General features: G+C 71.5%; 44 protein-coding genes (1 of these 44 running past the window's edge). 29 read left to right on the forward strand and 15 right to left on the reverse strand.

Going from position 1 to position 42,561, the window contains the following annotated elements; translation table 11 throughout:
* From ABT154_RS26440 to ABT154_RS26465, 6 genes are all read right to left on the reverse strand, one after another.
* A protein-coding gene (locus ABT154_RS26440) for a sulfurtransferase (RefSeq protein WP_351859715.1) crosses the window boundary here: on the reverse strand, positions 1 to 243 show its start. Its footprint begins 603 nt before the window's first position; only the first 243 of its 846 coding nucleotides appear in the window; the start codon lies at positions 241 to 243; its stop codon lies beyond the left edge, outside the window.
* Between the two features lie 163 nt (positions 244 to 406).
* A complete protein-coding gene (locus ABT154_RS26445; protein WP_350497993.1) occupies positions 407 to 487 on the reverse strand; it encodes a putative leader peptide in 81 nt (26 codons plus the stop codon).
* A 219-nt stretch (positions 488 to 706) separates the two neighbouring features.
* Positions 707 to 1,393, reverse strand: a complete 687-nt coding sequence (locus tag ABT154_RS26450; RefSeq protein ID WP_351859717.1) for an LmeA family phospholipid-binding protein — start codon at positions 1,391 to 1,393, stop codon at positions 707 to 709.
* A 138-nt stretch (positions 1,394 to 1,531) separates the two neighbouring features.
* Positions 1,532 to 2,815, reverse strand: a complete 1,284-nt coding sequence (locus ABT154_RS26455) for a hypothetical protein (RefSeq protein WP_351859719.1) — start codon at positions 2,813 to 2,815, stop codon at positions 1,532 to 1,534.
* A gap of 10 nt (positions 2,816 to 2,825) precedes the next feature.
* Complete coding sequence (locus tag ABT154_RS26460; protein ID WP_317878389.1) at positions 2,826 to 3,080, reverse strand: MoaD/ThiS family protein; 255 nt, start codon at positions 3,078 to 3,080, stop codon at positions 2,826 to 2,828.
* 45 nt (positions 3,081 to 3,125) lie between these two features.
* Positions 3,126 to 3,935: an alpha/beta hydrolase gene (locus tag ABT154_RS26465; protein WP_351859722.1), complete on the reverse strand. Its 810-nt coding sequence runs from the start codon at positions 3,933 to 3,935 to the stop codon at positions 3,126 to 3,128.
* Between the two features lie 229 nt (positions 3,936 to 4,164).
* Here ABT154_RS26465 and ABT154_RS26470 point away from each other — a divergent pair, with 229 nt between their 5' ends.
* From ABT154_RS26470 to ABT154_RS26495, 6 genes are all read left to right on the forward strand, one after another.
* Entirely contained in the window at positions 4,165 to 4,989 is an 825-nt protein-coding gene (locus ABT154_RS26470) for a winged helix-turn-helix transcriptional regulator (RefSeq protein WP_351859724.1), read from the forward strand.
* A gap of 24 nt (positions 4,990 to 5,013) precedes the next feature.
* Complete coding sequence (locus tag ABT154_RS26475; protein ID WP_351859726.1) at positions 5,014 to 6,039, forward strand: LacI family DNA-binding transcriptional regulator; 1,026 nt, start codon at positions 5,014 to 5,016, stop codon at positions 6,037 to 6,039.
* A gap of 151 nt (positions 6,040 to 6,190) precedes the next feature.
* Positions 6,191 to 7,258 (forward strand): S1C family serine protease, encoded by a 1,068-nt coding sequence (locus ABT154_RS26480; RefSeq protein ID WP_351859728.1) that lies wholly within the window; start codon positions 6,191 to 6,193, stop codon positions 7,256 to 7,258.
* 44 nt (positions 7,259 to 7,302) lie between these two features.
* Positions 7,303 to 8,031: a response regulator transcription factor gene (locus tag ABT154_RS26485; protein WP_351859730.1), complete on the forward strand. Its 729-nt coding sequence runs from the start codon at positions 7,303 to 7,305 to the stop codon at positions 8,029 to 8,031.
* Entirely contained in the window at positions 8,028 to 9,419 is a 1,392-nt protein-coding gene (locus ABT154_RS26490) for a sensor histidine kinase (protein ID WP_351859732.1), read from the forward strand. The genes ABT154_RS26485 and ABT154_RS26490 overlap by 4 nt, the downstream gene beginning before the upstream one ends.
* Positions 9,420 to 9,579: 160 nt before the next feature.
* Positions 9,580 to 9,948: a hypothetical protein gene (locus tag ABT154_RS26495; protein WP_502969591.1), complete on the forward strand. Its 369-nt coding sequence runs from the start codon at positions 9,580 to 9,582 to the stop codon at positions 9,946 to 9,948.
* On the opposite strand, the gene ABT154_RS26500 is transcribed toward ABT154_RS26495, so the two are convergent.
* Complete coding sequence (locus ABT154_RS26500; RefSeq protein WP_351859734.1) at positions 9,945 to 10,802, reverse strand: phosphatidylinositol-specific phospholipase C domain-containing protein; 858 nt, start codon at positions 10,800 to 10,802, stop codon at positions 9,945 to 9,947. The two genes, ABT154_RS26495 and ABT154_RS26500, sit on opposite strands and share 4 nt — an antisense overlap.
* A gap of 113 nt (positions 10,803 to 10,915) precedes the next feature.
* Entirely contained in the window at positions 10,916 to 12,742 is a 1,827-nt protein-coding gene (locus tag ABT154_RS26505) for a bifunctional metallophosphatase/5'-nucleotidase (protein WP_351859736.1), read from the reverse strand.
* 163 nt (positions 12,743 to 12,905) lie between these two features.
* On the opposite strand from ABT154_RS26505, the gene mshD reads away from it, so the two are divergent.
* The 11 genes from mshD (at position 12,906) to pstB (ending at position 24,676) form a co-directional block, all read left to right on the forward strand.
* The gene (gene mshD, locus ABT154_RS26510; RefSeq protein ID WP_351859738.1) at positions 12,906 to 13,832 is read left to right on the forward strand and encodes a mycothiol synthase; all 927 of its coding nucleotides are present in this window, start codon (positions 12,906 to 12,908) and stop codon (positions 13,830 to 13,832) included.
* Between the two features lie 97 nt (positions 13,833 to 13,929).
* Entirely contained in the window at positions 13,930 to 14,313 is a 384-nt protein-coding gene (locus ABT154_RS26515) for a GntR family transcriptional regulator (RefSeq protein WP_351859791.1), read from the forward strand.
* The gene (locus ABT154_RS26520; RefSeq protein ID WP_351859740.1) at positions 14,310 to 15,158 is read left to right on the forward strand and encodes an ABC transporter ATP-binding protein; all 849 of its coding nucleotides are present in this window, start codon (positions 14,310 to 14,312) and stop codon (positions 15,156 to 15,158) included. The genes ABT154_RS26515 and ABT154_RS26520 overlap by 4 nt, the downstream gene beginning before the upstream one ends.
* A complete protein-coding gene (locus ABT154_RS26525) occupies positions 15,155 to 16,120 on the forward strand; it encodes an ABC transporter permease (protein ID WP_351859742.1) in 966 nt (321 codons plus the stop codon). The genes ABT154_RS26520 and ABT154_RS26525 overlap by 4 nt, the downstream gene beginning before the upstream one ends.
* A 210-nt stretch (positions 16,121 to 16,330) precedes the next feature.
* Complete coding sequence (locus tag ABT154_RS26530) at positions 16,331 to 18,586, forward strand: RNA degradosome polyphosphate kinase (RefSeq protein ID WP_351859744.1); 2,256 nt, start codon at positions 16,331 to 16,333, stop codon at positions 18,584 to 18,586.
* Positions 18,573 to 19,652, forward strand: coding sequence for a CHAD domain-containing protein (locus ABT154_RS26535; RefSeq protein ID WP_351859746.1), 1,080 nt, complete (start codon positions 18,573 to 18,575; stop codon positions 19,650 to 19,652). The genes ABT154_RS26530 and ABT154_RS26535 overlap by 14 nt, the downstream gene beginning before the upstream one ends.
* Complete coding sequence (locus ABT154_RS26540; protein WP_351859748.1) at positions 19,649 to 20,068, forward strand: NUDIX hydrolase; 420 nt, start codon at positions 19,649 to 19,651, stop codon at positions 20,066 to 20,068. The genes ABT154_RS26535 and ABT154_RS26540 overlap by 4 nt, the downstream gene beginning before the upstream one ends.
* A gap of 480 nt (positions 20,069 to 20,548) precedes the next feature.
* Entirely contained in the window at positions 20,549 to 21,691 is a 1,143-nt protein-coding gene (gene pstS / locus ABT154_RS26545; RefSeq protein WP_351859750.1) for a phosphate ABC transporter substrate-binding protein PstS, read from the forward strand.
* 104 nt (positions 21,692 to 21,795) lie between these two features.
* Entirely contained in the window at positions 21,796 to 22,779 is a 984-nt protein-coding gene (pstC, locus tag ABT154_RS26550; RefSeq protein WP_351859752.1) for a phosphate ABC transporter permease subunit PstC, read from the forward strand.
* Positions 22,776 to 23,849 (forward strand): phosphate ABC transporter permease PstA, encoded by a 1,074-nt coding sequence (pstA, locus tag ABT154_RS26555; RefSeq protein ID WP_351859754.1) that lies wholly within the window; start codon positions 22,776 to 22,778, stop codon positions 23,847 to 23,849. The genes pstC and pstA overlap by 4 nt, the downstream gene beginning before the upstream one ends.
* A 50-nt stretch (positions 23,850 to 23,899) precedes the next feature.
* A complete protein-coding gene (gene pstB / locus ABT154_RS26560) occupies positions 23,900 to 24,676 on the forward strand; it encodes a phosphate ABC transporter ATP-binding protein PstB (RefSeq protein ID WP_189834428.1) in 777 nt (258 codons plus the stop codon).
* A gap of 225 nt (positions 24,677 to 24,901) precedes the next feature.
* Here the strand turns inward: pstB and ABT154_RS26565 are convergent, their stop codons facing one another.
* Both ABT154_RS26565 and ABT154_RS26570 read right to left on the reverse strand, forming a co-directional pair.
* Positions 24,902 to 25,900 (reverse strand): inorganic phosphate transporter, encoded by a 999-nt coding sequence (locus tag ABT154_RS26565; protein WP_351859756.1) that lies wholly within the window; start codon positions 25,898 to 25,900, stop codon positions 24,902 to 24,904.
* Between the two features lie 6 nt (positions 25,901 to 25,906).
* Entirely contained in the window at positions 25,907 to 26,527 is a 621-nt protein-coding gene (locus ABT154_RS26570; protein ID WP_317877260.1) for a DUF47 domain-containing protein, read from the reverse strand.
* A 192-nt stretch (positions 26,528 to 26,719) separates the two neighbouring features.
* Here ABT154_RS26570 and ABT154_RS26575 point away from each other — a divergent pair, with 192 nt between their 5' ends.
* A complete protein-coding gene (locus ABT154_RS26575) occupies positions 26,720 to 27,076 on the forward strand; it encodes a metal-sensitive transcriptional regulator (RefSeq protein ID WP_351859758.1) in 357 nt (118 codons plus the stop codon).
* 40 nt (positions 27,077 to 27,116) lie between these two features.
* On the opposite strand, the gene ABT154_RS26580 is transcribed toward ABT154_RS26575, so the two are convergent.
* Together ABT154_RS26580 and ABT154_RS26585 are read right to left on the reverse strand one after the other, a co-directional pair.
* Positions 27,117 to 27,302 carry a hypothetical protein gene (locus ABT154_RS26580; protein WP_317877258.1) on the reverse strand — a complete coding sequence of 62 codons (186 nt, stop codon included), beginning with the start codon at positions 27,300 to 27,302 and terminating at the stop codon, positions 27,117 to 27,119.
* A gap of 116 nt (positions 27,303 to 27,418) precedes the next feature.
* A complete protein-coding gene (locus tag ABT154_RS26585; RefSeq protein ID WP_351859760.1) occupies positions 27,419 to 28,261 on the reverse strand; it encodes an SCO4651 family lipoprotein in 843 nt (280 codons plus the stop codon).
* Between the two features lie 132 nt (positions 28,262 to 28,393).
* On the opposite strand from ABT154_RS26585, the gene ABT154_RS26590 reads away from it, so the two are divergent.
* The gene (locus ABT154_RS26590; RefSeq protein ID WP_351859762.1) at positions 28,394 to 28,555 is read left to right on the forward strand and encodes a hypothetical protein; all 162 of its coding nucleotides are present in this window, start codon (positions 28,394 to 28,396) and stop codon (positions 28,553 to 28,555) included.
* Positions 28,556 to 28,619: 64 nt separating this feature from the next.
* Here the strand turns inward: ABT154_RS26590 and ABT154_RS26595 are convergent, their stop codons facing one another.
* Both ABT154_RS26595 and ABT154_RS26600 read right to left on the reverse strand, forming a co-directional pair.
* Positions 28,620 to 29,348, reverse strand: coding sequence for a phosphatase PAP2 family protein (locus ABT154_RS26595; protein ID WP_351859763.1), 729 nt, complete (start codon positions 29,346 to 29,348; stop codon positions 28,620 to 28,622).
* Between the two features lie 220 nt (positions 29,349 to 29,568).
* Positions 29,569 to 30,603, reverse strand: a complete 1,035-nt coding sequence (locus ABT154_RS26600) for a C40 family peptidase (RefSeq protein ID WP_502969593.1) — start codon at positions 30,601 to 30,603, stop codon at positions 29,569 to 29,571.
* Positions 30,604 to 30,964: 361 nt separating this feature from the next.
* On the opposite strand from ABT154_RS26600, the gene ABT154_RS26605 reads away from it, so the two are divergent.
* The 6 genes from ABT154_RS26605 (at position 30,965) to ABT154_RS26630 (ending at position 38,066) form a co-directional block, all read left to right on the forward strand.
* The gene (locus ABT154_RS26605) at positions 30,965 to 31,273 is read left to right on the forward strand and encodes a DUF8827 family protein (protein ID WP_024757447.1); all 309 of its coding nucleotides are present in this window, start codon (positions 30,965 to 30,967) and stop codon (positions 31,271 to 31,273) included.
* Positions 31,274 to 31,371: 98 nt separating this feature from the next.
* Entirely contained in the window at positions 31,372 to 32,211 is an 840-nt protein-coding gene (locus ABT154_RS26610) for a DUF8175 domain-containg protein (protein ID WP_351859765.1), read from the forward strand.
* On the forward strand, positions 32,201 to 33,511 hold the full coding sequence (locus tag ABT154_RS26615) for a hypothetical protein (RefSeq protein ID WP_351859767.1): 1,311 nt from the start codon (positions 32,201 to 32,203) through the stop codon (positions 33,509 to 33,511). Before ABT154_RS26610 ends, ABT154_RS26615 begins: the two co-directional genes overlap by 11 nt.
* Complete coding sequence (locus ABT154_RS26620; protein WP_351859769.1) at positions 33,508 to 35,061, forward strand: SCO6880 family protein; 1,554 nt, start codon at positions 33,508 to 33,510, stop codon at positions 35,059 to 35,061. The genes ABT154_RS26615 and ABT154_RS26620 overlap by 4 nt, the downstream gene beginning before the upstream one ends.
* A gap of 20 nt (positions 35,062 to 35,081) precedes the next feature.
* A complete protein-coding gene (locus ABT154_RS26625) occupies positions 35,082 to 36,476 on the forward strand; it encodes an ATP-binding protein (protein WP_351859771.1) in 1,395 nt (464 codons plus the stop codon).
* Complete coding sequence (locus ABT154_RS26630) at positions 36,477 to 38,066, forward strand: P-loop NTPase family protein (protein WP_351859772.1); 1,590 nt, start codon at positions 36,477 to 36,479, stop codon at positions 38,064 to 38,066.
* 61 nt (positions 38,067 to 38,127) lie between these two features.
* On the opposite strand, the gene ABT154_RS26635 is transcribed toward ABT154_RS26630, so the two are convergent.
* Complete coding sequence (locus tag ABT154_RS26635; protein ID WP_351859774.1) at positions 38,128 to 38,685, reverse strand: GNAT family N-acetyltransferase; 558 nt, start codon at positions 38,683 to 38,685, stop codon at positions 38,128 to 38,130.
* Positions 38,686 to 38,817: 132 nt separating this feature from the next.
* Between ABT154_RS26635 and ABT154_RS26640 the strand changes: the two genes are divergently transcribed.
* From ABT154_RS26640 to ABT154_RS26655, 4 genes are read left to right on the forward strand one after another with little or no spacing between them, the layout of a single operon-like run.
* The gene (locus ABT154_RS26640) at positions 38,818 to 39,720 is read left to right on the forward strand and encodes an ABC transporter ATP-binding protein (RefSeq protein WP_351859776.1); all 903 of its coding nucleotides are present in this window, start codon (positions 38,818 to 38,820) and stop codon (positions 39,718 to 39,720) included.
* Positions 39,717 to 40,538 (forward strand): ABC transporter permease, encoded by an 822-nt coding sequence (locus ABT154_RS26645; protein WP_351859778.1) that lies wholly within the window; start codon positions 39,717 to 39,719, stop codon positions 40,536 to 40,538. The genes ABT154_RS26640 and ABT154_RS26645 overlap by 4 nt, the downstream gene beginning before the upstream one ends.
* 13 nt (positions 40,539 to 40,551) lie before the next feature.
* Positions 40,552 to 41,796 carry a sensor histidine kinase gene (locus ABT154_RS26650; protein ID WP_351859780.1) on the forward strand — a complete coding sequence of 415 codons (1,245 nt, stop codon included), beginning with the start codon at positions 40,552 to 40,554 and terminating at the stop codon, positions 41,794 to 41,796.
* Complete coding sequence (locus ABT154_RS26655) at positions 41,793 to 42,461, forward strand: response regulator (RefSeq protein ID WP_351859782.1); 669 nt, start codon at positions 41,793 to 41,795, stop codon at positions 42,459 to 42,461. Before ABT154_RS26650 ends, ABT154_RS26655 begins: the two co-directional genes overlap by 4 nt.
* Positions 42,462 to 42,561 lie beyond the last annotated feature (100 nt).

Here is a 42,561-nt window from a genome sequence, read left to right on the forward strand (position 1 = left end):
GACGACCGTGGTGTCGTTCGCGATGCCCTTGGCCGAGAGGAGCTTCTCGAAGCCCTCCTGGTCGATGAAGTCGCGGCGGACCGGGTCCTGGAGGTCCTTGGTCCAGTCGATCCGGATGGCGTTGCGGATGTGGTTCTTCTCGTAGGCCGAGGTGTCCTCGTCGACCTCGACGAGGGCGACCTGCGGGTTGTCGAGGTTGGCCTCGACCCAGTCCGCGTCGACCAGGACGTCGCTGCGAGCCATGCTGTTCTCCTCCGGGGCAGTGTGCGGCGGTGTGGTGCGGGTGTGGCTGCGTACGCGCCATCGTGTGCATGAGGGACGTGCGGGACGGACATGCGTACGGCTTGCACGGGCGGCCCCGACCTCGGTCGGAGGGCCTGAGGAATACGGGAGTGGTGGGTCCCGCTCAGACGGAACGACAGAGCATGGCGGCGACGCGGCACAGGTCCACTGCCCGCCGCTTCGTGAGATCCGCCTGTCGCTTCATGCCCTCGATCGTAGGGACGGACAGGCGGCCGTGTCACCGGTGTGTCGTATTTTGAGACACGATCGTCCGAGATGCGAGACGGGATCACGATACGGGTCGGCTCCGGACGCCTCCGTACCGAGGCGTCCGGTTCCGTTTCTGCGGATCGGACAGCTGTGTCTCAGCATGTGACCAACGAGTACGTTCGGGGGTGTCCGGGCCCCCGGAAGGCGCCGGGCCTCAGCCCGCCAGGACGATGTCCTTGCCGGTCACCGTCACGGCCAGGCCCTCGGGCCGCGGCTCGACCTTCTCCACCTTCATGCCGGCGATGTCGCCGATCGGGCGCTCGAAGTCGGTGCGGGCGCGGACCAGGTCCTCGATGCCGGGGATGCCCTCGCCGGGCACCTCGTCGGCCCGGACCTTGATCGTGTCGCCGTTCACCACGGTCACCGTCGAGAGGACGGTGCGGGTCAGGGTGCGGCCCATGACCTTCACTCCGCCGGTGACCTTCACCTTGCCGTTCCCGCCGTAGGCGACGGTGGCCTGCTGGTCGGAGGCGGCCGTGAGGTCCGCGTACGAGACGAGGGCCGTCCCGCTCGCGGAACCCGCCTTCGCGCCCGACCAGTCGCCGGTCACGGTGACGTCCCGCAGCGCCACGGTCAGCTCCCCGACCCGGACGCGCTTGTCGCCCGCCGTCGCCCGGACGCCGGACGCCTTCACGTCGACCTCGTCGAGGTGCTTGCCCGCGACCTGGGTGAGGAAGGGGAAACCCTTGATGTCGACCTCGATGGAGTCGCTGTCCACGGCGGCGAGCTTCACCCGGCCCGCCGCCTCGTCCTCGGCCCACGCCACGGCCAGCCGGTCGATCCCCACCAGGACCCCGCCCAGCACGACGGCCACGATCAACAGAATCCGCAGTGCTCGCATGGGTTGTGCGTCCCCCCGATGGAAGTGGATATGCGTTCGGCCCCCCGACACGAAGATCGACGTGCCGAGGGGCCGGTTGGTTCCCTCGCCCCGCCCGGATCAGGGTCCGGTCAGGGCCGTGTCGGGGCGGCGTCGGGGTCAGGCCAGGGCCCGGCCCAGCAGGTAGACGGCGGGCGCCGCGGCCGTCAGCGGCAGCGCGACCCCGGCCGTCATGTGCACGAAGCGCGACGGGTAGTCGTAGCTCGCCACCCGCAGGCCGATCAGCGCGCAGGCCCCGGCCCCGAGGCCGAGCAGCGCCCCGGAACCGCCCAGGCCGGTGAGGCCGCCGGCGGCGATCCCCGCGCCCGCCGAGGCGAGCAGCGCGACGACCGCGGAGACGGCGCCGGGCAGCGGCAGCGCCCGCGCGAGGACGGCGGCGGCGACCGCGACCCCGCCGACGACCACCGCGTCGGGGTCGGCGCCGAGGTGCCCGGTGGCGACGACGGTGAGCGCCGCCGAGGCGATGGTCGCCATCAGGCCGTGCATCCGCTCGTCCGGGTCGGCGTGGCTGCGGAGCTGCAGGACCAGGCAGAGCAGCACCCAGACGCCGAGCGTCCCGAGGATCGCGGCGGCGGCGTGCTCCCGGCCGGTGGCGAGCAGCGCCGCGTCGGCGGCGAGACCGCCGGCGAAGGCCAGCGCGATGCCCTGACGGGCGGGCCACATGCCGTTGAGCCGGAACCAGCCGGCGGCGGTGACAGCCTGGAGCAGCACGAGCGGGACGAGCAGCCCGTACGTGCCGAGCGCGGCGCCGCCGGCGAGCAGCAGCCCGAGCAGGGCGGTCAGCGCGGTCGGCTGCATACCGGGCTCGATGATCGGGGACCGGCCCTCGGCACGCGCACGCTGGGCGTCGGTGATCCGGGTGTTCCCCGAGGTGGTGGGCGAGGACCAGCCGGGACCGGCCTCGGCCTCGGCGGCGGGGGCCTGCACCGGAGCGGGAGCGGGTACGGGTGCGGAGACCGGGGCCTGGGCGTGCGCCGGGGCCTGCGGCTCGGCGTAGTACGCCTGCTGCGGCTCGTACCCCTGGTGCTGCTGGTGCTGCTGATACGCCTGAGGCTCGGCGTACGACGGCTGCGGCTGCGGCTGCGGCTGCGGCTGCGGCTGCGGCTGCGGCTGCGCGTAAGGCTGCGGCTCCACGTACGGCTGCTGGTACCCGTCCTGCGGCGCGTATCCCTGCTGCGGCGCGTATCCCTGCTGCTGCCCGCCCGCCGCCCGTGCCGCCCGTGCCTGGTCGTACGTGACGGCCGGCTGGTACGTGGTGTCCCAGGTCTGGCCCTCCCACGTCTGCGTGACGTCGGCGGCCTGCGGCGCCTGCGGTACCTGCTGTCCCTGCCCGTTCGCGTACGGGTCGTACTGCTGACCGCCGTAGTACTGGTCATTGCTCATGCTCTGGGGTTCACCCTCCTGCGAACGGGGGGAGCACCTCGACGGTGCCGCCCTCGGCAAGCCGTACCGTCTCATGGCTCCGGGTGCCGACGGGGTCGCCGTCGACCAGGAACGAGCACCGCCGGAGGACCTGGACCAGCTCGCCCGGGTGCTCCGCGCGGACCGCGTCGAGCGCCTCCGCCAGGTGCTCCGCGGTGTACGGCTCCTCCGCGACACCGGCGGCGGCCTTGGCCGCGGCCCAGTAGCGGATGGTTCCCGCTGCCATAGCGGCGCTCCCTTCGTTCGTGTGCGCGCCGCCCACCATGATGGGCTATGCGCGCGTGAGCCAGTCCCCGAGCCGGGCAAGCAGCTCGTCCCCGGCCGCGTTCTCGGCGTGGCCCATGCCCCGCTCCAGCCACAGTTCCGCGTCCGAGGCCCCGGCGAGCATCCGCGGGTGGTCGAGCGGGAAGTACGGGTCCCGGTCGCCGTGCACGATCAGCAGCGGCGTCGGCGCGATCAGTGGCACCGCGGCCACCGGGGAGAGCGGTACGGGGTCCCAGGCGCGGCTCTCGATCCGGGTGCGGAGCCCGTACCGCCCGACGAGGCGGCCCGCCGGGCGGGTGACCACCCAGTGGAGGCGGCGCATCGGAGCCGTCCCCCGGTAGTACCAGCGGGCCGGCGCGGAGACGGCGGCCACCCGGTCGGCGTATCCCGCTCCTTCCCGGTCGAGGGCCGCGTGGCGCAGGACCACGGACCCGCCCATGGAGAAGCCGACCGTCGCCACGCGCGCGTGGCCGAGCTCACGGGCCCAGCGGACGGCGGCGGACAGGTCGAGGACCTCCCGGTCGCCGACGGTCGAGCGGCCCCCGGAGCCGCCGTGGCCCCGGAAGGAGAAGGTCACGACGGCGGCGGCGCCGCGCTCCGCGAAGGCGCGTGCGGCGCGCCGGACGGCGGGCCGGTCGGCCGACCCGGTGAACCCGTGCGCGACGACCACGGCCGTATCGGTGACACTTGCCTTGGCCGGTTCGTAAACCGCCTCGATCCGGACATCGTCATCCGTACGCAACATGGCCCGCCGGGAGCCGGAAGTGATCAGAGAGACATCCGCCATATGAAATCCGCCCTCTCCCTCTGAACTCATGTGGGCTATTCTCCTGTGCAGAGGATCCGGGCGACGCAGCCCCCGGGTCCTTTTGCGTTTTCCGACCGTTGTTACGGACGGATGAACAAAAGCTCTCAGGGCGCGAGAGCCGGCAGTGAGCTGTACGGAACGACGTACGAAGCAGTGCCACGTCCTCGCAGGGACCGAGGAGGAACCGAACGATGAGCGAGCGAACGAAGCACGACCGACCGGTGGCAGGAGGAGCACGATGAGCTCCCTGCTGCTCCTGACCAACGCCCTCCAGCCTTCCACCGAGGTGCTTCCCGCCCTCGGTCTGCTGCTCCACAGCGTCCGGGTCGCCCCGGCGGAGGGCCCCGCCCTCGTGGACACCCCCGGCGCGGACGTCATCCTCGTGGACGGGCGGCGCGACCTCCCCCAGGTGCGCTCGCTCTGTCAGCTGCTGCGCTCCACCGGGCTCGGCAGCCCGCTGATCCTCGTCGTCACCGAGGGCGGCCTCGCGGCCGTCACCGCCGACTGGGGCATCGACGACGTCCTCCTCGACACCGCGGGTCCGGCCGAGGTCGAGGCGCGGCTGCGGCTCGCGACCGGCCGCCGGCAGATCGTCGCGGACGACTCCCCCATGGAGATCCGCAACGGCGACCTGTCGGTCGACGAGGCGACGTACAGCGCGAAGCTCAAGGGCCGGGTCCTGGACCTGACCTTCAAGGAGTTCGAGCTCCTGAAGTACCTGGCGCAGCACCCCGGGCGGGTCTTCACGCGCGCGCAGCTCCTCCAGGAGGTGTGGGGGTACGACTACTTCGGCGGCACCCGGACGGTCGACGTCCATGTGCGGCGGCTGCGGGCCAAGCTGGGCCCGGAGCACGAGTCGCTCATCGGAACCGTCCGTAACGTCGGCTACCGCTTCGTCACCCCAGAGAAGGTCGAGCGGGCCGCCGAGGAGGCCCGTGCGAAGGAGGAGGCCCGCGCCCAGGCGGCCAGGGACGGCGCCGGCGTCAAGGACGCCACGAGGGACCGCACCCGCCCGGACGACAGGAACGTGGCGGATGCCACAGTGCGACCTGCCGGTAGGTAGGTCACCCCGCGTAGACTGCCGCGCGTGGCCAAGGTGACGCGGGATGACGTAGCTCGACTGGCGGGTACATCGACCGCGGTCGTGAGCTATGTCATCAACAACGGACCCCGGCCGGTCGCCCCGGCCACGCGCGAGCGTGTCCTCGCCGCGATCAAGGAACTGGGCTACCGCCCGGACCGGGTCGCCCAGGCGATGGCGTCGCGGCGCACGGACCTCATAGGCATGATCGTCCCCGACGCCCGGCAGCCGTTCTTCGCCGAGATGGCGCACGCCGTCGAACAGGCCGCGGCCGAGCGCGGGAAGATGGTCCTCGTCGGCAACTCCGACTACCGGACCGAGCGCGAGGTCCACTACCTGCGTGCGTTCCTCGGCATGCGGGTCTCCGGACTGATCCTGGTCAGCCAGGGCATGAGCGAGCAGGCCGCGAGCGAGATCGAGGCCTGGGACGCGCGCGTGGTGCTGCTCCACGAGCGGCCCGAGGCGATGGACGACGTCGCCGTCGTCACCGACGACATCGGCGGCGCCCAGCTCGCCACCCGGCACCTCCTGGAGCACGGCCACCCGTACGTGGCGTGCCTCGGCGGCGTGCCGAACACCCCGGCCGTCGGCGACCCCGTCGCCGACCACGTCGAGGGCTGGCGGCGCGCCATGCTGGAGGCGGGCCGGTCGGTCGAGGGGCGCCTCTTCGAGGCCCCGTACAACCGTTACGACGCCTACCAGGTGGCCCTGAAGCTGCTCGCCGGGCCCGACCGCCCGCCGGCCATCTTCTGCTCCACCGACGACCAGGCCTTCGGTGTGCTCAGGGCGGCGCGCGAGCTGCGCATCGAGGTGCCCTCGGAGCTGGCGGTCGCGGGCTTCGACGACGTCAAGGAGGCGGCGCTCACCGACCCGCCGCTGACGACGATCTCCTCGGACCGGCCGGCGATGGCGCGGGCGGCCGTGGACCTGGTCCTCGACGACTCGCTCCGGGTGGCGGGCTCGCGCCGCGAGCGCGTGAAGCTCTTCCCCTCGGGCCTGGTCGTCCGCCGCTCCTGCGGCTGCCACGAGTAGCGGCACGGAACCGCCGCCCTGAGGAGCGGCACAGAACCGCTGCCACGAGTAGCGGCACAGGACCCGCCCTTATATCGGGCATACAGGCTTCTGTCGGGCTTCTCAGCCGGTCCTCAGACGGTTCTCATGTACGGCTCCGAGAGTCGTACCCATGACGGACTTCCAGCAGCAGCCGCAGCAGCCTCACCACCCGCCGAGGCCGCCGTACGACCCGGCGCAGCCGATCACCACCGAGCCCGGCACCACGATCTGGCCGTCCGGTGGGCAGGTGCCGCCGCCGGTCGGACCCCCCGTCGCCGCCCCGGCCGGCGGCGCCCCCGGCGCCCGGCACCGCGCCAAGCGCGGGGTCGGCCTCCTGGTCGCCGTGGCCATCGCCGCCGCCGCGGTCGGCGGCGGTACGGCGACGCTGGTCCAGCAGCTCACCTCCGACACCCCCGCCGCCGCCTCCTCCGCCGTGAGCGGCACCAACGTCTCCGCCGGCAACACGGGCACGGTCGCCGGGGTCGCCCAGGCGGTCTCCCCCTCGATCGTCGAGATCTCCGCGAGCTCGAACGCCGGCAAGTCCACCGGCTCGGGCGTGATCATCACCTCCGACGGCGAGATCGTCACCAACAACCACGTGGTCTCCGGCGCCTCCGAGATCACCGTGCAGCTCAGCGACGGCAAGTCATACCCGGCCTCGGTGGTCGGCACCGACCCCGACAAGGACCTGGCGCTCATCAAGCTGCGGGGCGCCTCCGGCCTCAAGGCCGCCACCCTCGGCTCCTCGAAGGACGTCAGGGTCGGCGACCAGGTCGTCGCCATCGGCTCCCCCGAGGGCCTGACCGGGACCGTCACCAGCGGCATCGTCTCCGCGCTCGACCGGGACGTGACCGTCGCCAAGGACGAGAGCGGCCAGGACCAGCAGCAGGGTCAGGGGCAGCAGTACGACCCGCGGCAGGGCTGGCCGTTCGAGTTCGGCGGCCGGCAGTTCAACGGCGACACCGGCTCGTCGAAGACGACGTACAAGGCGATCCAGACCGACGCCTCGCTCAATCCGGGGAATTCCGGCGGCGCGCTGATCAATATGAACGGCGAGATCATCGGAATCAATTCGGCCATGTATTCGCCCAGTTCTTCGAGCGGTTCGACGGCCGGCAGCGTCGGTCTCGGATTCGCCATCCCGGTCGACACCGTGAAGGCCGACCTGGACGGTCTGCGGGCGGGCGGCGGCAACTGAACGCCGTACCCGCCGTCGAACGGGCCGCGTGCGACGCTGAGCCCATGACCGACCAGCGACACGAAGCCGAACGCATCCTGATCGTCGACGACGAGCCCGCCGTACGGGAGGCCCTGCGCCGCAGCCTCGCCTTCGAGGGGTACGGGACGCAGGACGCCGTCGACGGCCTGGACGCGCTCGCCCGGATGGAGTCGTACGCCCCCGACCTCGTCGTCCTCGACGTCCAGATGCCCCGGATGGACGGGCTGACCGCGGCCCGCCGCATCCGGGCCTCCGGCTCCACCGTGCCGATCCTGATGCTGACCGCCCGCGACACCGTCGGCGACCGTGTCACCGGACTCGACGCGGGCGCGGACGACTACCTCGTGAAGCCCTTCGAGCTGGACGAGCTGTTCGCCCGGATCAGGGCACTGCTGCGGCGCAGCTCGTACGCCTCCGCCCGGTCCGGCGGCCCGGCCGACGCCGACGTACTGTCCTTCGAGGACCTGCGGATGGACCTGGCCACCCGCGAGGTGACCCGGGGCGGGCGGACCGTGGAGCTGACGCGGACCGAGTTCACGCTCCTGGAGATGTTCCTCGCGCACCCGCGCCAGGTGCTCACCCGCGAGCAGATCCTCAAGGCCGTGTGGGGCTTCGACTTCGAACCGAGCTCGAACTCTCTGGACGTGTACGTGATGTACCTGCGGCGCAAGACGGAGGCCGCCGGCGAGCCGCGCCTCGTGCACACGGTGCGGGGCGTCGGGTACGCGCTGCGCGGAGGAGGCGGGGAGTGACCGGTCCCCTGACGTGGTTCCGTTCCCGGCCGCTGCGCTCGCGGCTCGCGCTGCTCACGGCGGTCGCGGTGGCCGTCGCGGTGGCGGCGGTCTCGCTGGCCTGCTGGTTCGTCACCCGGGCGCAGCTGGAGGCCGAGTTGGACAACTCGCTGCGCGGCACCCGGCTCGACCCGAACGGGGTGCAGAGCCTCCTCTCGCTGTGCCGGCAGGGCACCACACCGCCGCCGGTGGCGGGCTCGTACACCGTGCAGGTGATCCTCGCCGACGGCAGCGTGTGCACCTCGGGGAAGGCCGCGATCCCGGCCGGGGCCGGTGACCTGGCGGTGGCGCGGGGGCAGCTGGGGTACGTGCTGCACACCGTCAAGGACGACGCCGGGCGGGAGATGCGGGTCTACACCTACCCGCAGGAGGGGCCGATCGGGCTCGCGGTCTCCGTCGCCCGCCCCCTCGACGAGATCGACAACTCGATGTCCACCCTGCGCTGGGTGCTGTTCCTGGTCTCCGGGATCGGGGTCGTCGGCGCGGGCGCGGCCGGGCTCTGGGTGGCGCGGACCGGCCTGGAGCCGGTCAACCGGCTCACCGGGGCCGTCGAGCACGTGGCCGCGACCGAGGACCTGACCGTCCGCATCCCGGTGGAGGGCGAGGACGAGATCGCCCGGCTCTCGCGCTCCTTCAACGCGATGACGGCGGCGCTCGCGACCTCCCGGGACCGGCAGGCGCAGCTCATCGCGGACGCCGGCCACGAACTCCGTACGCCCCTGACCTCGCTGCGCACCAACGTCGAACTGCTCGCGCGCAGCGAGGAGACCGGCCGGGCGATCCCGCCGGAGGACCGGCGGGCGCTGATGGCCTCGGTGAAGGCGCAGATGACGGAGCTGGCCGCGCTGATCGGCGACCTCCAGGAACTGGCCCGCCCGGACACGGCCGAGCCGGGGCCGCTCGCGGTGGTCCCCTTCCACTCGATCCTGCGGACGGCCCTGGACCGCGCGCGGCTGCGCGGCCCTGAGCTGACCTTCGTCACGGACCTGGCGCCCTGGTACGTACGGGCGGACGCGGCGGCCCTGGAACGGGCCCTGGTCAACGTCCTGGACAACGCGGTGAAGTTCTCGCCGCCCCGGGGCACGGTCGAGGTGACCCTGATGCGCGGCGAACTGACGGTCCGCGACCAGGGCCCCGGCATCCCCCCGGACGAACTCCCGCACGTCTTCGAACGCTTCTGGCGCTCCCCGTCGGCCCGCAGCCTCCCGGGCTCGGGCCTGGGCCTGTCGATCGTGGCCCGCACGATCGACCACGCGGGCGGCACGGTGACCCTGGCCCCGGCACAGGGCGGCGGGACGGTGGCGACGGTACGACTGCCGGGGGCGCCCACACCGCCGCCGGAGTACTGAGGGGGCGGGGGCATCGGGCGGCATCGCGGGGCTCGCGGCGGCGGATGTCCCGGGACCGATGTCCGGAGACGCCCGGCGGCCGTCACGGACAAGGTGTCGGCATGGACGAACGCGGCCTCGCCCCCGACGGAACGATCGCGCGCGAAGGCGCCCGGAGCGGGTGGCCCCGGCGTTCGCGCCGGTCGTCGGGGCCGCGCGGGCTGCCCCCCTACCGGCCGACCCGGTCATGCCCCGCTGGGGCGGCCGGACCAGCGATCTCGACCGGTCGGCGGCGGTGTTCGGCGGCTACTACGCGGAGCGCGCCGCGCGGATGCGGCTCGCCGTGACGACCGGCCGCGCGACCGCGCCCGACCCGGCCGTCCTGGACGTGCTGGTCGACGACCTGGGTCCCTGGCTGGCGGCCGAGTACACGGCGGTGCACGGCGAGAAGACACCGAGGGCCGAGCGGCCGACCCGAGGCGAAGGCCCGAGCGCCCGCCCCGAGCCGGGCGGGCAGCCGACCATGCGAGCGCCCGCCCCGAGCCGCTAGTTGTGCCGGAGGAGTGCCTCCACGAGGCCCGAGCGGGTGTTGGGGAAGTCCATCGGGACGATTCCCAGGCCCGTCCGGCCGGCCATCTCGGCGCCGTCGAGGAAGCCGTGCACGCGCGGGTTGAGGCGGTCGGAGTTCCAACGGGGCGGCAGGGAGGCGGAGGTGCTGACGAAGTTCACGTAGAGCCTGCCGGGCTGTGCGACGGCCGTGCGGAAGTGCGCCTCGATCTTCGGGTACTTGGCGTCGGGCAGCGCGTTCCAGTCGTCCTGGAGGGCGAGGGTGGAGCCGTCGCCCCAGCGCAGTCCGCCGGGAAGCCCGCCGTTGTCGGCGATCAGGACGACCTTGCCGCGGGCCTCGCCGAGCAGCGGCACCCCGTTGCCGATCCGGAAGAGGGAGCGCCAGCCGCGTCCGTCGAGGTAGTCGTCGAAGACCGCGCGGAAGGTGGCGTCGGACTCCTCCGAGTACTCCTGCTTGACCCGCATGAGAACGGTCTCGGAGGGATGGGCGGCGAGGAAGTCCCGGCAGGCGACGAGGACGTCACCGAACATCATGTTCTGGTACGAGGGCCCGTGGTGGATGGCGAAGGAGCCGCCGGTCACCCGGCACCGGACGTCCAAGAACCGGATGCCGCTGTCCAGCTGCTGGCCGATGGTGGTGTTCTGGCACTCCGACCAGGGCCCGCCGAACCGGGCGCCGGAGTCGTGCGTACCGGGGATGGTGAGCCGCTGGAGCGGGGTGCCGTCTCCGTGCGCCCCCATCCACGCGCGTACGTCCACGGCCGAGGCGGCTGGCGCCCCGAGCATCACTCCGGCCCCCGCAGCGAGGGCCCCCACGAGAAAGCTTCGTCGCTCCATGCGCCGCAGCATGACAGGTCCAGATCAAAACAGGGAAGGGGGCGACGGCCCGCCGAAATCCGGCGGTCCGCCACCCCCTTCCCCGGGGTGCCCCTCGGTCCGTGACCGGGGGGCTACTTCACGACCGTGATGCGGTCCGCCGCCGGGACCGGCAGCGGGGCGGTCGCCGAGGAGCGGCCCGCCAGGTAGGCGTTGAAGACGTCCAGGTCCGAGGCGCCGACCAGCTTGTCGGTGCCGGTGGCCAGGGCCCCGAAGCCGTCGCCGCCGCCGGCGAGGAACTCGTTCATCGCGACGCGGTAGGTCTTCGACGGGTCGATCGCCTCGCCGTTCAGCTTGATCGTGCCGTCGACGACGCGGTCCGCGCCCGTCTTCGTCATGTCGAGCGTGTAGGTGAGGCCCTTCGAGACCTGAAGGATCTTGACGGAGTTCAGGTTCGAACCGCTGACCTGCTGCTTCAGCGCGGTGATCAGGTTCGCGCCGGTCAGGTCGACCACGTTCATCATGTTGGTGAAGGGCTGCACGGTGAAGGACTCGCCGTACGTCACCACACCGTCGCCCTCGGCGCCGGACGCCTTGAAGACGAGGTCGGAGCGGATGCCGCCCGGGTTCATCAGGGCCAGCTGCGCGCCGCCCTTGTCCGCCGGGGCCAGGCCCTCCAGCTGCGCGTCGGCGATCAGGTCGCCGAGCGGCTTCTCGTACGCCGTGGAGCCGCGGCCGTTGATGTCGGCGGCGATGAAGCCCTGCGGGCGGTTCGCGACCGGGGCGGCGATCGTCTGCCAGTCCTGGATCAGCTTGGTGACGTCCGCGGCCTTCGGCACGTCACGCGTGACGACGTGGTTGGCCGAGGCGACGGCGGTCCGCACGATGTCCTTGGTGGCGCGGTCGTACGTCAGCGTCGTGTCGGTGTACAGCTTGCCGAACGAGGACGCCGAGGTGACCAGGCGCGGCTTGCCCGCCGGGTCCGGGATGCTGCACACGTACGCCTGGTGGGTGTGGCCGGTGACCAGCGCGTCGACCTGCGGCGAGACGTTCTTCGCGATGTCGACGATCGCGCCGGAGACGCCCTCGCCCGCACCGTCGCCGTCACCGTCGCAGTCGTAGTTGTACGAGCCGGAGGCCGGCATGCCGCCCTCGTGGACCAGGGCGACGATGGACTTGACGCCCTTGCGCTCCAGGACCTTCGTGTACTTGTTGATCGTCTCGACCTCGTCGCCGAACTTGAGGCCCTTGACGCCCTCGGCGGTGACGACGTTCGGGGTGCCCTCCAGGGTCACGCCGATGAAGCCGATCCGGACGCCGTCCTTCTCCCAGATGAAGTACGGGTCGAGCACCGGCCTGCCGGTCTTCTCGTTCGTCACGTTGGCCGCGAGGTACGGGAAGTCGGCGCCCTCGAACTCCTTGCCCTTGACGAAGCAGCCGGCGGTCGGGTGACAGCCACCGTTCTGCATCCGGGCCAGCTCGACGGCACCCTCATCGAACTCGTGGTTGCCCACCGAGGTGACGTCCAGGTCCAGCTTGTTCAGGGCGCCGATGGTCGGCTCGTCGTGGAAGAGCCCGGAGAGCAGGGGCGAGGCGCCGATGAGGTCACCGGCCGCCGCCGTCACGGAGTAACGGTTCCCCTCACGCGCCTGGCGCAGGTGCGTGGCCAGGTACTCGACGCCGCCCGCGTCGATCTTCTCGGTGGTGCCGTCCTCCTTGCTCCGGGTGACCTGGCCGGACGAACCGGCCGGCGGCTCCAGGTTGCCGTGCAGGTCGTTGAAGGACAGCAGCTGGACGTCGACCATCCGGCCCCAGCCCTTGCCGTTGCCGTGCCCGGCGGCGAAGGTGTCGCCGGCGGCTCCGGCCGACGGCATCGCGGCGACGAGCGCCCCGGCCGTCGCAAGTCCCGCCCCAGCGGCCAGAACACGCCGCACGGTCTTGTTCTTCCTCGGTGTCGCCATCTCTCCCACTCGTCCCCTTGCCCCTTTTGTGGCGTTGACATACTCCCCGTCTGCCGGTGCAGCCTAGAGTCAACGCGCGTAGCGCAACAGGGGGTAGCGGGTTACAAGACAGTTGCCGCCGCCTTTCCCCGGGCCGGCGACGTGTCGCCGTAAGGTCGTGCCCATGACTTCCGACGCGGCGCCGGCCCTCGAACCGGGACGGCAGATCCACACGTATGACGAGCTCACGCCCGAGCAGATCCAGGACGTACTGGACCTGCTGGAGGCCTCGGACAGCGCCGACGGCGTGCACGCGGTCTCCGAACAGGGGCGGCTCTACCTCCGTCACGGCAGCCGCGAAGGGGTCCGCCACTTCCTGCTCACCGTCGGCACCCACCTCTACGGCTACGCCCAGCTGGAGGAGACCGACCCCATCGAGGCCCCCGCCGCCGAGCTGGTCGTCCACCCCTCGCACCGCGGGCGCGGTCACGGCCGGGCGCTCGGCACCGCCCTGCTCGCCGCCTCCGGCAAGCGGCTGCGCGTCTGGGCGCACGGCGGGAAGTCGGCGGCCCGGCACCTCGCGCAGGTGCTCGGCCTGACGCTCTTCCGCGAACTGCGGCAGCTGCGGCGGCCACTGGCCCCACTCGACATCCCGGAGCCGGTGCTCCCCGAGGGCGTCACCGTCCGCACCTTCGTGCCCGGCCAGGACGACACGGCCTGGCTCGCGGTCAACGCCACCGCGTTCGCCCACCACCCGGAGCAGGGCTCACTGACCCAGCGGGACCTGGACGACCGGATGGCGGAGACCTGGTTCGACCCGAAGGGCTTCTTCCTCGCGGAGAAGGACGGGAAGCTGGTCGGCTTCCACTGGACGAAGACGCACGGCGAGGAGCAGCTCGGCGAGGTGTACGTGGTCGGCATCCTGCCGTCCGCCCAGGGCGGCGGCCTCGGCAAGGCGCTCACGGCGATCGGGCTGCGGCACCTGGCGGCGCAGGGGCTGCCGACGGCGATGCTGTACGTGGACGCCGACAACACGGCGGCGGTGACGGTGTACGAACGGCTCGGCTTCGTCACGCACGAGGTGGACCTGATGTACCGCACGGAGTCGTAGACCCGTAAGTCCGGTTCGCAAGGGGGCGGTTGACACCGCCCCCTTCTTTCCACCACCCTTCCACTACTTGATTAGTGAAAGGGTGGTGGAAGGGATCGTGGTCGAGTACCGCATCGACCGGCGCGGTGGCGTCGCCACCTACCTCCAGATCGTCCAGCAGACGAAACAGGCCCTCCGGATGGGCCTCCTGGAGCCAGGCGACCGACTGCCCACCGCACGCGAGGTCGTCGAAGCGACGGCCATCAACCCCAACACGGTCCTCAAGGCCTACCGCGAACTCGAACGCGAAGGCCTTGTCGAGGCCCGCCGAGGCCTCGGCACCTTCGTCCGCGCCACGCTCGGCACGAACCCGGCCGACTCGCCCCTACGCGGCGAACTCACCGACTGGGCCCGCCGGGCACGAGCGGCGGGCCTGGAGCGGGAGGACGTGGCGGCGCTCTTCACATCCGTACTGAGGGAACAATTCGAGGGGGACGAATGACCGACCCGGTCATCAAGGCCGAAGGACTCGGCCTGCGCTACCGAAGGCGCGGCACCACCTGGGCACTGAGGGACTGCACGTTCGCGCTGCCGGCCGGCCGCGTCGTCGCCGTCGTCGGCCCCAACGGCGCGGGGAAATCGACCCTCCTCGGCCTCGCCTCCGGGCTGCTGCGCCCCACCGAGGGCCGGATCGCGGCTCCCGGACGGGACCGCGTCGCATATGTCGCCCAGGACAAGCCCCTGTACGGGGCGCTCACCGTCGACGAAACGCTGCGCCTGGGCAGGGAACTCAACCCGGACCGCTGGGACCCGGCCGCCGCCGAGAGCGTCCTCGCCACCGGCTCGCTGCCCCGGAAGGCCCGCGTCCACTCCCTCTCCGGAGGTCAGCGCAGCCGCCTCGCCCTCGCGCTCGCCCTCGGCAAGCGACCCGAACTGCTGCTCCTCGACGAACCGATGGCCGATGTCGACCCACTCGCCCGGCACGAACTCATGGGAGCTCTCATGGCCGACGCCGCCGAGCGCGGCACGACCGTCGTCCTGTCCTCCCACGTCCTCACCGAACTGGAGGACGCCTGCGACCACCTGCTCCTCGTGCAGGACGGCCGTATCCGCCTCGACGGAGCGATCGACGAACTGATCCCCGCGCACACCCTGCTGACCGGACCGGTGGCCGACCTCGCCCCGCACACCGTCGTCGACTCCCGCACGACGGGCCGTCAGCTCACCGCGCTGATCCGCCACGAGGGCCCGGTCGAAGGACCCTGGGAAACCACCGAGCCCTCCCTGGAGGAACTCCTCCTCGGCCACCTGCGCGCCTCCCGCGCCCTTGAAGGTGCCTCCGCGTGAGCGCCCTCGCCCTGAGGGGCCCCTACTGGGTGACGATCCGCCAGCACCGACGGTCGCTGTGGGTGGCCCTCGCCCTCGCGGCCCTCGCGGTGGCGACGCTGATCACGTCGAGGCTCTGGTCCGACAGCGCGACGGAGGCACTGCGCGCGGCGGGCTGCACCTACGGCGACGACCGGTCCTGCTACGACCCGGTCCTCGTCTACACCGCCGACCAGTGGTTCGCGCGGCATCTCGTCGAGTACACCGCCCTCGGCATGCTCGTGCTCCCCGGCCTGCTCGGGGCGTTCCTCGCCGGCCCGCTGATCGCCCGCGAGCTGGAGTCCGGGACGTACAGACTGGCCTGGACGCAGTCCGTCAGCCCGGCGCGCTGGCTCGCCGCCAAGCTGGCCGTGCCCGCCGCGCTCGTCGTGACGGTCGTCCCGCTGCTGGGCCTGGTCTTCCACTGGTCGTGGTCGACGGGACCCGCCCGCGACTTCCCTACGTACTGGTACGAACCCACCATGTTCGCCTCGTACGGCACCGTACCCGTGACCAACGCCCTGCTGGGCCTGGCCCTGGGCACCGCCGTCGGCCTCCTCGTCCGGCGCACCGTCCTCGCGATGGGCGTCGCCGCACTGGTCACCGGTGTGGCCGTGGCGGCCCTGGCCTGGCTGCGCCCCGGTCTGTGGCCCGCCGACACCCTCACCGGTCGTGAGCTGTCCTTGCGCGTGTCCGACGCCTGGGTTCTGAGCAACGGCATGATCACCTCGTCCGGCGAGCGCGTCGGCTGGGAGTACTGCTCCATCTCGGCGGAGACAGAGCGTGCCTGCATGATCGGACGCGGCGGTGTCACCGACTACGCCGACTTCCACCCGTCCTCCCACTTCTGGCCCCTCCAGCTGGTCGAGTCCGGCATCGCGCTCGCCCTCGCCACCCTCGTCCTCCTCGTCACGTTCCGCGTCCTGCGCACCCGCCACCCCTAGAAACCCCGTACGAAACCATGGGCCGCGGGGCCCGCACACGGCCCCGCCCCCGATTCCCGTACGACATGTCGTCGTTACCGGCCATTCAGACGCGCTTGCGACGCTCACGCAATGAAGCGCTCCGTGTCCGCCCTCCCCAAGGGGAGACTTCCCTCCCCCACGGCCCGCTCCGACGCGCCCCACCACCCCTTCGCGCGGAAGAATGGGGCCATGAGCCAGCAGCCTGCCGAGGTCCCGGTCCAGTCCTCCGCCACGTCGTCGTCCGCGGCGGCGTCCGCGCCGTCCCTGGGTTCCATAACCGCGCATCGCGCGCAGATCGTGAACGGCGCCGTCGTCACCGACCTCGACGCCGATCTCGACGCGGATCCCGACACCTACAAGGACGACGGCGCCCTCGGCGACGAGCTGCCGCAGGGGCGTTTCCTCGACCGCGAGCGCAGCTGGCTCGCCTTCAACGAGCGCGTCCTCGAACTCGCCGAGGACCCGACGACCCCCCTCCTCGAACGGGCGAACTTCCTCGCGATCTTCGCCTCGAACCTCGACGAGTTCTTCATGGTCCGGGTCGCCGGCCTCAAGCGCCGCATCGCGACCGGCGTCGCCACCCGCTCCGCCTCCGGCCTCCAGCCCCGCGAGGTACTGGAGCTGATCTGGACGCGTTCGCGCGAGCTCATGGCCCGGCACGCCGCCTGCTACCAGCAGGACGTCTCCCCGGCCCTGGCCGACGAGGGCATCCACCTCATCCGCTGGCCCGAGCTCACCGAGAAGGAGCAGGCGCGGCTCTTCACCCTGTTCCGGCAGCAGATCTTCCCGGTCCTCACCCCGCTGGCCGTGGACCCGGCGCACCCCTTCCCGTACATCTCGGGCCTGAGCCTGAACCTCGCCGTGGTCGTACGCAATCCGGTCAGCGGCCACCGCCACTTCGCGCGCGTGAAGGTGCCCCCGCTGCTGTCCCGCTTCCTGGAGGCCTCCCCGCAGCGGTACGTCCCCCTGGAGGACGTGATAGCGGCGCACCTGGAGGAGCTGTTCCCCGGCATGGAGGTGCTGGCGCACCACATGTTCCGGGTCACCAGGAACGAGGACCTGGAGGTCGAGGAGGACGACGCCGAGAACCTCCTCCAGGCCCTGGAGAAGGAGCTGATGCGGCGCCGCTTCGGCCCCCCGGTGCGTCTGGAGGTCGAGGAGTCCATCGACCCCTACGTCCTCGACCTGCTGGTCCGCGAGCTGAAGATCTCCGACGCCGAGGTGTACCCGCTGCCCGGCCCGCTGGACCTGACCGGGCTCTTCGGGATCTCCGGGCAGGACCGGCCGGAGCTGAAGTACCCGAAGTTCGTGGCCGGCACCCATCGCGACCTCGCCGAGGTCGAGTCCGCGTCCGCGCCGGACGTCTTCGCGGCGCTGCGCGAGCGGGACGTCCTGCTCCACCACCCGTACGACTCGTTCTCGACGTCCGTGCAGGCCTTCCTGGAGCAGGCCGCCGCCGACCCGGACGTCCTCGCGATCAAGCAGACGCTGTACCGGACCTCCGGCGACTCCCCGATAGTGGACGCCCTCATCGACGCCGCCGAGTCCGGCAAGCAGGTCCTCGTCCTCGTCGAGATCAAGGCCCGCTTCGACGAGCAGGCCAACATCAAGTGGGCCCGCAAGCTGGAGGAGGCCGGCTGCCACGTCGTGTACGGCCTCGTCGGCCTGAAGACCCACTGCAAGCTGTCGCTGGTCGTCCGGCAGGAGGGCGAGCTGCTGCGCCGCTACTCCCACGTCGGCACCGGCAACTACCATCCGAAGACGGCCCGCCTCTACGAGGACCTGGGCCTGCTGACCGCCGACCCGCAGGTCGGCGCGGACCTGTCCGACCTGTTCAACCGGCTCTCCGGCTACTCCCGCCGCGAGACGTACCGGCGTCTGCTGACCGCCCCGAAGTCGCTGCGGGACGGGCTGGTCTCCCGGATCACCAAGGAGATCGCCCACCACCGCGCGGGCCGGCCCGCGTACGTGCGGATCAAGGTCAACTCGATGGTCGACGAAGCGATCATCGACGCCTGCTACCAGGCCTCCCGGGCCGGGGTCCCCGTCGACATCTGGGTCCGCGGCATCTGCGCCGTCCGCCCCGGCGTCACCGGGCTCTCGGAGAACATCCGGGTCCGCTCGATCCTCGGCCGCTTCCTGGAGCACTCCCGGGTCTTCGCCTTCGGCAACGGCGGCGAACCCGAGGTCTGGTTCGGCAGCGCCGACATGATGCACCGCAATCTGGACCGCCGGATCGAGGCCCTCGTACGGGTCTCCGACCCGGCGCACCGAGCGGCGCTCACCCGGCTCCTGGAGACCGGGATGTCCGACACCACCTCCTCCTGGCACCTCGGCCCCGACGGGAACTGGACGCGGCACGCGACCGACCCCGAGGGCCGCCCCCTACGGCACGTCCAGGAGATGCTCATCGACGCGCGGAGGCGCCGGCGTGCACAACCCTGACCACTCGCAGGACGTCTCGGCGGGCGAGGTCCTGGCCCCCTACCTGCACGCCCGTGCCGCGGACTTCCTCCGCGGCCTCCGGCTGCACGGCGAGAGCGGCTCGGACACGGCCGGGGCGGAGGAGGCGGCCCGCACCCTGCGCGGCGCCGCCCGCCGGATCAGCGGCACCCTCCACACGTTCCGGCCGCTGCTGGACACGGCCTGGGCGGACCAGCTCCGCACCGAGCTGGTCTGGCTCTCGGGCACGCTGGCCGTGGAGCAGGCCTGCACGTCCCGGCTGTTCCGCCTGGTGGACGCGCTGTCCCGCCTGTCGAACGGCACGGGAGGCCCGTCACCGGTCATCGGTACGAGCTCGGGCAGGGGCGCGGCCAAGGGCGCGGGCGCGGGCGGCGGCACCGTCACCCGCCCCAACGGCGCGAGTCCCGTCCCCGCCGCCCGCGGCAGCGAGTCCGCCGGGCTGACCGTGGGCGCGGCACGGGCCGGCGCCCTCCTGGAGCGCCAGCTCACCCTGGCCCGGACGCGCGCCCACTCGGCGTCCCTCCAGGCGCTGGGCTCTGCCCGGTTCCACGCCGTCGCCGACGCCGTCGCGCTGCTCGCCTCCGAGGTGCCGCTCGGCCCCGTCGGCACCGCGCCCGCCGTCGAGGTCCTGGACGGGCCGGCCGAGCTCGCGGAGCGGCGCCTCCTGGACGCGGTGGCCGCGCTGCCCCTGACCCGCGCGGCCCACCCGTACAACGCGGAGGCGCTCGCGCTCGCCGCCGGGGAGGGCCAGGACGCGCCCTGGCACCACACCCGGCTCCTGCTCCGGCTGCACCGGTACGCCACCGAGGCCCTGCACACCGGCGGCGAACCCGACTCGGTCCTGTACGAGGCCGCCCGCGCCCTGGACCGGCACCGCGACGCCGCGGAAGCCGCCGCAGCCGCCGCAGCCGCGGCCCGCACCCCGCGCATCGCCCCGGCGACCGCGTACGCCCTGGGGGTCCTCCACGCCGACCAGCGCCACGAGGTCGAAGCGGCCCGCTTCGCCTTCCAGCGCGCCTGGCGAAGAACGACGGCACCGGTCCCGTGACGCAGCCGCGCCGGGAACCGGTCCGTGCCGCCGGGTGCGTGCTCTGGCGCCCGGCGCCCACCGGTCACGGCATCGAGATCGCGCTCGTACACCGCCCGAAGTACGACGACTGGTCGCACCCCAAGGGGAAGCGGAAGCGCGCCGAGACGGCGGAGGCGTGCGCGCTGCGCGAGGTGTACGAGGAGACGGGGCAGCGCTGTGCCCTGGGGTCCCGGCTGCCGACGGTCCACTACACCGTGGACGGCCGCCCCAAGGAGGTCGACTACTGGGCGGCCCGTACCCTCGGCGGCACCTTCGTCCCGAGCCGCGAGGTCGACGCCCTCGTCTGGCTGCCCCCGGCCCGGGCGCGCGCCCGCCTCACCCAGCCCAGGGACCGCGAACTCCTGGACGCGGCGATGGCGACGAACCACCGCTGAGCCGGGCCCGACCGCCCACCACCGAGCCGGCACGGCGCCCACCACCGAGCCGGCACGGCGCCCACCACCGAGCCGGCACGGCGCCCACAGCCGCGCCCGCACGACGCGTACCCCTCGCTGAGCGCCCCGGCCCGCGCGCACCACCGAGCCCTGCCGGCCCCGCCCACCACCGGGCCCCGCCGGCATGCCCGTCCACCGCCGCCCCGGCCTGATCTCTCCGCTCGCAGCCCTCCCAAGACCCCCGGCGAAACCCTCCCCCGACACCCTCCCGCCGCCCACCCGAGCGCCCCGCACCCGGGCTTCCGGCACGGTTCACTTTCCGTTCACCCTCTTCCGTCGACCGCTTCACCTGATCTGCCTAATTTCGGCCTTACACGGTGCACAGAGCACAGCGATGCACCACCAACCGACACACGCCGCCGTAGAACGTTCAGGACACTCGGTCCGCGGCAGGGCGGCTTCTGGAAGGAACACCCGAAAGTGAAGCTTTCGCGCAAGAACGGGCTTCGCGCCTCCGCGATCGGTGCCCTCGTCGTCTCCGGCGCCTTCGTCCTCTCGGCGTGTGGCTCGGACAACAACGCGGAGACGCCGACCAAGGACAACGGCACCAAGTCCTCCGCCGCGGCGTCCAACATCAAGTGCGACGGCGCCAAGGGCCAGCTGCTCGCCGCGGGCTCCAGCGCGCAGGAGAACGCGGTCGACCTCTGGGTCAAGAACTTCCAGGCTGCCTGCTCGGGCGTCGAGGTCAACTACCAGGGCATCGGCTCCGGTGGCGGCATCACCAAGTTCAACCAGGGCCAGGTCGCCTTCGCGGGCTCCGACTCCGCCCTGAAGGACGAAGAGGTCGCCGAGTCCAAGAAGGTCTGCACGGGCGGCACCGGCATCAACCTGCCCATGGTGGGCGGCCCCATCGCCATCGGCTACAAGCTGGACGGCGTGGACAACCTGGTCCTGGACGCCCCCACCATCGCCAAGATCTTCGACACGAAGATCACCAAGTGGAACGACCCGGCGATCGCCAAGCTGAACCCGGGCGCCAAGCTTCCCGACTCCACCATCCAGGCGTTCCACCGCTCGGACGAGTCCGGCACCACCCAGAACCTGGGCAAGTACCTCTCGGCCACCGCGGCGGCCGACTGGAAGTACGACCCGAAGACCAAGTCGTGGCCCGCCCCGGGTGGCCAGGCCGCCAACGGCTCCTCCGGTGTCGCCCAGGCGGTCAAGAACGCCGAGGGCTCCATCGGCTACTTCGAGCTCTCCCACGCCACGGCGAACAAGATCTCCACGGTCAGCGTCAACACCGGCGCCTCCGCCCCGGTCGCCGCCACCTCGGAGAACGCCTCCAAGGCCATCGCCGCCGCGAAGGTCAAGGGCACGGGCAACGACGTGGCCCTCTCCCTCGACTACGCCACCAAGGCCGAGGGCGCCTACCCGCTGGTCCTCGTCACCTACGAGATCGCCTGCGACAAGGGCAACAAGGCGGAGACCCTGCCGACCCTGAAGGCGTTCCTCAACTACGCGATCAGCGAGGAGGGCCAGAAGGTCCTCCCCGACGCCGGCTACGCGCCGATGCCGGCCGAGATCGCGGCCAAGGTCCGCGCCATCGTCCCGACCCTGTCCTGACCCCCGACCGGGGGCGGCCCCCTCACCTCCCGTGGAGGAGGCCGCCCCCGGCATCCGGTGCACCGCCGCCAGGAGCCGCAAGGCTCCGCAGACCGGAGAAACCGATGGTTACCACGACACCACCCGCCATAGAGAAGAACAGGAGCCGGCGCGCCAAGAGCGCGGCCCGCCCCGGAGACCGCGTCTTCAGCGGCCTCTCCAAGGGCTCCGGCATCACCCTGCTCGTCATCATGGCCGCGATCGCGGCCTTCCTGACCTACCGCGCCGTCCTCGCCATCTCGAAGGACGAGGCCAACTTCTTCACCACCTTCGAGTGGAACCCGGCCGGCCACCCGCCGGCCTTCGGCATCGCCGTCCTCGCCTTCGGCACGATCGTGTCCTCGGTCATCGCGATGGCGATCGCCGTACCGGTCGCCATCGGCATCGCGCTGTTCATCTCGCACTACGCCCCGCGCAAGCTGGCCAAGCCGCTCGCGTACGTGGTCGACCTGCTCGCCGCCGTGCCCAGCATCATCTACGGCCTCTGGGGCGCGATCTTCCTGGTCCCGTACCTGGACGGCCTCAACCAGTGGCTCGACCAGTACATGGGCTGGACGTACATCTTCGACAAGTCCGCCGACGGCGTCGCCCGCAACCTCTTCACCGTGGGCATCCTGCTGGCGATCATGATCCTTCCGATCATCACCAACGTCACCCGCGAGGTCTTCCTCCAGGCCCCGAAGATGCACGAGGAAGCCGCCCTCGCCCTCGGCGCCACGCGCTGGGAGGTCATCCGCATGTCGGTGCTGCCCTTCGGCCGCTCCGGCATCATCTCCGCCTCCATGCTGGGCCTCGGCCGCGCACTCGGCGAGACCATGGCCGTCGCCGTGGTCCTCTCCCCCAGCTTCGTCCTCTCGGGCCACCTGCTCGACCCGGGCGGCGGCACGTTCGCGCAGAACATCGCCGCCAAGTTCAACGAGGCGAACGAGTTCGGCCGGGACGCGCTGATCGCCTCCGGTCTCGTCCTCTTCGTCATCACCCTGCTGGTCAACGGCGCCGCCCGCTGGATCATCGGCCGGCGCAAGGAGTACTCGGGGGCCGCGGCATGAGCCACGCCATACAGGAACGTCCGACCGCGGTGGCCGCACGCCCCGGGTCCCTCTCCCACGCCAGGCTCCCCCGCTGGACCCCGCTCGCCGTCGCCGCCGGCTCCGTCGCCGCGGGCGCCGGGATCGGCCTCGCCGCCGGCTGGCACAGCAAGGTCCAGTGGGGTCTGATCGCCGCGCTGCTCTTCGTCCTCGTCACGTTCACCGTGACCACCAAGGTCGAGGGCCGCCGCCAGGCCAAGGACCGCGTCGCCACCAGCCTCGTCTGGGTGTGCTTCGTCCTCGCCGTCATCCCGCTGCTCTCCCTCGGCTGGGTCACGATCAGCAAGGGCGCGCAGGTCCTCGACTTCTACTTCCTGACCCACTCGATGAACGGCGTCCTCGACACCGAGGCCGGCGGCGGTGTCTACCACGCGCTGCTCGGCACCATCGAGCAGGTCGCCATCGCGACCGTGATCGCCGCGCCGATCGGCCTCCTCACCGCCGTCTACCTCGTCGAGTACGGCGGCGGCAAGCTCGCCCAGGCCGTCACCTTCTTCGTCGACGTCATGACGGGCATCCCGTCGATCGTCGCCGGCCTCTTCGTCCTCGCCACCTGGAACCTGATGCTGGGCTTCGGCCCCTCCGGTTTCGCCGGCGCGATGGCCCTCGCCATCCTGATGATGCCGGTCGTGGTCCGCTCCACCGAGGAGATGCTCAAGCTCGTCCCGAACGAGCTCCGCGAGGCCTCCCTCGCGCTCGGCATCCCCAAGTGGCGCACCATCCTGAAGGTGGTCCTGCCCACCGCGATCGGCGGCATCACCACGGGCGTCATGCTCGCGGTCGCCCGCATCACCGGTGAGACGGCCCCGGTCCTGCTCCTCGTGTTCGGTACGAAGCTCATCAACCCGAACCCCTTCGAAGGCGCCCAGTCCTCCCTGCCGCTCTACGTGTACGAGCAGTACGCGGTCGGCACCGACGCAGCCGTGGCCCGCGCCTGGGCCGCAGCGCTCGTCCTGATCGCCTTCGTCATGATCCTCAACATGGTGGCCCGCGGCATCGCCCGCTGGAAGGCCCCCAAGACCGGCCGCTAGGCCTCGACATTCGGCTCCGCCGAGCGGGGCCACCCGGGAAGTGAATTGATATGGCCAAGCGAATCGACGTCAGCGGCCTCTCCGCCTACTACGGCGCCCACAAGGCGATCGACGACATCTCGATGACCGTCGAGCCCCGCTCCGTGACGGCCTTCATCGGCCCCTCCGGCTGCGGCAAGTCCACCTTCCTCCGCACCCTCAACCGGATGCACGAGGTCACCCCCGGCGGCCGTGTCGAGGGCAAGGTGATGCTGGACGACGAGAACCTGTACGGCACCAACGTCGACCCCGTCGCCGTGCGCCGCACGGTCGGCATGGTCTTCCAGCGCCCCAACCCCTTCCCCACCATGTCGATCTTCGACAACGTGGCGGCGGGCCTGCGGCTCAACGGCAAGTACAAGAAGTCCCAGCTCAACGAGATCGTCGAGAAGTCCCTCAAGGGCGCCAACCTCTGGAACGAGGTCAAGGACCGCCTGAACAAGCCGGGCTCCGGCCTCTCCGGCGGTCAGCAGCAGCGTCTGTGCATCGCCCGCGCCATCGCGGTCGAGCCCGACGTCCTGCTGATGGACGAGCCCTGCTCGGCCCTCGACCCGATCTCGACGCTGGCGATCGAGGACCTGATCGGCGAGCTGAAGGAGCGCTTCACGATCGTCATCGTGACGCACAACATGCAGCAGGCCGCCCGCGTCTCGGACCGTACGGCCTTCTTCAACCTGGCGGCCGTCGGCCAGCCCGGCAAGCTGATCGAGCTCGACGACACCGAGCGGATCTTCTCCAACCCGAGCGTCCAGGCGACCGAGGACTACATCTCCGGCCGCTTCGGATAAAGACTCGTCTGCGGTGCTGCATGGCGGTGCCACCGTACGACGAAGGGCCCGGCTCCCCCACGGGGGAGCCGGGCCCGGCCATTTGCCCCAGCCTGTCAGCCGAAGAACAGCTGCACCACGTAGTAGCTCGCGGCGGCGACGATCGCAGCCGCCGGCATGGTGATACCGCACCCCCCGGGGGACGACCCCCGGACCCCCAGCAGACCGACCGGGCGCCACGATCCGTCAGCCGAAGAACAGCTGCACCACGTAGTAGCTCGCGGCGGCGACGATCGCAGCCGCCGGCATGGTGATGAACCAGCCCATCACGATGTTCTTGGCGACGCCCCAGCGGACCGCGTTGACGCGCTTCGTCGCGCCGACGCCCATGATCGCGGAGGTGATGACATGAGTCGTGGAGATCGGTGCGCCGAACATCAGGCCGGCACCGAACATGATCGACGCACCGGTGGTCTCCGCCGCGAAACCCTGCGGCGGGTCCAGCTCGATGATCTTGCGGCCGAGGGTCCGCATGATGCGCCAGCCGCCCGCGTACGTACCCAGCGAGAGCATCATGGCGCAGACGATCTTCACCCACACCGGGATCGGGGCGTCGGCGCCCTGGACGTCCGCGATGACCAGGGCCATCACCACGATGCCCATGGTCTTCTGCGCGTCCTGGAGACCGTGGCCGAGGGCCATGCCGGCCGCGGACACGGTCTGCGCGATACGGAAGCCGCGCTTGGCCTTGTGCGGGTTGGACTTGCGGAAGAGCCACAGGATCGCGCACATGACCAGGTAACCGGCGATCAGACCGATGACCGGCGAGACGAACATCGGGATGACGACCTTCTCGAGGACACCCGACCAGATGACCTCCGTGCCACCCGCGAGCGCCGCGCCCACCATGCCGCCGAACAGGGCGTGCGAGGAGGACGAGGGAAGACCGAAGTACCAGGTGACCAGGTTCCAGACGATCGCGCCGAGCAGTGCGGCGAAGAGGATGCCCATCCCCTTGTCGCCGGTGGGCGTCTCGATGATGCCCTTGCTGACGGTGTGGGCGACCCCCTGGCCCATGAAGGCACCCGCGAGGTTCATCACCGCCGCCATGGCGAGCGCCGCGCGTGGGGTCAGCGCACGCGTCGACACCGAGGTGGCGATGGCGTTGGCGGAGTCGTGAAAGCCGTTCGTATATGTGAAGCCGAGCGCGACACCGATGGTCACGATCAGAGCAAAGGTGTCCACGAAGCCTCAGGACTCCTTGACCGCGATGGTCTCCACCGTGTTGGCCACCTTCTCGAAGGCGTCGGCCGCCTCTTCCAGCACATCCACGATCTGCTTGAGCTTCAGCACCTCGATGGCGTCGTACTTGCCGTTGAAGAGCGTCGCGAGCAGCTTGCGGTGGATCTGGTCCGCCTGGTTCTCCAGCCGGTTGACCTCGATCCAGTACTCGGTGAGGTTGGCCATGGTCCGCAGGTTCGGCATGGCCTCGGCGGTCAGCTCCGCCGCCCGCGCCAGCACCTCGATCTGCTGCTCGACACCCTTGGGGAGCTCCTCGACGTTGTAGAGGACGACCAGGTCGACGGCCTCCTCCATGAAGTCCATGATGTCGTCGAGGGAGGACGCCAGGTTGTAGATGTCCTCGCGGTCGAACGGCGTGATGAAGGAGGAGTTCAGCTGGTGGAAGATGGCATGGGTCGCGTCGTCGCCGGCGTGCTCCGCTGCCCGCATCCGCTCCGCGATCTCGGCCCGGGCGGAAGGCTCCGCCCCGAGCAGTTCCATCAGGAGCTTGGAGCCCGTGACGATGTTGTCCGCGGACGCGGCAAACATGTCGTAGAAGCTCGTCTCCCTGGGGGTCAGACGAAATCGCACGTGGGGTCCTCGGGGTGCTGGGTTTCGGTCAGGCTGATGCTAGGCGCATCATCCGGCCACGGCTAACCGGCATCTCTCAGTGTCGCCCATCAGGCACAGTGAACAGCACGGACCCCCGCCCGGACCGGCGGGGATCGGTACCATATACCCACGAGGGGTATACACCCCCTTAATGGACAACGGGAGGACGCGATGACGACCACCGAGGCGGACCAGGTCACCCCCGAGACCGTCGAGGCCGTCGAGGCGGCCGACCACGGGCACGGTGTGCACGGCTACCACAAGCAGAAGGACGAGCACCTCAAGCGACTCCGCCGGATCGAGGGCCAGATCCGCGGTCTCCAGCGGATGGTCGACGAGGACGTCTACTGCATCGACATACTCACGCAGGTCTCCGCCTCGACGAAGGCGCTCCAGTCCTTCGCGCTCCAGCTCCTGGAGGAGCACCTGCGGCACTGCGTCGCGGACGCCGCGGCCAAGGGCGGCGAGGGCATCGACGCCAAGGTCGAGGAGGCCACCAAGGCCATCGCCCGCATGATGCGCACCTGAGCCGTTCCCCGCGCCGGCCGGCGTGGGCGGGGCCGTACCGTCAGTGGTCCTCCGCGGCCCGCTCCGCCGCCACCCGCAGCACCTCGTCGATGCGGTCGGCACTGAGCCGCTCCCCGTCCGCGGCCGAGGCCGCGATGATCAGCTCGCCGCACAGTTCTATCTCGGCGAGGGCGACGCGGTCCGGGTCTGCTGGCACGGTCGCTGTACCGGGCGGGGCCACGCGCATCCACCTCTTCCTGCCGGCGTCGTCTCCCAGCGGTCTCCCAGCGTAGGGACGGCGGCACAATCCGCGCATGACACGTCCGGACCATTTGCCGATGGTCCCGGCGGCGGCGGCCCAGGTCAGGCCTTGATCTTCCCGGCGAAGATGTCACGGCGGTCCGGCAGCGTCACCTCGACGGGGATGCCGAAGCCGTAGAGCAGGGTGGTCGACGCGACCGCGACCGTACGCCCCCGGTTGCTGAAGCTGAACTGGTGGCGCACCTTCCGCAGCCGCCCCTCCCCGTCGAGGTACGCGTCGAAGGGCACCGTGTCCTTGGCGAACCCTTTCGCCGCCGCGGCGAGCGCCCCCCGCAGCTGCGGCGAGGCGACCCGGGCGGCACGGGCGATGTCCGTGACCCCTCGGTAGTGGCTGACTTTCACCCCTGCCAGATCGACCTCGCCGAGGTACGTGACCTCCCGGACGCCCCCCAGCAGCTCGGCGGCGGCGGCCGGATCGGTGGCTCCGCCGGTGACCAGGTTCCCGTCGTCGAGAGTCGTGGTGTCCACCCGGACCCACTTGTCGGCGGGCACCCCCGCCCCCCGGTTCTTCATGTAGAGGGCGCCGGGGGTGAGCAGTTCGGTGATCGGCCGGTGCTCACTCGTCCCTGCCGCGTCCTTCGGCAGCACCACCTGGAGCCGACCGGTACGGCGCCGGAAGTCGTAGCCGCCCTCGCCCCGGATCGTGACCCGGGTCCCGCCCGCGGCCATCTCCATGGAGGTGGTGGCCTTGGAGGTGCCGGCCCTCGTCAGCACCTCCGCCGCGTTCCGTACGACGAGGGCGGGGGCACCCTTCGGCTTCGGGTCCTCGGGGGCCGCGCACCCCGTGACCGTCCCGGCCCCCACCAGGGAACCGACCAGGACGGCGGTGAAGGCGAACGCCCCACTGCCGCGACCGTGCGGACGCCCGTACCGATGCACCACCATCGCCTACCAACCCCCAACGCCTCACCGCTGTTTGCCCGGGACCCGCCCTCCCCACGGGCCCCCGCGGGTCCGGGGGCACCCGATCCCATAACGACGGTCCGGGCGCGCCGTCACGCGCAGTACGGTGGTGGGGTGCACGCGCAGGCCTCCCACCACACGACGACGACGGAGCGCGGCTCGTTCGCGCTGGCACGCTGTAGCTGCGGCTGGACGGGCCCGGCGAGAAGATCCAGGGACCGCGCCCGCACGGACGCGGCGGACCACCTGCGCACCACGCCGGGCGACGAGATCTGAGCGGGCCACGAGGTCCGGGCCACGAGGTCCGGGCGACGAGTGACGAGGCCCGATCCGGGACCCGCTACGCCGCGAGGTCGTTCCGGCCGCTGTCCGGCCCTGCGGCCGGACCGTTGACGCGCGGCTCCGGGATGCCGACCGCCTCCGGGCGCCGCGGCCCCTCGGCCCGGCGGGAACGGACCAGCCGGGCGCCGCGCCCCGAGCGGGCGACGGCGGAGAGCAGCGGGTTGAGCAGCGCCAGGGCGAGCGGCGCGAGGAGCAGCGCCACCGCCGTGCCCAGGGCGAAGCCGCCGATGACGTCGGTCGGGTAGTGCACCCCCATGTAGACGCGCGCGAAGCCCTCGGCGAGGGCCAGGCCGATGGCGACGAGCCCGAACCTGCGGTGGGCGACGAAGACCCCGACGCCGAGGGCCATCGCGAGGGTGGCGTGGTCGCTGACGAAGGAGAAGTCGGTCTTCCCCTCGACGAGGACCTCAAGGCCCTGGTGTTCCCTGAACGGCCGGGGGCGCTCGACGAAGCCGCGGATGGGGATGTTGACCAGGAGCGCGATGCCGGCGGCCAGCGGGGCCCAGACGAGGCCGGCGACGGCGGAGACGGAGTCGGCGAGGGTGCCGCGCCTGCGGACGCTCCACCAGCACGACAGCATCACGAGCACCATCGCGAGCATGATCCCGTACTCGCCGACGAACTCCATGACACGGTCGAACCAGGGCGGGGCGGCCTTCGCCAGCCCGTTGATGTCGTAGAGCAGGCCGACATCGGGGTTCGAACCGTCCGATGCGAGTCCAGCCATCTGCTGCGGCCCCTTGCTCTCGTGTCTGTGTGTCTGGTTTCCAACCCCCGTGGCCAGAGCGCTCGGATCAGGGAACGAGTCGCCCGAGGCGCACGTTCCGTCTCTCCGGTGGATCATGACGACGTTATCGAAGAGTGACGGTTCTCCGCAGCTCAGGGCCCGTGCATGACGAAGAGTTCCGGCCATGTCCGGTACGGCCCCGACGGTCCGTCTCCTCCGCTCAGGCCTCCGGGAGATGGGTCGACAGCGCCGCCGCACCCTCCTCGGTGACCCGGGTCGCCCCGAAGTAGTCCGGGGTGTCGATCCGGTCGAAGCGGATCACCGCCCCGGTGCGCGGCGCGTCGATCATGTACCCGCCGCCGACGTAGATGCCGACGTGCCGGATGGCCCGCGAGTTGGTCAGGTCGTCGGAGAAGAAGACCAGGTCGCCGGGGAGCAGTTCGTCACGCGAGGGGTGCGGCCCGGCGTTGTACTGGTCGTTGGCGACGCGCGGCAGCTGGACGCCGACGCTGTCGAACGCGGCCAGGGTGAGGCCGGAGCAGTCGAACCGGCCGTTCTGCGAGGCCGTCCCGGTGCCGCCCCAGAGGTACGGGGTGCCGAGCTTCTGCTGCGCGTAGTGGATCGCGCCCGCCGCCTGCCGGGACGGATCGACCCGGCCCAGCGGCCGGGCGAAGCTCTTCTCCAGGGACCGGATGATCCGCACGTAGTTCTGGGTCTCGCTGATGGGCGGGACCCCGCCGTTCTTGATGACCCGGTACGCGCCCGCGTTGTACGCCGCCAGCATGTTGTTCGCCGGGTCCCCGGGCACGTCTTTCACATAGCCGGCCAGCTCGCAGTCGTACGAGGCCGCCGAAGGGATCGCGTCCTTGGGGTCCCAGATGTCCCGGTCCCCGTCCCCGTCGCCGTCCACGCCATGCCCGGCCCAGGTGCTGGGGATGAACTGGGCGATGCCCCGGGCGTCCGCCGAGGAGACGGCCCGCGGGTTCCAGCCGCTCTCCTGGTACAGCTGGGCGGCGAGCAGCGCCGGGTTGATGGCGGGGCAGAGATTCCCCCACCGCTGCACGAGCCCCTGGTAGAGCGCCGGTACGGAACCCTTGGCGAGGGCCACGGTCCCGTTCTTCGTACCTCCGGCGCCGCCGACGAGACCGGCGGCCGCCGAGTACGTACCGACGACGATCAGGACGACGAAGCCGAGACAGACCCCGAACGCCCCACCGCCCACCAGCCACGCCTTGCCGGCCCTACGCACCGTCAACCACCCCTCGGCTCATGGCAGTACGCCCCCGAGGGACAGTCTAGGCCGCGCGGCGCCCGCCGGGGCCGCTTGCGCGACACCCCCGGTCACCCCGCCCCCCTGACGCCGCCCCAAGAGTGCAACAACGACAATCATTGCCCGGAGTCACTCTCCGTGATACACAGAGTGACCATACGCTTCCTTGCATAGAAACCGGCCGCACCACCGCAGGTCAAGACGGTCAAGTCGGTCAGATGTGCGGGGATCGGGTAAAGAGAGCCGCCAAGCCGTCACACGCGGGCGGTTTCATCAGCGAAGATAGGGCGATGACCCATGCCGTCCGGCAGGGCCAACCAACTACCCCACAGGGGCGGTGAGTTACATGTACCTGGCGGCTGAAAAGGGTGACATCACCACCATCATCGGTGGAATCGCCCCGAACTGGGGGCCTTTCGGGAGCCTCGGCAACGAGGCCAAGGTGATGATCGAGGTCGTGATGGCCGTGGCCATCCTGCTCTGCCTCGGCATCGCCATCTGGGGAGCGGCCAAGCAGCGCATCGGCGCGACCGCCCTCCGGGACACGTTCAGCGCGGAACAGGGCAAGGGCCTGATCGTGGCCGGCCTGACCGGAGTCTTCATCATCGGCTCACTGGGGACGCTGTTCACCATCGTGTACGGGATGGCCGTCTGATTCCCCGTCGGACCCCGTCCACCTGAGAATGCGTTCCTGATGTCCAGTCATGTTGCAGCACTGCCCGTACCGCGAACCAGTGAGGGGGCGTACCCGGCATGAGTCCCGGTGACGAGCACGACAGCTTCGGCGGCGTGGGCGGATCGGGCCAGACCCGGACCCGCCTGCCCGAGGGCAACAGCGGCGACGTCTACGGCGGCGCCCGCCGCCCCGTCCGCAGCTCCCGTTCACTCATCACGGTCGTGGGCGTGGTCGTCGTCCTCGTCGCGGCCATCGCCTTCGCCAACCGCGGCGGCGGCGACCCGGCCGACGCGGCGGGCCCCTCCGGCACCACCCACGGCAAAGCGGCCCCCACGGCGGCGACGGGCGTCCGCCCGGTCACCGGCAAGAACGGCCGAATCCCCACGGGCTACCCCCACGACGACCAGGGCGCCCAGAGCGCGGCGACGAACTACGCGGTGGCGCTGGGGTCGGCGGAGATGTTCACGACCGTCGGCCGGAACGAGATCGTGCAAGCGGTCTACGCACCGGCGACCATCGCCGCCCGGCAGGGCGAACTCGACAAGGTCTACACCGACAAGGGATTCCTCGGCCGGGTCGGCCTCCAGGAGGACGGCACCGCCCCCGCCGGACTGACGTTCATCTCCCGTGTCATCCCCGTGGGGTCCAAGGTGGAGAGCTACGCCGACGACAAGGCGACGGTGTCGATCTGGTTCTCGTCCCTCTTCGGCCTGGCCGGGGAGGGTTCCCAGAACCCCGTGACCGAGTCCTGGTACACCACCTCGTACGAACTGCGATGGGGCGACGGCGACTGGAAGGTCACCGGCTTCAGCCAGAAGGACGGTCCTGTGCCCGTCGGCCGCGATCAGCGGGCGTCCACGGCCCAGGAGATGAGCGACGCTGTCGGCCAGTTCGGAGGCTTCACCTATGCCCGGTAAGCGGCTCCCGCTCGGCGTCAGGATCGCCGCCACGCTCGGTGCGGCACAGACGGCCCTCGTGCTGTTCGCCGGCCGGGCCTTCGCGGCGCCCACTCCCACGCCGACGCCCAGCCCGAGCGCCGGCGACAAGGCCTGCGAGCTGATCCGCGGCCCCGCACGGGACTTCTGCGAGCGGGGTCAGCCCGGCAGCGCCGACAAGACCCCCGCAACCGACCCCACCGCCGCCCTCGACCCCCTCTCCTCCCTCGCCCGCGGCTGCGCCGACGCCGCCATCGAGATCGTCGACAAGCTCTCCCAGGCCGTCAAAGCGACCGCCGACGTGGACTTCACCAACCCCGAGTTCCTCGGCCGCTACGCCATCGTCTTCGCCGCGTCGACCTTCCTCACGCTCCTCCTCTGGCTCCTCGCCGTCGCCAAGCGCGCCATCCGGGGCGTGCCCCTCACCACCGCCTTCTCCGAGGCCATCGGCTTCCTCTGGCTGACGGTCCTCGCCTCCGCGTTCACCCCGCTGATCCTCTACACCGTGGTCAACGCCACCGACGCCGTCACCGAGGTCGTCGCCTCCGGCACCGGTCAGCAGACCGACGTCTTCTTCGGCAGCTTCAAGCAGGCCCTCCAGAAGGGCGACAGCATCGGTGGCGGCCCCATCATGCTGATCATCGTGTCGCTGGTGACCGTCCTCGCCGCCGGCGTGCTCTACCTGGAGCTGTTCCTCCGCGCCGTGATGCTGTACGTCGGCGCCCTCCTCGGCGTCGTCGTCTACTCGGGGCTCGTCGACAAGAACATGTGGGGCCACGTCCGCCGCTGGGCGGGCATCATGATCGCGATCATCATGGTCAAACCGGTCATCGTCATCGTCCTCGGACTGGCCGGCGCGCTCTCCTCCGGCACCGGCCCCGACTCGTTCTCCGCCGTCGTGTCCGGCCTCGCGATCATCCTGCTCGCGATCTTCGCCTCCGGGATGATCTACCGCTTCGTCCCCGGCTTCGGCGACGAGATCGCCGCCTCCCGCAACAACCGCCTGCACCGCGCCGGCGAGAACGCGGCAGCGGCCGTCATCTCCTCCCCCGCGTCCCTCGTCTCCCAGGGCATCAAGACGCACAGCTCCCGCGGCGACGGCGGCGGCCAGTCCTCCCAGCCCGCCCGCGCCGCGAACCCGATGTCCGGCGGCATGGCCGCCCACAGCAGCCGCGGCGGCAGCGGTGGCGGCGCGACTCCCCCGCCCCCGCCCCGTAGCAGCAGTCCCACCGCGGGTACCCCGCACAGCAACCGCAAGAACTCTGGAGGTGCAGGGCGTTGACGACCCAGTCCCAGCCGGTCGCGCCCCGCCGTACGTATCTCGTGGGCCGCGCCCGGCCGAACGCGATCGTCGGCAAGAACCGCGAGACCGGCGAGATCGCCCTGATCATCGCCGGCGCCTTCCTCGGCATGATGAGCGGACTCCTCGTCCCCCTCCTCCCCCTGCGGATCGCGCTCCTCGCCGGCCTGCCCATGCTCGCGATCGCCGCCGTGTACCTGCCGTACAAGCACCGCACGTTCTACAAGTGGTTCGAGATCAACCGCAGCTACAAGCGGATGCTCAAGCGCGGTACCGCCTACCGCTCCGTCGTCACCGAGGCCGGCACCCGCCTCGACGGCCGCGAGGTCGAGGTCGGCCCGCCGCCCGGCATCGGCCGCGTCGGCTGGCTCGCCGCCCCCTTCGGCCCCGACGAGATCGCCGTCCTCCTGCACGCCGACCGCCGCACCGTCACCGCCGCCATCGAGATCGAGGGCCCCGGCGTCGGCCTGCGCGACAGCGAGGACCAGGAGGCCCTGGTCGACCGCTTCGGCACCCTCCTCAAGCACGTCGCCAACGGCGACGGTTTCGTGACCCGCCTCCAGATGCTGGCCCGTACGCTCCCCGCCGACCCCGACGCGCACGCCAAGGACGTCGGCCAGCGCGGCGACCCGCACGCGCCCGCGTGGCTCATGGAGTCGTACGACCAGCTCCAGTCGATGGTCTCCACCTCCAGCGAGCAGCACCGCGCGTATCTCGTCGCCTGCATGCACTACACGCGCGAACTCGCTGCCGAGGCCAACGCCATGGCCCGCGCCGCCCGGCACGCCTCCGGCGCCCGCAAGCTCGACCGCGACGCCGGCCTCGCCGTCGTCATGGCCCGCGAGCTCACCGACATCTGCGCCCGCCTCGCCGAGGCCGACATCCGCGTCCGCCAGCCCCTCGGGCAGTCCCGGCTGGCCTCCCTCGTGCACTCCATGTACGACCCGGACCACCCCATCGACCACATCCAGGCCATGACGAAACGAAACGCTTGGCCGGCCGAACTCGACGCGATGGAAGCGACGTACCTCCAGGCCAAGACCCGCGAGTCCTCCACCCGCGCCCCCTGGTGCCACGCCACGGCCTGGGTGAAGGAGTGGCCGATGACCCCGGTCGGCGTGAACTTCCTCGCCCCGCTCCTCGTCCACACCCCGGACGTCATCCGTACGGTCGCCGTGACCATGGACCTGGAGCCCACCGAGGTCGCCATCGAGCGGATGCTCACCGAGAAGACCAACGACGAGGCCGACGCCAGCCGCGCCGCCAAGATGAACCGCACGGTCGACCCGCGCGACATCGCCGCCCACGGCCGGCTCGACCAGCGGGGTGAAGATCTCGCCAGTGGCGCGGCAGGGGTGAACCTCGTCGGGTACATCACGGTGTCGTCGCGTTCGCCCGAGGCCCTGGCCCGGGACAAGCGCACGATCAGGGCCTCCGCCGGCAAGTCGTATCTGAAGCTGGAGTGGTGCGACCGCGAGCACCACCGGGCCTTTGTGAACACCTTGCCGTTCGCGACCGGCATCCGCCGCTAGGGCCGAAGGGGCACAGACCGATGCGAGATCCGCTGTCCGTCCTCACCGATGCCTTCACCTCCTTCGTCCTCGGGAAGGTGGAGACGACCCGCCTGCCCGTCCGCACCTCCACCGGGCAGGCCCAGGCCGTCTACCTGCCGACCGCCGCACCCGGCCTCGGCGACTCCGGCGTCATCATCGGCCGCGAGGTCTACAGCGGGAAGGGGTACATCTACGACCCCTTCCAGCTGTACGGGCAGCAACTGCCCGCCCCGCACTGGCTGGTCCTCGGCGAGTCCGGCAACGGCAAGTCGGCGCTGGAGAAGACGTACGTGCTCCGCCAGCTCCGCTTCCGCGACCGGCAGGTCGTGGTCCTCGACGCGCAGGGCGAGGACGGCGTCGGCGAATGGAACCTCATCGCCCAGGAGCTGGGGATAACCCCCATCCGCCTGGACCCGATGGTCGCCAACGACTCCGGTATCCGTCTGAACCCGCTCGACCCGTCGATCACGACCACGGGCCAGCTCGCGCTGCTCCGTACGATCATCGAGGTGGCGATGGGCCACGGCCTCGACGAGCGCTCCGGCTTCGCGCTCAAGGTGGCCCACGCCTACGTCACCGAGCACACCACCGACCGGCAGCCGATCCTCACCGACATCGTCGAGCGCCTGCGCCACCCCGAGGCCGAGTCCGCCGAGGCGATGAACGTCGACATAGACGACGTACGGGCCTGGGGCCTGGACGTCGCCCTCGTCCTGGACCGGCTGGTCGACGGTGACCTCCGGGGCATGTTCGACGGCCCGACGACCGTCGGCATCGACCTCGACGCACCCCTGATCGTCTTCGACCTGTCCCACATCGACCGCAACTCCATCGCCATGCCCATCCTCATGGCGATCGTCGGCGTGTGGCTGGAGCACACCTGGATCCGCCCCGACCGGAAGAAGCGCATCTTCCTGGTCGAGGAGGCCTGGCACATCATCAACAGCCCCTTCGTCGCCCAGCTGTTCCAGCGGCTGCTGAAGTTCGGCCGCCGCCTCGGCCTGTCCTTCGTCGCCGTCGTCCACCACCTCTCCGACGTCGTCGACGGAGCGGCGGCCAAGGAGGCGGCGGCGATCCTCAAGATGGCCTCCACCCGGACCATCTACGCCCAGAAGGCCGACGAGGCACGCAACACCGGCCGGGTCCTCGGCCTGCCACGCTGGGCGGTCGAGATCATCCCGACCCTCACCCCCGGCATCGCGGTCTGGGACGTCAACGGCAATGTGCAGGTGGTCAAACACCTCATCACCGAACGGGAACGCCCGCTGGTCTACACGGACCGCGCCATGACCGAGTCCTCCGTCTCCGACCCGGAACTGGAGTGGGAGACCGAACAGCGCGCGATCCTCATCGAGCAGCAGATGAACGGCACTTCGCAGTCGACGGTGGCATAAATGGAATCGGCACGAAAGGGAGGGGGCGGAGGCGGAGGAATCTCCGACGGGCTGCTGCTCAGCCTCTTCGCCCTCCTCCTCTGCTTCACGGTCCTGGTGTGGACGGCGACCGGGCTCTCGGGGCTCTTCTCCCACGGGGCCTGGCCGCAGGGCGTCGCCTTCACGGGCACCCCTTCGGCACTGCGCTCGCTGGCGACGGCCCCGACGGACCTCCCGGCGGCCTGGCCGTCCACCCCGCCGGGCCAGCTGTCGGGGTACGGCCTGTTCTGGGGTCTGCTGATCGGCGAGGCGATGATCCTCCTCGTCCTTGCGGTCTTCGCCCTGGGCACGGTGACCCGCTGGCGAGCGGTGCGCGCCCACAGGAAGGCGGGGGCGTACGGGACGGTCAGGCAGCCGGCACGGGCGGAGCCCGTACGGGAGTTCTCGGAGCCCGTACGGGAGACTCCGGAGCCCGTACGGGAGACTCCGGGGCCCGCACCCGAGGACCCCCTCCGGAAGCCTCAGACACCCCTGCGGAGGCCCGAGGAGCGCGAAGAGCCCGGGGAGCCCGTACGGGAAGAACAGCCCCTACCGGAGCCCGCACCCCCGGCCCCCCGCCGCCCGGCGGCAGAGCACCCCCCGACCGTGACTCCCCCACCCGCCCCGGCCCCGGCCCCCGCGGGAACCCCCCGCACCCTCTACGGCCCCCCGGAAGCCCGCCGCCCCGCCGCCGTGCAGGCCATCCGGGACGCCGAGGGCGCGGTCCTGGTCGTCACCTCCGACCCCACCGTCTGGTCCGCCACCAAGGACGCGCGCGGCAAACTCGGCCCGGTCCTCGTCCACGACCCCGGCCACCTCTGCGACACCCCGGCCCGGCTCCACTGGTCGCCGTCCGAGCACTGCGAGGACCCGGCGGTGGCCAAGGAACGGGCGATCGCCCTGCTGGCCCCCGTACGCCCCCACGCCCGCCTGGACGCGGCCACCGCCGACACCGCCGAAACGCTCCTGCACTGCTGGCTGCACGCCGCCGCCGTCGACGGACGCCCCTTCCGCCAGGTCCACCGCTGGGCACAGGGCGCCGGCGCCCACGAGCCGGTACGCATCCTCCGCAGCCACCCGAAGGCGGCCTCTGGCCATGCGGGCCTGCTCGAATCGGCGCTCACCGCGCACCCCGAAAGCCGCCGCCTGGCCCAGGAACTGACGGCCCGCGCGCTGGGGGCACTCTCCTCGATCCACATCAGGGACGCCTGCACACCGAACCGAACGGATTCGCTGGCCCTGGCATCTTTCCTCCCCGAAGGGGGCACCCTCTACGTGGTGGGGGAACCGATCGAGGATCCCCGCACCCACCCCGGCGCGATGCCGCTCCTCACCGCGCTCGCCGCAAGCGTGGTCGAGCACGGCCGCCGCATGGCCGCACGGTCATCCGACGGTCGGCTCGACCCACCAATGACGCTCGTCCTCGACGACGTCGCCGCCGTGGCCCCGCTCCCCCAGCTCCCCGCGCTGCTCGCCGGCGGCCACACCCAGGGCCTGCCGACCCTGGCCCTGCTCCGCTCCCGCGAACAGGCCCGGTCCCGCTGGCCGGAGTACGCGCCGAACACCGTCTGAGACACCGGGCCGGCCGAGCCGCGCGAGCGGCCGGCCCGGCCCGGCACGACACCCACCGGCCTCAGACCGGCCGCCGCAGCTCGTACTCGACCTCCATCGCCCTGTCCTGCCCCGGCACCGGCACCCGCACGCCCGAGGCCGTGAACCCGAATCGCCGGTAGAAGGCGTCCGCCCGCGCGTTGTCCTCGTGGACGTACAGCCGCACCCGCTCGACCGGCTCCGGCAGTGCCCAGGACCACTCCACGGCCGTCCGGAACAGCTCGTCGATCACACCCGTCCCGCGGACCTCGGGACGTACGTAGACCCCGACGATGTGCGTCTGGTCGGCCTTCGGCAGCGGCCCGAACGGCAGCTCGGCCCCGGTCCGTTCCACCAGGAGCGACACGGTGCCGACCCAGCGCCCGTCCGGGGTCTCGGCCACGAACTGCCGCACCTTCCCGTCGCCGTCCTCCGACGCGCCCGCGGCCCGGTCCCGCCAGAACTCGTCCGGGCGCTCGACAGCCGCCTCGTACGTGTCGAGGAAGGCGAGATGAGCGACCGGATCCCGCAGGGCCGCCAGGCGGATCTCGCGGGTCCGCTCCCACTCGTCGGCACGGATGACACGTATCGAAAGGTCCATGGCCAGATACTCCGACGCCCCCGCCCCCGCCGACAAGGCCTTTTCCCCGTGGTACCCCGGTACTACGCCCGCCGCCCGGCTCCCGCCCCCGGTCGGACGCCCGGCCGCCGCCCGCTCCCTAGCGTCGAAGACATGATCCGAGCAGAGAACCTCACCAAGAGGTACGGCGACACCACCGTCGTCCGGGACCTCAGCTTCACCGTCCACCCGGGCACCGTCACCGGCTTCCTCGGCCCCAACGGTGCCGGAAAGTCCACCACCCTCCGTATGATCCTCGGCCTCGACGCCCCCACCCACGGCCACGCCACCGTCGACGGCCTCCCCTACGCCCGCCACGGCGCCCCGCTCACCCGCGTCGGCGCCCTCCTCGAAGCCCGCTCCGTGCACCCCGGCCGGACCGCCCACCACCACCTCACGGCCCTCGCCCACACCCACGGCATCCCCGGGGCGCGGGTCGAGCGGGTGCTCGCCCTGACCGGCCTCACCCAGGTCGCCCACAAGCGCGTGAAGGGCTTCTCGCTCGGCATGGGCCAGCGCCTCGGCATCGCCGCCGCCCTCCTCGGCGACCCGGCCGCCGTCGTCCTCGACGAACCGGTCAACGGCCTCGACCCGGAGGGCGTCCTCTGGATCCGCACCCTCCTCAGGTCGCTGGCCGCCGAGGGCCGTACCGTCCTCGTCTCCTCGCACTTGATGAGCGAGATGGCCCTCACCGCCGACCACCTGATCGTCATCGGCAAGGGCCGGCTCCTCGCCGACACCACGGTCGAGGCACTCGTCCGCACCTCCGGCGGCACCTCCGTCAGGGTCGTCACCCCCGAGGCCGACCGGCTGCGCGCCCTGCTGCCGGGCGCCGGAATCACCGTCGATGCCCCCGACACCCTTCTCGTCACCGGCCCGGACGCCCCGGAGATCGGCCGCACGGCCGCCGCCCACGGCGTCCCCCTCCATGAACTCGCCCCGCAGGCCCCGTCCCTGGAGCAGGCGTTCATGGCCCTCACCCACGACTCCGTCGAGTACCAGGGAGCCCCCGTATGACGACCACCGCCAACCCCGAGGTCACCCCCGGGACCACCCCGACACCCCCCGGCACCGGCACCGTCACGCTCGCCCGCGTCGTCCACTCCGAGTGGCACAAACTCCGGACCCTCCGCTCCACCTGGATCACGGCCCTCACCGCCGCCGCCCTCGTCCTCGGCGTCGGCATCCTCATGGGCACCACCTACACCTCGGACGGCGGCGACTCCGACGTCGACACCGTCGTCCTCACCCTCTACGGCTCCCAGCTCGGCGCCATCGCCCTCGCCGTCCTCGGCATCCTCGTCACGGCCGGCGAATACGCGACGGGCACGATCCGCGCCACCCTCACCGCCGTCCCCACCCGGCTGCCCGTCCTGTGGGCGAAGGCCGCCGTCTTCACCGGCGCCGTCCTCACGGTCACCTTCGTCACCAACCTGCTGACCTTCCTCACCGCACAGCTCTTCCTCTCCGACACCGACCAGGCCGCCTCCCTCACCGACGACGGCGTCCTCGCCGCCCTCGCGGGCAACGCCGCCGGCCTCACCCTCCTCGGTCTCGTCGCCCTCGGCCTCGGCGCGGCCCTCCGCTCGGTCCCGGGCGCGATCGGCGCCTTCGTCGGCGGGGTCCTGATCGTCCCCGAGATCCTCGGGATGCTCCCCTACGGGGCGATGGAGACGGCCGTCCGGTACTTCCCCACCCAGGCGGCCGGCGTCCTCGGCTCCGCCACCCCGCTGCCGGACGCCGCCTCCCCCGGAGCCGCACTCCTCGCCCTGCTCCTGTGGGCGGCGGCGGCACTCGCGGTCCCCGCGCTGTTGCTCAAGCGCCGCGACGTATGAGGATGATGACGGGGTGACCACGCACACCACGGGAGCGACGGGCCTCAGCGGACGCGTCCAGCAGCTGATCACCCTGGTCCGCGCCGCCGACGCCCGCCGCCCCCGGGTCTGGGACGCCGCCCTGACCCTCTTCTGGACGGGGGCGGTGCTCGTGGACGCGTCCGGCGGCTGGCGGAACACCGCCCCCGATCCGACCGTCCCCACCTGGCAGGTGGTCGTCCTCAGCCTGGGCCTCGCCCTCCCCCTCTGCCTGCGCCGCCGCCGGCCCATGGCCGCCCTCACGGTGATGGCCTGCGCGGCACTCGGCAGCGCCGTCTCGGGCGCTTTCCTCCAGGCCGTGTACCTCCAGCTCATCCCGCTCTTCCACCTCGCGCTGACACGCCGGCCCCGGGCTCTGCTGTGGGCCCTGGCCCTGCTCCTGCCGCCGCTCGTGACGGGCGCCCTCCTGTACCCGCGCGGCAGCTGGGACCAGCACGTCGTCCCCACCCTGTCGACCTACGCGCTCGTCTCCCTCCTCGGCATCGTCGTCCGCTCCCGCAGGGACCACAACGCCGGTCTCGTCGACCGGGCCCGCCGTCTGGAGATCGAACGCGACCAGGAGGTCCGGCTCGCGGCGGCGGCCGAACGCACCCGTATCGCCCGCGAGATGCACGACATCATCGGCCACAACCTCTCGGTCATCACCGGCCTCGCGGACGGCGGCCGTTACGCGGCGGCCAAGAACCCCGAACGGGCCGCCCAGGCCCTCGAAGCGATCGGTACGACGAGCCGCGAGGCCCTCGCCGAACTCCGCCGCCTGCTCGGCGTCCTGCGCGACGACGAGCAGGAGGCGGCCCGCGACCCCCAGCCGACCCTGGCCGACCTGGACACCCTGATCACGGGCGTACGCAAGGCAGGCCTGCCGGTCCGCTACGAGGTCCACGACGACGAGCCGGCCGCCCAACTCCTCCCGCCGGGGGCCCAGCTGACGGTCTACCGGGTCGTCCAGGAGGCCCTGACCAATACCCTGAAGCACGCGGGCGGGGGTACGAGGGCAGCCGTCCTGCTGACGTACACCGCGCGGGAGGCAACGGTGGAGATCACGAACACGGGCCCGCACCCGACCGCCCCGGCAACCGCGGTCTCCTCACCGGGCCAGGGGCTCATGGGCATGCGGGAACGCGCGGCCCTCTACGACGGCACACTCGACAGCGGCCCCCTGCCGGCCGGCGGCTGGCAGGTCAGGCTCCGACTCCCCCGGGAGGAATTCCCCTCGTGACGACCGTTCTCATCGCCGACGACCAGCCGATGCAGCGCTTCGGCTTCCGCATGCTGCTGGAGAGCCAGGACGACATGGCGGTCGTCGGGGAGGCCTCGAACGGCACCGAGGCGATCCGCCTGGTCGACCGGCACCACCCCGACGTCGTCCTGATGGACATCCGGATGCCCGGCCTCGACGGCATCGAGGCCACCCGCCGCATCATCGCGACGGGGGCCCGCACCCGGATCCTGATCGTCACGACCTTCGACCTCGACGAGTACGCGTACGACGGTCTGCGCGCCGGCGCCAGCGGCTTCCTGGTGAAGGACGCCCAGCCGGAAGAGCTGCTGGCCGGAATCCGCGCGGTGGCGAGCGGCGACGCGGTCGTCGCCCCGAGCCTCACCCGCCGCCTCCTGGACGCGTACGTCCATCACCTGCCGCAGTCCCCCACGGCGGATCCCCGCCCGGAGGACCCCCGTCTCGTCTCCCTGACGGAACGGGAACGCGAGATCCTCACGGTCATCGGCCAGGGCTGGACGAACACGGAGATCGCGGAGCGTCTCCATCTCGCGGAATCGACGGTGAAGACCCATGTGGGCCGCATCCTGTCGAAGACGGGCGCCCGGGACCGGGTCCAAGCGGTGATCCTGGCCTACGACACCGAGTTGGTCACGCCGGCCTGACCCGGTGGGGTTCCGGCCCGTAAACGCAGAAAAGCCCCGCACCATGAGGTGCGGGGCTTTCCCACAATGATTGTTCGGCGGCGTCCTACTCTCCCACAGG

Source organism: Streptomyces sp. NPDC001728 (assembly GCF_040297565.1).
In the GTDB taxonomy this organism is placed as follows: Bacteria; Actinomycetota; Actinomycetes; order Streptomycetales; family Streptomycetaceae; genus Streptomyces.

What these genes read in the sequence shown, in the direction of transcription:
- ABT154_RS26530 (WP_351859744.1), top strand. Translation starts at nt 16,331, where the DNA reads ATGAGCCAGCAGCCTGCCGAGGTCCCGGTCCAGTCCTCCGCCACGTCG.
- ABT154_RS26625 (WP_351859771.1), top strand. Translation starts at nt 35,082, where the DNA reads ATGCGAGATCCGCTGTCCGTCCTCACCGATGCCTTCACCTCCTTCGTC.
- ABT154_RS26485 (WP_351859730.1), top strand. Translation starts at nt 7,303, where the DNA reads ATGACCGACCAGCGACACGAAGCCGAACGCATCCTGATCGTCGACGAC.
- ABT154_RS26500 (WP_351859734.1), bottom strand. Translation starts at nt 10,802, where the DNA reads ATGGAGCGACGAAGCTTTCTCGTGGGGGCCCTCGCTGCGGGGGCCGGA.
- ABT154_RS26640 (WP_351859776.1), top strand. Translation starts at nt 38,818, where the DNA reads ATGATCCGAGCAGAGAACCTCACCAAGAGGTACGGCGACACCACCGTC.
- ABT154_RS26595 (WP_351859763.1), bottom strand. Translation starts at nt 29,348, where the DNA reads ATGGCTGGACTCGCATCGGACGGTTCGAACCCCGATGTCGGCCTGCTC.
- ABT154_RS26480 (WP_351859728.1), top strand. Translation starts at nt 6,191, where the DNA reads ATGACGGACTTCCAGCAGCAGCCGCAGCAGCCTCACCACCCGCCGAGG.
- mshD (WP_351859738.1), top strand. Translation starts at nt 12,906, where the DNA reads ATGACTTCCGACGCGGCGCCGGCCCTCGAACCGGGACGGCAGATCCAC.
- ABT154_RS26635 (WP_351859774.1), bottom strand. Translation starts at nt 38,685, where the DNA reads ATGGACCTTTCGATACGTGTCATCCGTGCCGACGAGTGGGAGCGGACC.
- ABT154_RS26630 (WP_351859772.1), top strand. Translation starts at nt 36,477, where the DNA reads ATGGAATCGGCACGAAAGGGAGGGGGCGGAGGCGGAGGAATCTCCGAC.
- ABT154_RS26465 (WP_351859722.1), bottom strand. Translation starts at nt 3,935, where the DNA reads ATGAGTTCAGAGGGAGAGGGCGGATTTCATATGGCGGATGTCTCTCTG.
- pstA (WP_351859754.1), top strand. Translation starts at nt 22,776, where the DNA reads ATGAGCCACGCCATACAGGAACGTCCGACCGCGGTGGCCGCACGCCCC.
- ABT154_RS26605 (WP_024757447.1), top strand. Translation starts at nt 30,965, where the DNA reads ATGTACCTGGCGGCTGAAAAGGGTGACATCACCACCATCATCGGTGGA.
- ABT154_RS26575 (WP_351859758.1), top strand. Translation starts at nt 26,720, where the DNA reads ATGACGACCACCGAGGCGGACCAGGTCACCCCCGAGACCGTCGAGGCC.
- ABT154_RS26615 (WP_351859767.1), top strand. Translation starts at nt 32,201, where the DNA reads ATGCCCGGTAAGCGGCTCCCGCTCGGCGTCAGGATCGCCGCCACGCTC.
- ABT154_RS26450 (WP_351859717.1), bottom strand. Translation starts at nt 1,393, where the DNA reads ATGCGAGCACTGCGGATTCTGTTGATCGTGGCCGTCGTGCTGGGCGGG.
- ABT154_RS26585 (WP_351859760.1), bottom strand. Translation starts at nt 28,261, where the DNA reads ATGGTGGTGCATCGGTACGGGCGTCCGCACGGTCGCGGCAGTGGGGCG.
- pstC (WP_351859752.1), top strand. Translation starts at nt 21,796, where the DNA reads ATGGTTACCACGACACCACCCGCCATAGAGAAGAACAGGAGCCGGCGC.
- ABT154_RS26460 (WP_317878389.1), bottom strand. Translation starts at nt 3,080, where the DNA reads ATGGCAGCGGGAACCATCCGCTACTGGGCCGCGGCCAAGGCCGCCGCC.
- ABT154_RS26455 (WP_351859719.1), bottom strand. Translation starts at nt 2,815, where the DNA reads ATGAGCAATGACCAGTACTACGGCGGTCAGCAGTACGACCCGTACGCG.
- ABT154_RS26445 (WP_350497993.1), bottom strand. Translation starts at nt 487, where the DNA reads ATGAAGCGACAGGCGGATCTCACGAAGCGGCGGGCAGTGGACCTGTGC.
- pstB (WP_189834428.1), top strand. Translation starts at nt 23,900, where the DNA reads ATGGCCAAGCGAATCGACGTCAGCGGCCTCTCCGCCTACTACGGCGCC.
- ABT154_RS26580 (WP_317877258.1), bottom strand. Translation starts at nt 27,302, where the DNA reads ATGCGCGTGGCCCCGCCCGGTACAGCGACCGTGCCAGCAGACCCGGAC.
- ABT154_RS26470 (WP_351859724.1), top strand. Translation starts at nt 4,165, where the DNA reads ATGAGCTCCCTGCTGCTCCTGACCAACGCCCTCCAGCCTTCCACCGAG.
- ABT154_RS26520 (WP_351859740.1), top strand. Translation starts at nt 14,310, where the DNA reads ATGACCGACCCGGTCATCAAGGCCGAAGGACTCGGCCTGCGCTACCGA.
- ABT154_RS26645 (WP_351859778.1), top strand. Translation starts at nt 39,717, where the DNA reads ATGACGACCACCGCCAACCCCGAGGTCACCCCCGGGACCACCCCGACA.
- ABT154_RS26610 (WP_351859765.1), top strand. Translation starts at nt 31,372, where the DNA reads ATGAGTCCCGGTGACGAGCACGACAGCTTCGGCGGCGTGGGCGGATCG.
- ABT154_RS26505 (WP_351859736.1), bottom strand. Translation starts at nt 12,742, where the DNA reads ATGGCGACACCGAGGAAGAACAAGACCGTGCGGCGTGTTCTGGCCGCT.